This window comes from uncultured Brevundimonas sp. (assembly GCF_963977465.1).
GTDB lineage: Bacteria > Pseudomonadota > Alphaproteobacteria > Caulobacterales > Caulobacteraceae > Brevundimonas.
On the sequence record NZ_CAXBOQ010000002.1, the window covers coordinates 1 to 54,827 of the forward strand.

General features: G+C 67.4%; 60 protein-coding genes (1 of these 60 running past the window's edge). 31 read left to right on the top strand and 29 right to left on the bottom strand.

Going from position 1 to position 54,827, the window contains the following annotated elements; all coding sequences use genetic code 11:
• Positions 1-230: 230 nt before the first annotated feature.
• The 4 genes from kaiC to AAC067_RS04005 are packed head-to-tail and all read left to right on the top strand — an operon-like array spanning position 231 to position 4,270.
• Positions 231-1,952, top strand: coding sequence for a circadian clock protein KaiC (gene kaiC / locus AAC067_RS03990; RefSeq protein ID WP_339929798.1), 1,722 nt, complete (start codon positions 231-233; stop codon positions 1,950-1,952).
• On the top strand, positions 1,949-2,278 hold the full coding sequence (locus tag AAC067_RS03995; protein WP_339929800.1) for a circadian clock KaiB family protein: 330 nt from the start codon (positions 1,949-1,951) through the stop codon (positions 2,276-2,278). Before kaiC ends, AAC067_RS03995 begins: the two co-directional genes overlap by 4 nt.
• A 1-nt stretch (position 2,279) precedes the next feature.
• Entirely contained in the window at positions 2,280-2,603 is a 324-nt protein-coding gene (locus AAC067_RS04000; protein WP_339929802.1) for a circadian clock KaiB family protein, read from the top strand.
• Positions 2,604-2,632: 29 nt separating this feature from the next.
• A complete protein-coding gene (locus tag AAC067_RS04005) occupies positions 2,633-4,270 on the top strand; it encodes an ATP-binding protein (protein ID WP_339929804.1) in 1,638 nt (545 codons plus the stop codon).
• A 22-nt stretch (positions 4,271-4,292) separates the two neighbouring features.
• Here the strand turns inward: AAC067_RS04005 and AAC067_RS04010 are convergent, their stop codons facing one another.
• Positions 4,293-4,502, bottom strand: a complete 210-nt coding sequence (locus tag AAC067_RS04010; protein ID WP_339929806.1) for a GDCCVxC domain-containing (seleno)protein — start codon at positions 4,500-4,502, stop codon at positions 4,293-4,295.
• Positions 4,502-4,912 (bottom strand): MFS transporter permease, encoded by a 411-nt coding sequence (locus AAC067_RS04015; protein WP_339929808.1) that lies wholly within the window; start codon positions 4,910-4,912, stop codon positions 4,502-4,504. Before AAC067_RS04015 ends, AAC067_RS04010 begins: the two co-directional genes overlap by 1 nt.
• Positions 4,913-4,989: 77 nt before the next feature.
• Here AAC067_RS04015 and AAC067_RS04020 point away from each other — a divergent pair, with 77 nt between their 5' ends.
• A complete protein-coding gene (locus tag AAC067_RS04020) occupies positions 4,990-5,436 on the top strand; it encodes a helix-turn-helix domain-containing protein (RefSeq protein WP_339929810.1) in 447 nt (148 codons plus the stop codon).
• On the opposite strand, the gene AAC067_RS04025 is transcribed toward AAC067_RS04020, so the two are convergent.
• The 5 genes from AAC067_RS04025 to AAC067_RS04045 form a co-directional block, all read right to left on the bottom strand.
• Positions 5,397-6,737, bottom strand: coding sequence for an NAD(P)/FAD-dependent oxidoreductase (locus AAC067_RS04025; protein WP_339929812.1), 1,341 nt, complete (start codon positions 6,735-6,737; stop codon positions 5,397-5,399). The genes AAC067_RS04020 and AAC067_RS04025 overlap by 40 nt on opposite strands.
• Before the next feature lie 70 nt (positions 6,738-6,807).
• Positions 6,808-7,155 (bottom strand): DUF1428 domain-containing protein, encoded by a 348-nt coding sequence (locus tag AAC067_RS04030; protein WP_339929814.1) that lies wholly within the window; start codon positions 7,153-7,155, stop codon positions 6,808-6,810.
• Between the two features lie 136 nt (positions 7,156-7,291).
• Complete coding sequence (locus AAC067_RS04035; protein ID WP_339929816.1) at positions 7,292-7,444, bottom strand: VOC family protein; 153 nt, start codon at positions 7,442-7,444, stop codon at positions 7,292-7,294.
• The gene (locus tag AAC067_RS04040) at positions 7,441-7,899 is read right to left on the bottom strand and encodes an SRPBCC family protein (RefSeq protein WP_339929818.1); all 459 of its coding nucleotides are present in this window, start codon (positions 7,897-7,899) and stop codon (positions 7,441-7,443) included. The genes AAC067_RS04035 and AAC067_RS04040 overlap by 4 nt, the downstream gene beginning before the upstream one ends.
• Before the next feature lie 15 nt (positions 7,900-7,914).
• A complete protein-coding gene (locus tag AAC067_RS04045) occupies positions 7,915-8,334 on the bottom strand; it encodes a VOC family protein (RefSeq protein WP_339929820.1) in 420 nt (139 codons plus the stop codon).
• A gap of 60 nt (positions 8,335-8,394) precedes the next feature.
• Between AAC067_RS04045 and AAC067_RS04050 the strand changes: the two genes are divergently transcribed.
• A complete protein-coding gene (locus tag AAC067_RS04050) occupies positions 8,395-9,099 on the top strand; it encodes a winged helix-turn-helix transcriptional regulator (RefSeq protein ID WP_339929822.1) in 705 nt (234 codons plus the stop codon).
• Positions 9,100-9,103: 4 nt separating this feature from the next.
• On the opposite strand, the gene AAC067_RS04055 is transcribed toward AAC067_RS04050, so the two are convergent.
• Complete coding sequence (locus tag AAC067_RS04055) at positions 9,104-10,597, bottom strand: S41 family peptidase (protein ID WP_339929824.1); 1,494 nt, start codon at positions 10,595-10,597, stop codon at positions 9,104-9,106.
• Between the two features lie 147 nt (positions 10,598-10,744).
• On the opposite strand from AAC067_RS04055, the gene AAC067_RS04060 reads away from it, so the two are divergent.
• Positions 10,745-12,004 (top strand): tetratricopeptide repeat protein, encoded by a 1,260-nt coding sequence (locus AAC067_RS04060; protein ID WP_339929826.1) that lies wholly within the window; start codon positions 10,745-10,747, stop codon positions 12,002-12,004.
• Positions 12,005-12,024: 20 nt separating this feature from the next.
• Here the strand turns inward: AAC067_RS04060 and AAC067_RS04065 are convergent, their stop codons facing one another.
• The gene (locus AAC067_RS04065; RefSeq protein WP_339929828.1) at positions 12,025-12,234 is read right to left on the bottom strand and encodes a flagellar hook protein FlgE; all 210 of its coding nucleotides are present in this window, start codon (positions 12,232-12,234) and stop codon (positions 12,025-12,027) included.
• Between the two features lie 155 nt (positions 12,235-12,389).
• On the opposite strand from AAC067_RS04065, the gene AAC067_RS04070 reads away from it, so the two are divergent.
• The 3 genes from AAC067_RS04070 to AAC067_RS04080 all read left to right on the top strand — a co-directional run bounded on the left by AAC067_RS04070 (position 12,390) and on the right by AAC067_RS04080 (position 15,115).
• Positions 12,390-12,920, top strand: coding sequence for a hypothetical protein (locus AAC067_RS04070; protein WP_339929830.1), 531 nt, complete (start codon positions 12,390-12,392; stop codon positions 12,918-12,920).
• A 79-nt stretch (positions 12,921-12,999) separates the two neighbouring features.
• Entirely contained in the window at positions 13,000-14,745 is a 1,746-nt protein-coding gene (locus AAC067_RS04075; RefSeq protein ID WP_339929832.1) for an ATP-binding protein, read from the top strand.
• A 46-nt stretch (positions 14,746-14,791) separates the two neighbouring features.
• Positions 14,792-15,115: an Mpo1-like protein gene (locus tag AAC067_RS04080; RefSeq protein ID WP_339929834.1), complete on the top strand. Its 324-nt coding sequence runs from the start codon at positions 14,792-14,794 to the stop codon at positions 15,113-15,115.
• A gap of 109 nt (positions 15,116-15,224) precedes the next feature.
• Here AAC067_RS04080 and AAC067_RS04085 read toward each other — a convergent pair whose 3' ends face one another.
• On the bottom strand, positions 15,225-15,956 hold the full coding sequence (locus AAC067_RS04085) for a hypothetical protein (RefSeq protein ID WP_339929836.1): 732 nt from the start codon (positions 15,954-15,956) through the stop codon (positions 15,225-15,227).
• 87 nt (positions 15,957-16,043) lie between these two features.
• Positions 16,044-16,580 carry a 3D domain-containing protein gene (locus tag AAC067_RS04090; RefSeq protein WP_339929838.1) on the bottom strand — a complete coding sequence of 179 codons (537 nt, stop codon included), beginning with the start codon at positions 16,578-16,580 and terminating at the stop codon, positions 16,044-16,046.
• A 211-nt stretch (positions 16,581-16,791) separates the two neighbouring features.
• On the opposite strand from AAC067_RS04090, the gene AAC067_RS04095 reads away from it, so the two are divergent.
• On the top strand, positions 16,792-17,466 hold the full coding sequence (locus AAC067_RS04095) for a nitroreductase family protein (RefSeq protein ID WP_339929840.1): 675 nt from the start codon (positions 16,792-16,794) through the stop codon (positions 17,464-17,466).
• Positions 17,467-17,468: 2 nt separating this feature from the next.
• Here AAC067_RS04095 and AAC067_RS04100 read toward each other — a convergent pair whose 3' ends face one another.
• A complete protein-coding gene (locus AAC067_RS04100; RefSeq protein WP_339929842.1) occupies positions 17,469-18,839 on the bottom strand; it encodes a M28 family peptidase in 1,371 nt (456 codons plus the stop codon).
• Positions 18,840-18,971: 132 nt separating this feature from the next.
• On the opposite strand from AAC067_RS04100, the gene AAC067_RS04105 reads away from it, so the two are divergent.
• Complete coding sequence (locus AAC067_RS04105; RefSeq protein ID WP_339929844.1) at positions 18,972-20,006, top strand: S1/P1 Nuclease; 1,035 nt, start codon at positions 18,972-18,974, stop codon at positions 20,004-20,006.
• 152 nt (positions 20,007-20,158) lie between these two features.
• The gene (locus AAC067_RS04110; RefSeq protein ID WP_339929846.1) at positions 20,159-20,965 is read left to right on the top strand and encodes an RNA methyltransferase; all 807 of its coding nucleotides are present in this window, start codon (positions 20,159-20,161) and stop codon (positions 20,963-20,965) included.
• Between the two features lie 78 nt (positions 20,966-21,043).
• On the opposite strand, the gene AAC067_RS04115 is transcribed toward AAC067_RS04110, so the two are convergent.
• Positions 21,044-21,757 (bottom strand): NAD-dependent deacylase, encoded by a 714-nt coding sequence (locus tag AAC067_RS04115; protein WP_339929848.1) that lies wholly within the window; start codon positions 21,755-21,757, stop codon positions 21,044-21,046.
• Positions 21,758-21,950: 193 nt separating this feature from the next.
• Between AAC067_RS04115 and AAC067_RS04120 the strand changes: the two genes are divergently transcribed.
• The 10 genes from AAC067_RS04120 (at position 21,951) to AAC067_RS04165 (ending at position 28,676) form a co-directional block, all read left to right on the top strand.
• The gene (locus AAC067_RS04120) at positions 21,951-23,057 is read left to right on the top strand and encodes an S-(hydroxymethyl)glutathione dehydrogenase/class III alcohol dehydrogenase (RefSeq protein ID WP_339929850.1); all 1,107 of its coding nucleotides are present in this window, start codon (positions 21,951-21,953) and stop codon (positions 23,055-23,057) included.
• A gap of 286 nt (positions 23,058-23,343) precedes the next feature.
• Complete coding sequence (locus AAC067_RS04125) at positions 23,344-23,727, top strand: VOC family protein (RefSeq protein ID WP_339929852.1); 384 nt, start codon at positions 23,344-23,346, stop codon at positions 23,725-23,727.
• Positions 23,728-23,880: 153 nt separating this feature from the next.
• On the top strand, positions 23,881-24,723 hold the full coding sequence (gene fghA, locus AAC067_RS04130) for an S-formylglutathione hydrolase (protein ID WP_339929854.1): 843 nt from the start codon (positions 23,881-23,883) through the stop codon (positions 24,721-24,723).
• Complete coding sequence (locus AAC067_RS04135) at positions 24,720-24,959, top strand: hypothetical protein (protein ID WP_339929855.1); 240 nt, start codon at positions 24,720-24,722, stop codon at positions 24,957-24,959. Before fghA ends, AAC067_RS04135 begins: the two co-directional genes overlap by 4 nt.
• A gap of 112 nt (positions 24,960-25,071) precedes the next feature.
• The gene (locus AAC067_RS04140; protein WP_339929857.1) at positions 25,072-25,680 is read left to right on the top strand and encodes a superoxide dismutase; all 609 of its coding nucleotides are present in this window, start codon (positions 25,072-25,074) and stop codon (positions 25,678-25,680) included.
• Positions 25,681-25,764: 84 nt separating this feature from the next.
• Positions 25,765-26,694 carry an MBL fold metallo-hydrolase gene (locus AAC067_RS04145; protein ID WP_339929859.1) on the top strand — a complete coding sequence of 310 codons (930 nt, stop codon included), beginning with the start codon at positions 25,765-25,767 and terminating at the stop codon, positions 26,692-26,694.
• A 160-nt stretch (positions 26,695-26,854) separates the two neighbouring features.
• Complete coding sequence (rpsD, locus tag AAC067_RS04150) at positions 26,855-27,472, top strand: 30S ribosomal protein S4 (protein ID WP_339929861.1); 618 nt, start codon at positions 26,855-26,857, stop codon at positions 27,470-27,472.
• Positions 27,473-27,660: 188 nt separating this feature from the next.
• Positions 27,661-28,059: a hypothetical protein gene (locus tag AAC067_RS04155; protein ID WP_339929863.1), complete on the top strand. Its 399-nt coding sequence runs from the start codon at positions 27,661-27,663 to the stop codon at positions 28,057-28,059.
• Positions 28,060-28,170: 111 nt separating this feature from the next.
• Positions 28,171-28,293, top strand: a complete 123-nt coding sequence (locus AAC067_RS04160; protein ID WP_339929865.1) for a hypothetical protein — start codon at positions 28,171-28,173, stop codon at positions 28,291-28,293.
• Positions 28,290-28,676: a hypothetical protein gene (locus tag AAC067_RS04165; RefSeq protein WP_339929867.1), complete on the top strand. Its 387-nt coding sequence runs from the start codon at positions 28,290-28,292 to the stop codon at positions 28,674-28,676. Before AAC067_RS04160 ends, AAC067_RS04165 begins: the two co-directional genes overlap by 4 nt.
• A gap of 58 nt (positions 28,677-28,734) precedes the next feature.
• Here AAC067_RS04165 and AAC067_RS04170 read toward each other — a convergent pair whose 3' ends face one another.
• Positions 28,735-29,805, bottom strand: a complete 1,071-nt coding sequence (locus tag AAC067_RS04170; protein WP_339929869.1) for a histidine kinase dimerization/phosphoacceptor domain -containing protein — start codon at positions 29,803-29,805, stop codon at positions 28,735-28,737.
• Between the two features lie 207 nt (positions 29,806-30,012).
• Here AAC067_RS04170 and AAC067_RS04175 point away from each other — a divergent pair, with 207 nt between their 5' ends.
• Positions 30,013-30,198: a hypothetical protein gene (locus AAC067_RS04175; protein ID WP_339929871.1), complete on the top strand. Its 186-nt coding sequence runs from the start codon at positions 30,013-30,015 to the stop codon at positions 30,196-30,198.
• Here AAC067_RS04175 and AAC067_RS04180 read toward each other — a convergent pair.
• The 7 genes from AAC067_RS04180 to map form a co-directional block, all read right to left on the bottom strand.
• Positions 30,173-30,595, bottom strand: coding sequence for a thioesterase family protein (locus AAC067_RS04180; RefSeq protein ID WP_339929873.1), 423 nt, complete (start codon positions 30,593-30,595; stop codon positions 30,173-30,175). The two genes, AAC067_RS04175 and AAC067_RS04180, sit on opposite strands and share 26 nt — an antisense overlap.
• A complete protein-coding gene (gene grxD / locus AAC067_RS04185; RefSeq protein ID WP_339929875.1) occupies positions 30,595-30,954 on the bottom strand; it encodes a Grx4 family monothiol glutaredoxin in 360 nt (119 codons plus the stop codon). The genes AAC067_RS04180 and grxD overlap by 1 nt, the downstream gene beginning before the upstream one ends.
• Before the next feature lie 100 nt (positions 30,955-31,054).
• Positions 31,055-31,987 (bottom strand): oxidoreductase, encoded by a 933-nt coding sequence (locus AAC067_RS04190; RefSeq protein WP_339929877.1) that lies wholly within the window; start codon positions 31,985-31,987, stop codon positions 31,055-31,057.
• Positions 31,987-32,232, bottom strand: a complete 246-nt coding sequence (locus AAC067_RS04195; protein ID WP_339929879.1) for a BolA family transcriptional regulator — start codon at positions 32,230-32,232, stop codon at positions 31,987-31,989. The genes AAC067_RS04190 and AAC067_RS04195 overlap by 1 nt, the downstream gene beginning before the upstream one ends.
• A 71-nt stretch (positions 32,233-32,303) precedes the next feature.
• A complete protein-coding gene (locus AAC067_RS04200; RefSeq protein WP_339929881.1) occupies positions 32,304-32,819 on the bottom strand; it encodes a GNAT family N-acetyltransferase in 516 nt (171 codons plus the stop codon).
• A 29-nt stretch (positions 32,820-32,848) separates the two neighbouring features.
• Positions 32,849-33,622, bottom strand: coding sequence for a DNA repair protein RadC (radC, locus tag AAC067_RS04205; RefSeq protein ID WP_339929883.1), 774 nt, complete (start codon positions 33,620-33,622; stop codon positions 32,849-32,851).
• A gap of 60 nt (positions 33,623-33,682) precedes the next feature.
• Positions 33,683-34,507 (bottom strand): type I methionyl aminopeptidase, encoded by an 825-nt coding sequence (gene map / locus AAC067_RS04210; protein ID WP_339930883.1) that lies wholly within the window; start codon positions 34,505-34,507, stop codon positions 33,683-33,685.
• 174 nt (positions 34,508-34,681) lie between these two features.
• On the opposite strand from map, the gene AAC067_RS04215 reads away from it, so the two are divergent.
• Positions 34,682-35,437, top strand: a complete 756-nt coding sequence (locus AAC067_RS04215) for a competence/damage-inducible protein A (protein ID WP_339929885.1) — start codon at positions 34,682-34,684, stop codon at positions 35,435-35,437.
• Between the two features lie 114 nt (positions 35,438-35,551).
• Here AAC067_RS04215 and AAC067_RS04220 read toward each other — a convergent pair whose 3' ends face one another.
• Positions 35,552-37,051, bottom strand: a complete 1,500-nt coding sequence (locus tag AAC067_RS04220; protein WP_339929887.1) for a DEAD/DEAH box helicase — start codon at positions 37,049-37,051, stop codon at positions 35,552-35,554.
• Positions 37,052-37,425: 374 nt separating this feature from the next.
• Here AAC067_RS04220 and AAC067_RS04225 point away from each other — a divergent pair, with 374 nt between their 5' ends.
• Positions 37,426-39,027 carry an alpha-amylase family glycosyl hydrolase gene (locus AAC067_RS04225; protein WP_339929889.1) on the top strand — a complete coding sequence of 534 codons (1,602 nt, stop codon included), beginning with the start codon at positions 37,426-37,428 and terminating at the stop codon, positions 39,025-39,027.
• Positions 39,028-39,088: 61 nt separating this feature from the next.
• The gene (locus AAC067_RS04230) at positions 39,089-41,227 is read left to right on the top strand and encodes a malate synthase G (RefSeq protein WP_339929891.1); all 2,139 of its coding nucleotides are present in this window, start codon (positions 39,089-39,091) and stop codon (positions 41,225-41,227) included.
• Positions 41,228-41,231: 4 nt separating this feature from the next.
• Here AAC067_RS04230 and AAC067_RS04235 read toward each other — a convergent pair whose 3' ends face one another.
• Both AAC067_RS04235 and AAC067_RS04240 read right to left on the bottom strand, forming a co-directional pair.
• Positions 41,232-42,605, bottom strand: a complete 1,374-nt coding sequence (locus AAC067_RS04235; protein WP_339929893.1) for an HlyD family type I secretion periplasmic adaptor subunit — start codon at positions 42,603-42,605, stop codon at positions 41,232-41,234.
• Positions 42,602-44,335, bottom strand: coding sequence for a type I secretion system permease/ATPase (locus tag AAC067_RS04240; protein ID WP_339929895.1), 1,734 nt, complete (start codon positions 44,333-44,335; stop codon positions 42,602-42,604). Before AAC067_RS04240 ends, AAC067_RS04235 begins: the two co-directional genes overlap by 4 nt.
• 157 nt (positions 44,336-44,492) lie before the next feature.
• Here AAC067_RS04240 and AAC067_RS04245 point away from each other — a divergent pair, with 157 nt between their 5' ends.
• The 3 genes from AAC067_RS04245 to AAC067_RS04255 all read left to right on the top strand — a co-directional run bounded on the left by AAC067_RS04245 (position 44,493) and on the right by AAC067_RS04255 (position 49,467).
• Entirely contained in the window at positions 44,493-44,906 is a 414-nt protein-coding gene (locus AAC067_RS04245) for an AprI/Inh family metalloprotease inhibitor (RefSeq protein WP_339929897.1), read from the top strand.
• Positions 44,907-44,999: 93 nt separating this feature from the next.
• Positions 45,000-45,878, top strand: coding sequence for an ABC transporter ATP-binding protein (locus AAC067_RS04250; protein ID WP_339929899.1), 879 nt, complete (start codon positions 45,000-45,002; stop codon positions 45,876-45,878).
• Between the two features lie 10 nt (positions 45,879-45,888).
• Positions 45,889-49,467: a M1 family aminopeptidase gene (locus AAC067_RS04255; RefSeq protein ID WP_339929901.1), complete on the top strand. Its 3,579-nt coding sequence runs from the start codon at positions 45,889-45,891 to the stop codon at positions 49,465-49,467.
• Between the two features lie 36 nt (positions 49,468-49,503).
• Here AAC067_RS04255 and AAC067_RS04260 read toward each other — a convergent pair whose 3' ends face one another.
• Genes AAC067_RS04260 through AAC067_RS04275 form a run of 4 tightly spaced genes read right to left on the bottom strand, consistent with a single transcriptional unit; the run spans position 49,504 to position 53,679 of the window.
• Positions 49,504-50,514 carry a M48 family metalloprotease gene (locus tag AAC067_RS04260; RefSeq protein ID WP_339929903.1) on the bottom strand — a complete coding sequence of 337 codons (1,011 nt, stop codon included), beginning with the start codon at positions 50,512-50,514 and terminating at the stop codon, positions 49,504-49,506.
• Between the two features lie 15 nt (positions 50,515-50,529).
• Positions 50,530-51,180 (bottom strand): uracil phosphoribosyltransferase, encoded by a 651-nt coding sequence (gene upp, locus AAC067_RS04265; RefSeq protein WP_339929905.1) that lies wholly within the window; start codon positions 51,178-51,180, stop codon positions 50,530-50,532.
• On the bottom strand, positions 51,180-52,436 hold the full coding sequence (locus AAC067_RS04270; RefSeq protein WP_339929907.1) for a URC4/urg3 family protein: 1,257 nt from the start codon (positions 52,434-52,436) through the stop codon (positions 51,180-51,182). The genes upp and AAC067_RS04270 overlap by 1 nt, the downstream gene beginning before the upstream one ends.
• Complete coding sequence (locus AAC067_RS04275; RefSeq protein ID WP_339929909.1) at positions 52,423-53,679, bottom strand: GTP cyclohydrolase II; 1,257 nt, start codon at positions 53,677-53,679, stop codon at positions 52,423-52,425. The genes AAC067_RS04270 and AAC067_RS04275 overlap by 14 nt, the downstream gene beginning before the upstream one ends.
• Positions 53,680-53,899: 220 nt before the next feature.
• On the opposite strand from AAC067_RS04275, the gene AAC067_RS04280 reads away from it, so the two are divergent.
• The gene (locus AAC067_RS04280; protein ID WP_339929911.1) at positions 53,900-54,604 is read left to right on the top strand and encodes a polysaccharide biosynthesis/export family protein; all 705 of its coding nucleotides are present in this window, start codon (positions 53,900-53,902) and stop codon (positions 54,602-54,604) included.
• 57 nt (positions 54,605-54,661) lie between these two features.
• Here the strand turns inward: AAC067_RS04280 and AAC067_RS04285 are convergent, their stop codons facing one another.
• Positions 54,662-54,827 carry the end of an ammonium transporter gene (locus AAC067_RS04285; RefSeq protein ID WP_339930885.1) on the bottom strand. Its footprint extends 1,127 nt past the window's final position, so only the last 166 of its 1,293 coding nucleotides appear in the window; its start codon lies off the right edge, out of view; its stop codon occupies positions 54,662-54,664.

Genomic DNA, 54,827 nt, shown 5'->3' on the forward strand with positions numbered 1-54,827 from the left:
CCTCCACCATGCTGCGCATGGTCCCCCTCCCCCTGTGGGGGAGGATTGGCATTCTTTTTGGGCCGCGGTCACAAGGCTGCGCCTTGTCGACCCGACGCGGCCTTGTCGACCCGACGCGGCCCTGTGGAACCGTTTGGCTAGGGAAAGCTTGAGTGTCTTGCACCGTTGGCGGGGGTCGCTCATGGTCCGCGCGGGGACGGTGGTCGTTCCGGGAAGAGTTTTGAGTATCGATGGTTAGTACATCCACGGGGCGGGACGGGGACGGGCCGGGCGCGAAAACCGGGTCGGGGCTGGTCAAGGCACCGACGGGCGTCATGGGGTTCGACGAGATCACATTCGGCGGACTTCCGGCCGGGCGGCCGACGCTGATCTGCGGCGGGCCGGGCTGTGGCAAGACGCTGCTGGCCATGACGGTGCTGGTCAACGGGGCGACGCTGTACGACGAGCCCGGCGTGTTCATGAGTTTCGAGGAGACCAGCGGCGACGTGGCCGCCAACGTCACCTCGCTGGGCTATGACCTCGATGGGCTGATCGCCGACGGGCGTCTGGTCATGGACTATGTCCGGGTCGAACGCAGCGAGATCGAGGAGTCGGGCGAATACGACCTCGAGGGGCTGTTCGTGCGGCTGGGCCACGCGATCAAGACCGTGGGGGCCAAGCGGGTGGTGCTGGACACGCTGGAGGTGCTGTTCGCCGGCCTGGGCGACACGCCGCTGCTGCGGGCCGAGCTGCGCCGGCTGTTCGGCTGGCTGAAGGCGCAGGGGGTGACCGCCATCATCACCGCCGAGCGCGGCGACGGCGACCTGACCCGGTACGGGCTGGAAGAATATGTCTCGGACTGCGTCATCCTGCTGGACAACCGGGTCGAGAACCAGATTTCGACGCGCCGCATCCGGGTGGTCAAATACCGGGGCTCGGCGCACGGGACCAATGAATATCCGTTCCTGATCGACGCCGAGGGCATTTCGGTGCTGCCGGTGACGTCGGCCGGGCTGGCCCATGCGACCTCGGACGAGACGGTGTCGACGGGGGTCGACGGGCTGGACGCCATGCTGGGGGTCGGCGGCTTCTATCGCGGCTCCAGCGTGCTGATTTCGGGCACGGCGGGGACCGGCAAGACCAGTCTGGCGGCGCGCTTCGTCGACGCGGCCTGCGCCCGGGGCGAGCGCTGCATCTATTTCGCCTTTGAGGAATCGCCGGACCAGATCATCCGCAACATGCGCTCGGTCGGTCTGGACCTGGCCCCGTGGGTCGAGGCGGGGCTGCTGAAATTCGATGCGGCCCGGCCCAGTCTGTACGGGCTGGAGATGCATCTGGCGCGGATGTATCGCGATATCGAATCGTTCAAGCCGACGGCGGTGGTGCTGGACCCGATCTCGTCGCTGCGCGGCGAACACGGCGAGGTCAATTCGGCGCTGCTGCGCATCATCGACCTGCTCAAGGCGCGGGGTATCACGGCGCTGCTGACCAATCTGGTGTCGGGCGGCCAGGCCACGGACACCACCGACATCGGCATGTCGTCGCTGATGGATACCTGGCTGTCGCTGGTCCATATCGAGACCAACGGTGAACGCAACCGCGGCCTCTATGTGCTGAAGTCGCGCGGCATGAGCCATTCTAACCAGATCCGCGAATACCAGCTGAGCGATGAGGGCATCGAGATGATCGAGGCCTATCTGGGCAGCGCCGGCGTGCTGACCGGTTCGGCCCGGCTGGCCCAGGAGGCGGCGGACCGTTCGGACACGGTGCGCCGCGCCCAGGCTACCCGCCGCACACTGCGCGAGATCGAGCGCAAGCGCAGCGTGGTCGAGCGTCAGATCGCCGAACTGCAGGCCGAGCTGGAGGCCGAAGAGGACGCCGTGCGCGAGGCCTTGGAACAGGATGAGGCCCAGGAGCGCTCCATCACTGAAGACAGGGCGGCCATGGCCGTGCGTCGCGGAGCCGCCGAATGACTCTCGAGGACCATATCGGCGACAACGCCGAGGAAGCGGTCGATGACGGCCACTATAATCTGCGCCTCTATGTGGCGGGGCAGACGGCCAAGTCGACGGCGGCGCTGAGCAATCTGAAGTCGATCTGTGAGGAACATCTGGCCGGGCGCTACCGCATCGAGGTGGTCGATCTGCTGGAGCATCCGCAGCTGGCAGCGGGCGACCAGATCCTGGCCGTGCCGACGCTGGTGCGCCGCCTGCCGCCGCCGCTGAAGCGGATCATCGGCAACCTGTCCAACACCGAGCGGGTGCTGGTGGGGCTGGACCTGCGTCCGGCCGATCAGTGACATGATGCTTGACCCCCAGCCCCCGCCGGCCGCCGAATACGCGTTGCGCCTCTATGTGACCGGCACGACGATGCGTTCCGTCAAGGCGATCACCAACCTGCGACAGGTGTGCGAGGAGCGGCTGGAAGGTCGCTATGAGCTGGAGGTGATCGACATCTACCAGGAGCCCGGCGCGGCCGCTGACCATCAGATCCTGGCGGCTCCGACCCTCGTCAAGATGACCCCCCTGCCCATGCGCCGGATCATCGGTGACCTGTCCGACCGGGGCCGGCTGCTGGCGGGGCTGGGGCTGGAGGCGCTGCCCGAGATCGGGGGCGAGCATTGAGCACGGGGCGTTCCCTTCCTCCCGCGACGATGCCGGACGCCGCTGATCTGGCGCAGGACAATGCGAGCCTGCGCGAGCGGTTGAGAGAGGCCGAGGAAACGCTCGAAGCGATCCGTTCGGGCGACGTCGATGCGGTGGTGATCGGCGGCGGGGACGGCCAGCCGCAGATCTATACGCTGGAGACCGCAGACCAGACCTATCGCATCCTCGTCGAACAGATGCAGGAAGGGGCCCTGACCCTGATGGCGGACGGGACGGTGCTGTACTGCAATCGCCGCCTCGCCGGCCTGCTCGGCGTCCCGGCGACCCGCGTGGTCGGCGCGCGGCTGCAGAACTTTGTCGCCGAGGCCGAGGTCGCCGCTCTCGAGGCGCTGATCGCTGCGGGTTCGGCCAAGGGCGAGATTGCGATCAAGGCGGCCCACGGCGGTGCGCTTCTTGTTCATTTCACCTTTTCCGAACTGGGAGACGCCGCGCCCGGCAGCCCCAAGGGGGCCCTGTGCTGCGTGGTCACCGACCTGACGGAACAGCGCCACACCGAGGGCCTGCTGCGCCAGAGCCAGAAGATGGAGGCCATCGGCCAGCTGACCGGCGGCGTGGCGCACGACTTCAACAACCTGCTGATGGTGATATCGGGCGGCCTGGATATGATGGCGCGGGGACCCGACCCGACGCGCCGGGAGCGTCTGCTTTCAGGCATGCGCAATGCGGTCCAGCGCGGCGCCGGCCTGACCCGGCAGTTGCTGGCCTTTTCGCGTCGCCACGCGCTGGAGCCGGAACCGATCGACATCGCCCGCCAGGTCGGCGAGATGCGCGAACTGCTGGATCGCTCGCTGAGCGGCGCGGTGCAGGTGAGAACGGCTTTCGCGCCGGACCTGTGGCCGGTGTTGGCTGATCCGACCGAGTTTGAACTGGTGCTGCTGAATCTGACGGTCAATGCCCGGGATGCGATGGCCGACGGCGGGCGTATCACCGTCGGCGGCGACAACCGCCGGCTCGCCGGTGAGGACGGCCTGACCGGAGAGTTCGTGCAGATCACGGTCGCGGACACCGGTGAAGGGATGCCGGAATCGGTGATCGCCCGGGCCTGCGAGCCCTTCTTCACCACCAAGGACATCGGCAAGGGGTCCGGTCTCGGCCTGGCCCAGGCCTATGGCTTCGCCCGGGAGTCCGGCGGAACCCTGAAGATCGAGAGTGAGGTCGGGGTCGGTACGACCATTTCGATCCTGCTGCCGCGTTCGCTCGCCGCCCCGGCGGCGGCGACGGCAACGTCCGAGCACGCCTTCACCGCGTTCGGCGCCATGCCCGGTTCGGTCGGCGTGGCCCTGCTGGTCGAGGATGACGTCGAGGTGGGCGTGCTGGTCGGCGAGATGCTGGCGCAGCTGGGCTATGAGGTGATCCGCGCCGCCAGCGCGGTGGCCGCCCTCGGGGCCCTGGCGGACGGTCGCACCATCGATCTGGTGTTCTCCGACGTGATGATGCCGGGGGGCATGAACGGGGTCGAACTGGCGCGCGAGGTTCGCCGGCGGCGGCCGAACCTGCCGGTGCTGTTGACCAGTGGCTTCGCCGAGTCGGTGCGGCGCGAGGTCGAATCGGAGGGCATTGCCTTGCTGCCCAAGCCCTATCGCATAGGCGACCTGGCCGAGGCGTTGGCCGCGCTCACGGACTGACGGGCGCTTCGGGTGCCGCCGCCTACGCGCAGCAGGCGCGTTGCTCCTGGATCGGCGGGCATTTGACGTCGCCGTAGGAGCAATAGACGCAACAGTCACCGCTGAGCGGCTTCAGCTGGGCTTCGCAGCCGGGGCAGTCGAAGAAATAGATGCAGGCGTCCAGCGGCATCTCGCCCGTCGTCTGCGTGCCGCAGTTCGGACAGGTGAGGGTTGAGGCGGTGAGGGCGGTCATCAGGGCTGTCTCCGGAGCAGGGCGTTGAGCAGCGGCGGCTCCAGCAGCGGTTGCCAGATCAGGGCGACCAGCAGCAGCAGGGTCGCCACCGCCAGCAGGATCACATTCAGTCGGGACGGACGCGCACAGCCCAGGTTGAGCCGGGACCGGTGCCACCGTCGCCATGTCATCAGCCAGCCGGCCGCGAGAACCACGGCAGCGGCCAGGGTCAGCCAGCTGCGCTGATCGGCCAGCACCGCGGTGCCGGCCAGGGTTATACCGGTGGCGGCCAGACCTAGCGGCAGCACACAGCAGGCGGCCCAGGCGAGGATCGCCGCGAGGGCGGCCCCGATGGCGGCGAAGCTCCAGCCGTCGACGGCGGCGGGGCGGGTGTTCGAGCCCGGGGACGGTTCGGACGGGTCGGCGGTCATGGGCGGTCTCCTGCTTTGAAATCCAGCCTGCACCCTGTAGTAACTACAGGTTCAAGCCCTTATTTCAGGAGGCGACCATGGCGCGACTTTCGATCGGTGCCCTGGCGACCGGAGCCGGCGTCAAAGTCGAGACCATCCGGTTCTACGAGCGGATCGGGGTCATGCCCGCGCCGGACCGGACCGAAGGTGGACACCGCAGCTATACCGACGCGCATCGTAAGCATCTGACTTTCATCCGCCGGGCGCGGGGGCTCGGGTTCTCGCTCGATGATGTGCGCGCCCTGCTCGGCCTGTCCGGGACCCGGGCCCTGTCGTGCAGTCAGGTCGAGGTGCTGGCCACCGCTCATCTGGCGGAGGTGCGGGCCAAGATCGCCGATTTGACGCGGCTGGAAGGGGTTCTGGATGAGACGGTCCGTCAGTGCGCGACCCATTCGGATCCCGCCTGTCCCCTGATCGAGATGCTGGGGGACGACCCCCGGCAGGGTCAGAGCATGGAGCCGATGTCGGAGGCTGCGGACGGATAGGCGAACATGGTCGACTTGAGGTCGGCCACCGTCAGCTCGTGCCGGATGGCCAGGGCGAAGATGTTGATGACCTCGTCGGCGGCCGGGCCGACCAGATGGGCCCCCAGAATCCGGTCCGTCTCCGGATCGACGATGGTCTTGTAGCCATAGACCGGCTGGGCCAGACGACGGGCGGTGAACCAGCCCGGCGTGTGTTCGCTTTTCACCGTCACCGGTCGGCCCAGGGTCCGGGCCTCGGCCTCGGACAGGCCGACGGCCGCGATCGGCGGCAGGGTGAAGGCCGCGCTGGGGACGCCACGGTAGTTCGGGCGACGATCGTTTCCCTTCAGCAGATTGTGGGCGACCACATGGCCGTCATGAGCGGAAACGGGCGTCAGCGGGGGGCCGGTCTCTGCCGCATCGCCCACGGCATAGACGGCTGGATTGGACTCACTCTGCAGCCATTCGTTCAGTTTGAGCCGACCGTCGTCGACGGCCACACTGCCCTCCGTCAGGCCCAGGTCATCCAGAGCCGGTCGTCGTCCGGCGGTGTTGACGACCAGATCCGCCTCGACGGTGGTGTCTCCATCCTGGCCCTTCGCGTGAACCCGGTAATCGTCTCCGCCCCGCTCAACCATGGTCGCCGTCGCGCCGAGACGAACGTCTATGCCGGCCGAGATGAATCCCTCGGTCAGCCAGCCGACCAGATCAGGGTCGAAACCGGTCAGCAGGCGATCACCGCGCTGCAGGATGGTCACCTGCGCGCCGGCCCGGGAGGCGATGTTGGACAGCTCGGCCGAGATGTAGCCGCCACCGATGAAAACGATCCGGCGCGGCAGGCGTTCGAGGTTGAGGAATTCCTCGCTGGTGATGGTCAACTCGTTGCCGGGAATGTCGAGGGCGACGGCCTCGGCCCCGGCGGCGATGACGATGTGGCGGGCCGATACTGCGGTACCGGCGACATCGAGCCGGTTCGGGCCAGTGAAGCGGGCCCGGCCATGCAGAACATCGACGCCGGCCTTGTCCCAGCGGGCCTCGTTCTTGTCGGGGACCGGGTCGGTGAAGCTGTGCTTGAAGCGCATCAGGTCCTGCCAGTCGATGCGGGTGTCGCCGGCGACGCCGTGGCCGTGAAGCCGGACCGCTTGATCAACGGCTTCGGCTCCGCTCAGCAACATCTTCTTGGGGTCGCAACCGCGCAGGGCACAGGTCCCGCCCAGCGGGCGGTGATCGATCATCACCACCGTCCAGTCCGCCTTGCGAACGCGACCGGCGACGACGGAGGCCGCGGTGCCGGAGCCGATGATGGCGAGGTCATAGTCCATAAGGTCGGAACGAACCTCTACCGGCTACGGGTTCCCGGGTTCGTTCCGATTTATGCGGCGGGGGGCAAAGTCACCCGTCCAGCAACACGTCAAAGCCGGCGAAGATCATGCGTTTGCCGTCAAACGGCATGGACATGGCGGACAGGCGTTCGTCCTGCATCATCTTTTCCCAGCCGGCGTCGCGGGTCGCCTTGTCGGGCCAGGTGATCCAGCCGACGGCGACGGTTTCATCGTCCTTGAGCTGAACCGCCTTTTTGAAATCGGTGACCTTGCCGTCCGGAATGTCCTCGCCCCAGGTCTCGGTGACCCGGGTCGCCCCGTTCTCCTTAAAGATCGGGGTGGAGGCGTGGGAATGCTCCAGATAGGCGGCCTTGTTGGCCTTGGGGACCGGGATGACGGTGATGTCGAGGAAGGGCATGGGAAGGTCTCCTTTTTTGGGTGCTATCGCTCGCGACGCGGTCGCTCGCTGCTTGATCACGGGGTTCAGCGCTAACACGAGCGACGCGGTCGCTCGTTGTTTGAGCGCGGGGGTTGGGCAGGCGGGGTCGTGGGGTTCAATCGGCTCCGTCGGCGGGGCCGGAGGGGGTGTCGACCGGCGCGCGCATGACACGGTCGATACGGCTGTCGGGCAACAGCGACACGTAGAAGGCTGCAGCCGCCTCGCCGTCGCCGTTGAACCAGAGACAGGGAACGATCTTGTCGGTCATTGCGCGGCCTCCGCCAGTTCGGCCAGCTGTTCCGTGACGGCGGTCCAGTCCTGTTCGAAACCCATGTCGCGGTGAGCCTGGGCGGCCTTCTCGTCCCAGTGTCGGGCGCGGGCGGTGTAGCGGGTGTCGTCGCCCTCGGGCTCGAAGGTGTCGGTGCGGATGAAATTCATCTCGCCCGGCTGCGGCACCCAGCCCTCGGTCATGGCGCTGGTCGAGACCAGTTTGCGGTTGGGGACCACCTCGAGGAAGACGCCGCGGTAGGGGTGACGCTCGCCCTCGGGCGAGGCCAGCACAACGTCGGCACGGCCGCCGGGACGCAGGTCCCAGTCGACCTCGGGCGTGGTCCAGGGACGGGGACAGAACCAGTCGCGGGTGCGTCCGGTATAGATGCGCCAGACGGTCTCGGGCGAGGCCTTGATCAGACGGGTGACGCTGAGTTCGTGGGGGTCGGACATGGATTGGGCTCCGGTTCAGGCGGCGTGTTCGGCGGTGGCGGCCTCGACGTCCAGCCAGGTGACTTCCCAGATGTGACCGTCGGGGTCGGCGACGCTGCGGCCGTACATGAAGCCGAGATCCTGTTTGGGATTGGGGTCGGCCTGGCCGCCCGCGGCACCGGCGGCGTCGACGACGGTGTCGACCTGGGCCGCGTCATCGGCCGACAGGGCCAGCAGCACCTGGACCGAGGCGTGGGCGTCGGCGATCGGTCGGGCGGTGAATTCGGCGAACCGGCTGTGTGTCAGCAGCATCACGTAGATGGTGTCTGAGAACACCATGCACATGGTGCGCGCGTCGCTGAACTGCGGGTTCTGCGTCGCCCCGGCCGCCTCATAGAAGGCGATCGAACGGGCCAGGTCGGTGACCGGCAGATTGACGAAAATCATGCGTGACATGGGGGCTTTCCCTTCCTTCTGATTTGCCATTCGTGCCACCATCGGTTAGGAATGGCAACCATGAAGTTAGAAAAAATAACCAAGGAGGTTTCCGGATCTGCAGGGGCGTCGCGTCGCTGGTATGACGACGCCTGTGGCACGGCCCACGCGCTGGAGCTGGTGGGCGAGCGGTGGTCGCTGATGATCCTGCGCGAGATGATGTTCGGACCGCGTCGGTTCGGCGATATCCGCGCCGCCCTGCCGGGAATCAGCGCCAATGTGCTGACACAGCGGCTGGAGACGCTGGAGCGGCACGGCATCGTGGAGCGATCCAAACTGCCGCCCCCGGCCTCGGTGCAGGTCTATGGGCTGACGGAATGGGGCTATGAGGCGGATCAGCTGCTGATGGTGCTGGGCGGATGGGCGGCGCGCTCACCGGATCACGATCCGACCCTGCCGCTGTCGAAGACGTCGCTGATGCTGTCGTTCCGGACGATGTTCCAGGCCGATGTGGCGGGTGAGGCGGCGATGACCGTCGGCTTCCAGCTGGGCGAGGAAAGTTTCCGCGTCCGCATCGCCGGCGGTGTGCTGACGCCGGTGCGGGGCGAGATCGACGACGCCGACGTGACCTTCGTGACCACGCCGGAAGCGATGGCGGGCTATGTCTACGGCAAGGTGCCGCTGGAGGCGCTCGAGGCGGGGGGCGCGATCCGGATCGCGGGCGACCGTGCCCTGGCTGAAGCGTTCCAGACCTTCTTCACCCTTCCGCCCAAGGCCGGGTGCTGACTCGTCAGGGGTTGTCGGCGATGGCCCGCAGCGCGGCGATCAGGACCGGGTCATCACGGCCCTCGACGCGCGGTGTCGGGATCAGGATGTCCGGTGTCACGCCGGCCGCCTTGAGGGTGCCGTTGGGCCGGATGATATGGCCCTTGGGGAAGCCCACCGTGATGCCGGTGCGGGGCAGGGTGAAATGCTCCATGGCCCCGTAGGTCGTGGCCAGATCGGCCGTCGGCTCGCCCAGCACCCGGCCGAAGCTGTAATCCTGGATGACGGCGGCGACATTGACGGCGTTGGAAAACGAATAGCGATCCACCAGCACCCAGACCCGACCCGCGTACCGACCCGACGGTCGCGGCTGGATCAGGGGGACGTCGTAGTGAATGACGTCGCCGGGCTGAGCCGTGGCATAGGCGGCGGCCAAGCGCAGCGAGGTGTCGTCGCCCGCGCCGGCTCCGGCTGCGACCCGCTCGGCATTCTCGGCCACGGCCTGGGGGCTGACCTTGATCCGCAGGTCCGAGGCGAAATGGAAGGGCTGGTCAGCGAACCAGGCGATCATGGCATTGCTGAAGCTGTCGTAGCCGCCCGGGTTCTGCCGGAGATCGATCAGCACATCGCCGGCCCCTGCCGCGATGAAGCTCGCGAACGCCTCATCGATGAAGGCGTGAAAGGTGGTGGCGTCAAAGGAGTCCGCGCCGGGCGTGGCGTTGTAGAAGGGGCCCGGTCGCAGATAGGCGATGCCACCGTCCATGAGGCGCGCGATGCGGTCGGAATGATCCAGTGACAGCGTGCCTGTGCCCGGGTTGGCGTCGGCGAAGGTCTGGGTTTCGGCCATCGTCAGGGCCGGGATCTCGACCTCCACCTGTCGTCCATCCGGCTTCTGCAGCGTGATCCGGAACCGTTCGGGTGAGCCGGCTTCAAGCCAGAGCAGGGGCCGGAACATCAGCTCCACCAGAGCCTGATTCAGGTAGTCGGTGTCGGCGGAAATGTTGCGCCCCAGACGGGTCAGCCAGTCCGACGCGGAGATGCCGTTCAGGCTCACGATCTCGTCGCCGGGGTCGAGTCCGGCAATTCCCGACTGATTATCCTCAATGTAGATGTGCCCGTCATCGATGGCGACGGTGATCGGAATTGCTGTGCCGCCCGCCTGACGGTAGGTGCCGAAATCCTCACCGGGGAAGGCGATGTTGGCATGGGCCACGCGGCCCGCGGCGACGAACCGCTGAAAGCGGATGCGGATATCGAACAGGCTCAGGGGGCGGTCGAATGACGCCAGGGTCTGCTGATACAGACGGTCATACTCCGCCTGTGGCGTGTGGACATAAAGATCGTAGTGGGCCTGACGCAGGCCGCTATACAGGGCTTCGAAATCGGCCCGGATCACGGCGGCCCCGATCGTATCGGTCGCAGGCGGTGATGCGTCAGACCGGGGCGTGGCCCGGGCGACGGTCGTTAAGGTCAGAGACAGAACGGCCACCAACAGGCCCGTCAGCAATTTCGGCATCATCGCTCCCCGGAAAAACGTGCGGAACCGGTCGGTGACGGGTTCGCGATGGTGCTCTTCTGTTCGGCACAGGCCTATAAGGGAATGATGGAAACATCCTGTTTTCCTGATGAAGCCCGCCCGGACGCGATCCGGCCGGAGACGGCCGTGGTGGCCGGTGGCGCCCCCTTTCGCCTCGGCGAGTGGACCGTTGAGCCGGCGCTCGGGCGACTGTCCCGTAACGGTGAGGTCCGGGCCGTCGAGCCGAAGATGATGGATGTTCTGGTGCTGCTCGCGTCCCGTCCCGGACAGGTGTTCGGGCGGGAGCGGATTTTCGCGAGCGTCTGGCCGGGGGTCACCGTCGGCGAAGACACCCTGACCCGCTGCATCTCGAAGCTTCGTACCGCGCTGGGTGATGAAGCCCGGCAGCCGCGCTACCTCGAAACCATTTCCAAGCGGGGCTACCGGCTGGTCGCTGCCGTCGAGCCCGTGGGCTCCGGCGCAGAACCGGTGGCCCGGCCTGCCCGGGTAGGCCATCGGCGACGATGGCTGATTGCGGCCGCCGGACTTGTCGGGGCCGGGCTGGTCGTAATCGGTGCCCTGGCCCTCGGTCCCGGGTCCACAGCGACACCGGACGGCGCGGAGGCCGCGCGGCTGACCCAGCAGGCCCACGACTTCTATTTCCAGTACAGCCGGGCGGATAATCAGGCGGCCCGGACGTTGTACGAAAGGGCTGTCGCGCTTGATCCGGATGCGTCATCGGCTCTGGCGGGACTGTCCAACACCCTGGTCCAGACGGTGATCCGCTGGCCGGGCGATCCGGGGGAGACCGAATTCAGTCGCACGACGCTGGGTGCGGCCATGGCCACGGGTCGAACCGGCACGCCGGCGGCTCTGGCCCGACTGAACCGCGCGCGATCGCTGGCCGAGCGGGCGGTAACCCTGAAACCGGATGATGCCTTCGCGCAGCAGTCTCTGGGCCTGGTTGCAGCCGCCCAGCAGGATTTCGAGGTGGCACGAATGGCTTACGACCGGGCGATCGCGCTCGATCCCGACGCCTGGGGGGCGATGATCAACCGGGCCGATTTGATGGAAATTCAGGGGGACCGGACGGGCTCCATCGTCTGGTTCGAGCGTGCCTATGCGGCCATGAGCCGGGTTCATGAAACCCAGGCCCCCCGGGTCCGCCCCTGGCAATCCGAGACCGGTATCCTGATCGCCCGACGCTACGAGGAGGCAGGACGGCCAGACGCGGCCGAGACCTGGTATCGCCGGGTTCTCGCCGCGACCCCGTTCCACCCGGCGGGCACATCCGGGCTGGCCGCGCTGCTGGATCGCCAGGGTGACCGCTCCGGGGCGCGTGAGCTCTGTCGAACCTATGTGGAGCGGATCGGCCCCAATCCGGGGTGCGCCTCAATTCTCGTGGACTAGGTGGTTCGGCCTCCGTCCGGTCAGGCCAGCATGTCGAGCAGGGTGCCGGTCATGTCATCGGCGGTCTTGAGCACGGCGACATTGGCCTTGAGGGCGACCTCGGACTGGAGGCGTTCGACGATCTCTTCGGCCAGGTTGTCGAGCGGGGCGGCGGCCGTGCGCCGGGCGCTGGCGTCGAAACGGTCGGTGGCGGTGGCGATACCGCCGGCGGCGATGGCGAAGGCTTGCATGGGGCGGCTCCCGGTGGGCTGAGGGCCATTGTGGCCGACACGGGCTGAACAGGATGCCTACAGGCATGGTGAATGGCTGGACGAGCAGTGTTCGGCCAATGGACTCGCGGGGCGGGGCGCGGCATCCTGCGGGCCTGCCGTCGAGGAGTGTCGCCATGATCAGCCTGGCCCATCTGAAACGCCGTCTGGGCCAGTATGCGGCCCTGTGGGTCGGTGGCTTCCTGCTGACGGGGGCGGCGGTGCTGGCGGGGCTGGTGTTCACCGACCTGATCGTGGCGGTCGACATGGTGCTGCCGGTGACCCTGGCGGCCGTGCTGCTGGCGATGGGGGCGGGTCTGGTGCTGAGCCTGATGTCGGGCGAGACGGTCGGGACCAAGCTGATCCTGCTGGTTCTGGCGCTGCTGCTGGTCCTGCCGCTGCTGTGGGGACCGATGGCGGCGGCGGTGTCGATCGCCTTCGTGCTGGACCGGTCGATCGAGTATTCGCAGACCTATGCGGCGGTGCAGATCGGCATTTCCCGGCTGCTGTTGCCGCTGACCGGGTGGGTGTTCGGCGGGGCGCTGGTCGATACGGTCTGGGCCTTCTTCCAGGGGGTGGCCTCGGTGATCGGGGTGGTCTCGGCCTGGGTCAAGCTGTGGCCGCTGCTGCGTCGCCTGCTGGGGCCGGAGCCGGTGCGCGAGGGGTGAGGGCCGGTGCCCGTCTGCCGCGATATTAATCCGGACTTCATCGCTCGCGTGCATGAGGGACGATGGACTGGATATTGCGATGAATCTCTCGGTACTCGGCTTTGATGCGGCGTTCGATCAGACGGCCGTTGACACCCGCAAGCAGGCCGGCGGCCGTATCGTCATCAGCGTGCTGGTATTCCTGACCGGTCTGACCGCCATTCCGCTGGCCTCGCTGCTGGTCTGGATGACCATCTATCTGATCGGTGACACGGCGCTGTGGATCTCGACCGATCCGCAACGACAGGCCCGAGGTCCGGTGTTCTTCCGCAGTGTGCGGCTGGTGGCGACGGCGGTGTCGACCTGCGCCTGGGTGACGATCGGCTGGCTGTGGTGGTGGGCACCGGGTGAGACCAGCCGGGTAGTGGCGGTGGCCCTGACCAGCGGCGTGCTGCTGTACGTGGTGCGCGGCTGCCACCGGTCGCTGGTGCATATGCTGACAACGGGCGTACCGCCGGCGGTGACCTTGCTGGTGCTGCCCTTCACCGTACCGAATTTTACCAATGAGCTCGGCCTTATCTGGTCGATGGCGTTGATCGTGGCCTTTGCCGCCAGCTCGGCCCTGAACGCCTGGAAGACCGACCGGGCGCTGCAGGTGACCAACCGCGCCCTGGCCGATAAACGGCAGGAGGCCGAGGCGGCCAGTGTCGCCAAGTCGGAGTTCCTGGCCAATATGAGCCACGAGATCCGCACCCCGCTGAACGGCGTGCTGGCCATGGCCCATGTGCTGGACGAGGCCGACCTGCCGCCGCGTGAGCAGGAGGCGGCGCGGATGATCTGTAGTTCGGGCGAGATGCTGGAGCGGCTGCTGTCCGACATTCTCGACCTGGCCAAGGTCGAGGCGGGACAACTCGAGATCGAGTCGGCCCCGTTCCATGCCGGCGAACTGGTCCGCACCGTCGCCGCCCTGTGCCGTCCGCGCGCGGACGAAAAGGGCCTGCCGATCCAGGTCGAGATCGATCCGGCGACCGACCGGGCCTATTCCGGAGATGCGGTGCGGGTCCGGCAGGTGGTCATCAATCTGGTGTCCAATGCGGTGAAATTCACCGCGGCGGGCGAGGTGCGACTAACGTTGACGGCGGGGCCTGAAGGGCAGCTGCGCTTCGCGGTTTCGGACACGGGCGTCGGCTTCGAACCGGCGGTTAAGGCCCGTCTGTTCGACCGGTTCCAGCAGGCCGACGGCTCGATCACGCGTCGCTTCGGCGGCAGCGGTCTGGGCCTGGCCATATCCAAACATCTGGCCCAGATGATGGGCGGCACCATAGACTGCGACAGCACGCCCGGCACCGGTTCGGTCTTCTGGTTCGAGGTTAGCCTGCCGGTCACCGAGGCCGCCGAAGCGGAAGCTGCGGCACCCCTGTCGGGTTCAGCCCATGCCATCACGCGCGTGCTGGTCGCGGATGACCATCCCACCAATCTTCGCGTCGTCGAGATTATCCTGAGGGGCGCGGGCATGGAGGTCACGGCGGTGACCAACGGCCTTGAGGCGGTGCAGACCCACGCCGTCGGGGTCTATGACCTGATCCTGATGGACATGCAGATGCCGGTGATGGACGGCATGACCGCGGTGGCTGAAATCAGGGCCGCCGAGGCGCGGACGGCCGGTTCGCGCACACCGATCATCATGCTGACGGCCAACGCCATGCCGGAACATGTGAAGGCCGGTCGGCTGGTCGGCGCGGACGCCCATCTGGCGAAGCCGATCACCCCCGCGTCGCTGCTTCAGGCCATCAACGCCGTCTCGATCGGGGAGACAGCGGTCCCGGACGTCGCCGTGGCGGTCTAGTGGCCGGGCGCTTGCCTCGGGCCGGGGCGAGGGGCATTCTTCGACGATGAGCACGCAACAGCCGGCGGGCGGACGCTTCCAGACCTTTTCGGCCTTCTATCCCTACTATGTGCACGAGCATTCGAACCGGACCTGCCGCCGGATTCACGTGGTCGGCACGGCTCTGGTCATCGTCATCTTCATCACCGCCCTGGTGACGCGCAACGGCTGGTGGCTGCTGGGCATGCCGCTGGTCGGCTACGGCTTCGCCTGGGTCGGGCATTTCTTCTTCGAGAAGAACCGCCCGGCGACGTTCAAATACCCGCTGTGGAGCCTGATGGGCGACTGGCGACTGTTCTTCGAGACGGTCAGCGGCCGGCGCAGATTCTAGACCATTTTTGTTTCGGGTCGGATCGACCCGAATCCAAAAAATGGTCCAGATTCAAACTGGAGCGAAATCTGAGCCGGATTGGAGTGCGTCCAACCCGACCGACTTCACTCTAGCGCGGATTACGGTTGGCAGGGTCCTGGAAGAAATACAGGCTCAGCAGGAAGACGGCCACGGCTTCGCGATCCGGTGACCCCTGCGGCGGCAGGTAGAAGGCCGGGCGCATGCGGTTGATGTCCAGCCCGCCGATCTCGACGCCGTCGCGGGTGACGACATAGCCCATCACCTGACCGCCGCCGAAGGGCAGGCCACCGATCCGGTGGGTCTCGGCCCGCAGGGTGACGCCGTTCCACGTCAGGGTCCCGGCGCGCTGGGGCTGCTGCAGGCGGCGCAGGAAGGTGCCGCGCGACAGGGCCAGCCCCATGCCCGCATCGGCCGGGGCCGCGCCGCCATACTCGCAGTCATAGCTGATCGGCTCGCGGTCGAAGGTGATGCCCAGAATCTCGCGGTGGCTCTCGCCGCCGCCGCAACTGGCCGTCACCTCGCCGCCGGGCAGGTTGATGGAGAATTCCGCCGTGGCCATGTCGCGCGACTGCCACGGCAGCCGGGTGCTGGACGAACGCATCGCGGTCGAGCCGGTGAACTCGCCGACCTCATAGCCCGGCCGGAACAGGCTGGGCCCGCGACGGCTGCGGTAGCCCAGCTGTTCGGTGCGCTCGGTCATGGGGGCGGTGACGGGAGCCGCCCGGGGGTCGGTCTGTGACGGCTGTGGAGTCTGGGCGAGGGCGGCGGCGCTGAGCGCCAGGGCCGCGATAACCGTTGTCGCCGGGAAAACGTACCGCATCGTCACCTCCGTCAAGCGGAGGCCTATTGTAGCGGTCGGTGGCAGAACATCAATATTTGAACTGGTCGCTGAGACCGGAGGCCGGTATCAGCCCGCGTCGGCGCTGTCCCAGGCGGGCGGGCAGCCGTCGAAACGGCCGGCCTCGGCGATCGACAGGGTGCGCATGTTGAGGCGCATGATCGGCTGCATCGAGCCGCGGCCGTGGCCGGTGTAGAGGTCGACCTTGGCCCCCTTGATCGCGCCACCGGTGTCGGAGGCGTACCAGTAACCGTCGTGCACGGTGCCGTCGGCGAGGCGCAGGCCCACGGTCTCGCGGATGAACAGCCGGGTGCGGCGCGGGATGACGCGGGGATCGACGGCCACGGTGCGCATCGGAATTGGACGGCAACCGAGCGAATCGTTGCCCGTCGCGCCACCACCACCGGCATGATAGAGGCGCGCCGAGGCGCGCCAGTCGGGATCGCCGGCCATCAGTTCGATCTGTTCAGGACTGAGGTCGGTGACGGAACCTTCTGCCGCTGCGGCGGTTTCAGAGGCGACCACGGAGTCGTAGGACGCAGGTCCCGCGACGGCCGGAAAAGCCAGGGCCCAGATAAGGGCCAGTGCAGCGGCGGCAGCCGTCATGGATTCGACTCGTCGTGACCTCGGCCTGACGCGCCGATGGCGGGTTTTTGCTGTGAAATGTGGCAAAATGACAGACACGGAAACGGGCTGCGACGGTCTGTCCACAACTGATGCTTATCCTTTTTCCGTTCTGAGGGGCCCTGGCTCGGGTGGCTGGAGGCGGTGACCGGCATCGTTTAGACCCGGACTCTCGATGTTCCGGAGCCTGCCCATGCGTGACCACCCCGCCGTACCGTTGACCGGCTATGACGCGATCGATCCGGCGGCGGCGCTGGCGGCGGTGACGACCTTTCGCGAGACCATGGCCCGGCGGCGCACGGTGCGCGATTTCTCGGACCGGCCCGTGCCGCGCGCGGTGGTCGAGCAGGCCCTGCTGACCGCGGGTTCGGCCCCGTCGGGGGCCAATCACCAGCCGTGGTTCTTCAGTGTCATCGACAGCCCGCAGGCCCGCGCCCGCATCCGCGCCGCCGCCGAGGCCGAGGAGCGGGAATTCTATACCGAAAAGGCCCCGCAGGAATGGCTGGACGCGCTGGCCCCGCTGGGCACCGATCCCGACAAGGGGTTTCTGGAAGTCGCTCCAGTGCTGATCGCCATCTTCGGCCAGAAGCGCGGCGGGCCGAAGCCGGGTGACGACAAGAAGAACTACTACGTCACCGAGAGTGTCGGCATCGCCACCGGCCTGCTGATCGCGGCCCTGCACCAGGCCGGACTGGCGACCCTGACCCACACGCCGGCCCCGATGAGCTTTCTGGCCGACATCTGCGGTCGCCCGGTCGGGGACAAGCCGTTCCTGCTGCTGGTGGCCGGACATCCTACCGCCGACGCCACCGTGCCGGTCGCGGCGCTGGACAAGAAGCCGCTGGACGCCATCGCCGCCTGGATCTGAGTCTAGCGCCGCTCGGGGCGGCCGCCCGGGGTCCAGTCGGGCCGGAAGTCGCTGTCGGCCAGCCAGCGCAGCGGCGCGACCAGCGACTGGATGGCCCGGGTCATGAAGGGGATGTCGAGGTTGGCGATGTCGTCCCCGGCCGTATGATAGGTCGGGGTCACGGCCCAGCCCGAGATGGTGTGGGCGACCACGCCGCGCACGGCCAGCTGGTAGTTGTCGGAGCGTTCGAAGAAATTCTGCTCGGGATACAGGTCCGGTGCGATCAGGGCGCCCTGATCCCGCAGGGCGGCCCCCAGCGTCGAGCGCTCGAACCCGGTCATCATCATCACCCCGTCCGGCATGTTCGGGTCCTGGGCCCCGATCATCTCGATTGCCAGATTGGCGACGATATCGCTCAGGGGCACGGGCGGATGATCGCCGAACCAGTGTGAGCCGAGGCCCCCGACCTCTTCACTGCCATAGGCGACGAACAGGATACCGCGCCGGTGCGGCTCGCCGTGCGACAGGGCTCTAGCCAGTTCCAGCACGGCGGTGACGCCTGAGGCGTCGTCATTGGCCCCGTGCATGATGGTACCGTCAGCGCGCACGCCCAGATGATCCAGATGGGCCGCGATCAGGATGACGCCCGCGTCGGGGTCGGTGCCCGGCAGCCAGCCGATGGCATTGGTGGTCACGGTCTCCTCGATATGGGCCGGGCCGGGGGCCCAGACCGCGCCGGTGCCGGGCATCAGCGCCATCCGGTCGTAGATGGCCGTCGGCACCACCAGCACGGTAAGGGGCGGGCGCGCCTCGGCTCCGGCCAGGGCGACGGTCGGGCGAGCGGATGACGCCCGGGCCACGGCATCGCGCAGGGTCGCGGTCTCGCGCAGGATCACCAGCCGGCTACCCCGGCGGTAGGCGGCGTTGATCCAGCCGCCGACCGCAGGCCCCTCGGGCGGGGTGATCATCACGATCTCCGATTCGGGCAGGGTCGCGGGATTCGTGCCGGTGAACACCTCGACCGGTCCGCGCATCGCTGCGTCACCGCCGGACAGCAGGCCCAGCCCCCCGCCCCGGGACAGGACCATGCCGCCTATGGCGAGGTTGCCCGTGGCCGACGGCGTGGTGCGGACCACGGGGGCCGTCTGGGTGTAGCCGTCCATGCCCGGCGCGGGCTTCAGGCCGAAGCCCTGGAACTGCGACGCGACATAGGCGGCGGCCACGGCTTCGTCGTGGGTGGCGCTGCCGCGTCCGCGCAGGGCGTCCCCGGCGAGGAAGGCCTCATGGGCGGCGACCCAGGCTGGATCGACCACCGGTGGGGCGGTCTGGGCCCGGACCGGGGCGGCCAACAGGGCCAGGGCGGCGGCGGCAAGGATGAGGCGGCGCGGGAACATGGAAATCTCCGGGATGATCGCTGATCCCTCACCCGGGCGACGGGCCGCGGTCAAGATGGGGCAATAATCCGCTGGACGCGGTGACGGTGCGGATTTACCCCGACCGCAGTCGTCCTGACGCGGAGATCTCTGATGAAGCGTATCGCCCTCGCCCTGTCCGCTGCGCTGACGCTGGGCGCTGCCGCCCTGATGGTACCGGCCGGCGTGTCCGCCTGGGGCAATACCGGCCACCGGTTGATCGGCGTGGCCGCGATGCGGGCCCTGCCGGACGAACTGCCCGCCTTTCTGCGCACGCCCGGGGCTGTGGCCGAGGTCGGCGAGCTGGCGCGCGAACCAGACCGGACCAAGGGGGGCGGTCAGCCGCACGACCGCGAACGCGACACCGCCCATTTCATCGACATGGATGAGAGTGCGCAGGTGATGGATGCGCGCGGTATGGCCATCGACGCCCTGCCGCGCCTGAAGTCGGAATATGATGCGGCGCTGACGGCGGCGGGACTGGACGTCGATGACGCCGGCTATCTGCCCTATGCCATCTGGGACGGCTATCAGCAGCTGGTGCGCGACTTCGCCACCTGGCGGGTGCTGAACGCCGCTGAGGCACGCGAGAGCGATCCCGGCAAACGGGCCTGGTACCGTGAGGACCGGCTGCGCCGCGAAGCCCTGATCCTGCGCGACATGGGCTATCTGGGTCACTATGTCGGCGACGGCTCGCAGCCGCACCACACCACGATCCACTACAATGGCTGGTCGCGGGATGTGCCCAATCCGGAGGGTTTCACCACCTCGCGCCAGACCCACGGCGACTTTGAGGGGGCGTTCACCGCGCGCGTCGCCCGTCTGGATGCGGTGGAGCGGGCCATGGCCGCCCCGCGGCTGGACGGGTTCGACATGCGCACCCGGGTGCCCGCCTATCTGAAAACCACGCTGGCAGAGGTCCGGCCCTTCTATGTGTTGGAGAAGGCCGGCGGCTTCCGCGAGTCCGACGCGCGTGGGGCGGCCTTTGTTACGGCGCGGCTGGCGGCCGGAGCGGGCGAACTGCGCGATTTGTTCATCTTGGCCTGGCGCGACTCCGCTGACGACTCGATCGGCTGGCCGACCGTCAAGGTGGCCGAGGTCGAGGCGGGCACCGCCGATCCGTGGCTGGCCATGTACGGTGAGGACTGAGTTCGGGCTTTTCTTTTCCGCTCATCCCGGCGTAAGCCGGGACCCAGTGCTTTTGGGCAATCGGACCTGGGCGATCGCAGTAACGGTCGCCCTGAAACACAGGCGTCAAGCTGGACAGGACTGGGTCCCGGCTTTCGCCGGGATGAGCGGAATTGAGTGAACCTTCCCCACCAGTGGTGATTCTCGACAAGTCGCAGATGGCCGAGAACATCGGCGCGGTGGCGCGGGTGATGGCCAATTTCGGCCTGACCGACCTGCGTCTGGTCCAGCCGCGTGACGGCTGGCCGCAGGAGCGGGCCTGGGCCATGGCTTCGGGCGCGGACTGGGTGCTGGACGGCATCAAGGTGTTCGACAGCGTCGCCGACGCCGTGGCCGACTTGCACACCGTCTATGCGGCCACGGCCCGGTCGCGTGGCACGCGCCAGCCGGTGCGCACCCCGCGCGAGACGGCGCGGGTGCTGTATGATGACCGCACCTCGGGCCTGGGCGTCGGCCTGTTGTTCGGCGGCGAGCGGGCCGGGCTGGAGACCAGCGACATCGCGCTGTGCCAGGGCATCGTTACCATCCCCATCGATCCGCGCCATCAATCATTGAATCTGGCCCAGGCCGTGGCCATCAACGCCTATGAGTGGCGCACCCTGATCCTCGACGCCCCGCCGCCGCGCTTCCGCGAAGGCGAGCCCCCGGCCACGGGCGAGACCCTGCTGGGGATGTACGAACATCTGGAGCGGGAACTGGACGCCGGTGGCTTCTTCCACCCGCCCGAAAAGCGGCCGTCGATGGTGCAGAACCTGCGCGTCATGCTTGGCCGCGCCGCCTTCACTGACCAGGAGGCGGCGACGTTCCGGGGGGTGATCACGGCGCTGTCGAAGGGCCGCGGCCGGGTGCTGGCCAAGCTGGCGGCTCAGAAATCCTCCCCCAACGGGGGAGGGGGACCGCGAAGCGGTGGAGGGGGCTGAACCTATCCGTCGGCGGTGCGGGCAGGCCCCCTCCGTCACGACGCTGCGCGTCGCGCCACCTCCCCCTGAAGGGGAGGATCAGATCAGGTCGCTGAAAAATCCCGGCACCACCTCGGTCGCCGGACCATAGCGGCCCTCGTCGAATCGGCTGCGACCCAGTGACGGTTCCAGATTGAGTTCGACCGTCCGCGCCCCGGCCCGGGCGGCCGTCTCGACGAAGCCGGCAGCGGGCCAGACCGCACCCGACGTCCCGATCGAGATGAACAGGTCACAATGCGCCAGTGCCGCCTCGATCCGGTCCATCTGCAGCGGCATCTCGCCGAACCAGACGATGTGCGGCCGCAGCCGGCCTGCCGGGTGGTGGGGCGAGGCCTCGTCCGTGGCCAGGTCGCCGGGCCAGTCGCAGACCCGGCCGGTGGCGGTGCAGACCGCCTTCAGCAGGTCGCCATGCATATGGATCAGGTCGAACCCGGGCCCGGGCGGCGTCGCGGCATGGGCCCGGTCGTGCAGGTCGTCGACATTCTGGGTCACCAGCAGAATCTTGCCGTGCCAGCGCGCCGCCAGTTCGGCCAGGGCCTGATGGGCGGCATTGGGGTGCACGGTCGGCAGCTGGCGGCGGCGGTCATTGTAGAAGGCCTGGACCCGGGCCGGGTCGCGGGCGAAGGCCTCGGGCGTGGCCACATCCTCGATCCGGTGCCCCAGCCAAAGACCGTCGTCGGCCCGGAAGGTGGGCACGCCACTCTCGGCCGAGATGCCGGCTCCGGTGAGGATGACGAGGTTTCTGTGGGTCATGCGCCATTAGAGCCCTTCTCCCCTTGCGGGAGAAGGTGGCCCGCGCAGCGGGTCGGATGAGGGGTTACATCGACGATCGAAGAGTCTTGAATCTCACGGCGACCAGTGCGACCCCTCACCCGTCAGTCCGGGCTGCGCCCGGCCCGCCACCCTCTCCCGCAAGGGGAGAGGGAAAGTGATCGGAGCCCGCCCCATGAAAACCCGCGCCGCCGTTGCCTTTGAGGCCAAACGTCCGCTGGAGATCGTCGAGGTCGATCTGGAGGGGCCGCGCGCCGGGGAGGTGCTGGTCCAGATCATGGCCACCGGCATCTGCCACACCGACGCCTATACGCTGGACGGGCTGGACAGCGAGGGCCTGTTTCCCTCGATCCTCGGCCATGAGGGTGCGGGCGTGGTGGTCGAGGTGGGGCCGGGCGTGACCTCAGTGGAAGTCGGCGATCATGTGATCCCGCTGTACACGCCGGAATGCCGCCAGTGTAAAAGCTGCCTGAGCCGCAAGACCAATCTGTGCACCGCCATCCGCGGCACCCAGGGCAAGGGGCTGATGCCCGACGGAACCAGCCGGTTCAGCTACAAGGGCCAGGCGATCCATCACTATATGGGCTGTTCGACCTTCTCGAATTTCACCGTCCTGCCCGAGATCGCAGTGGCAAAGATCCGCAAGGACGCGCCGTTCGACAAGGCCTGCTACGTCGGCTGCGGCGTGACCACGGGCGTGGGCGCGGTGGTCAATACGGCCAAGGTCGAGCCGGGGGCCAACTGCGTGGTGTTCGGTCTGGGCGGTATCGGCCTGAACGTGCTGCAGGGTCTGAAGATGGTCGGGGCCGACATGATCGTCGGCGTCGACGTCAACCCGGATAAGGAGGAGTGGGGCCGGCGCTTCGGCATGACCCATTTCGTCAATCCGAAAGAGGTGACCGATGTGGTCGCCCATCTGGTCGAGCTGACCGGCGGCGGGGCCGACTACACCTTCGACTGCACCGGCAACACCACGGTGATGCGTCAGGCGCTGGAGGCCTGCCATCGCGGCTGGGGCGAGAGTATCGTCATCGGCGTGGCCGAAGCGGGCAAGGAGATTTCGACCCGCCCGTTCCAGCTGGTCACCGGCCGGGTCTGGCGCGGTTCGGCCTTCGGCGGGGCACGCGGGCGCACCGACACGCCGAAGATCGTCGACTGGTATATGGACGGCAAGATCGAGATCGACCCGATGATCACGCATACGCTGCCGCTGGAGCGGATCAATGAGGCGTTTGACCTGATGCATGCGGGCGAGAGCATCCGGTCCGTGGTGGTGTTCTGATACCCAGCGCTTGTCATCCCGGAAGCCGCGCAGCGGCTATCCGGGACGCATCGTTCAGTCGGCTCGTAGGTCCGGTCGCCGGGCGAACCGGACCAAGCGTGAATATCGCATAGCCTCTACGGCTTAAACCGGCTCCCGGTTCAGCCCTGCGGTCTGACCGGGAGGGTCGATAAGATTTGTCTTCGTCCCGGATAGCCGCTGCGCGGCTTCCGGGATGACAAGGTGGTGAGCTTGGGGTTAGTCTCGAAAGGAAACTCGCGGGCACTGCGAGTCGAGGGGGCCAACCATGTTCACCCACATGACCGTCGGCGCGAACGACATCGAGGCGTCGCGGAAATTCTATGACGCGGCGCTGGGGGCGCTGGGCGTCGCCGCGGCCAGCGGGCCGGACGAGAAGGGCCGCTTCTGGTGGCGCACGCCGCGCGGGGCCTTCGCCATCACCCGGCCGATCGACGGCGAGCCGGCCTGCCACGCCAACGGCGGCACCATCGGCTTTGCTGCCGCGGATCCGGAGGCGGTCGCCACCTTCCAGGCCGCCGGGATCGCCGCGGGTGGCACGGCCATCGAGGATCCGCCCGGCCCGCGCCAGGGGGCGTTCGGCACCCTGCATCTGGCCTATCTGCGCGACCCGTCCGGCAACAAGATCTGCGCCCTGCACCGGGTTGGGTGACACTCGATATTCCATCCGCTCATCCCGGCGAAAGCCGGGACCCAGTGCTTTGGAGGATCGGTCCCGGTAAGCTGCTCGGAACGATGTCCTGAAACGCCGGCGTCACGCTGGACAGAACTGGGTCCCGGCTTTCGCCGGGATGAGCGGAAAACTATGGAAACCATCAAGCAGCATCAGGTCCACGGCGGCACCCTCCGTTATCTGAAACACGACAGCGCCACGACCGGCACGCCGATGACCCTGTCGGTGTTCGTGCCGCCGGGAGAGGGTCCGTTTCCGGTGCTGATCTGGCTGTCGGGCCTGACCTGTACCGAGGACAATTTCACCACCAAGGCCGGGGCCTATCGGGCCGCGGCCGAGCATGGGGTGATCATCGTCGCGCCCGACACCTCGCCGCGCGGGGAGGGTGTCGCGGATGACCCGGCCTATGATCTGGGACAGGGGGCGGGCTTCTATGTCGACGCGACCGAGGCCCCGTGGGCGGAGCATTTCCGCATGGAGTCCTATGTCACCGGCGAGCTGATCGGGCTGATCGACGCGGCGTTTCCGACGACGAAGGCGCGCGGGATCAGCGGCCATTCGATGGGCGGGCACGGGGCGCTGACGCTGGCGCTGCGGCATCCGCACCTGTTCGGATCGGTTTCGGCCTTCGCGCCGATCGCCTCGCCGACGCGGTGCCCGTGGGGCGAGAAGGCTTTTACGGCCTATCTGGGCGAGGATCGGGCGGTGTGGGCCGAGCATGACGCGGCGCGGCTGATCGAGTCCGGGGTGGGCGAGGGGTGTTTTGACGACATCCTGATCGACCAGGGCGACGCCGATCCGTTTCTGGTCGAGCAATTGAAGCCGGAACTGCTACAGGCTGCGGCAGACGCGGTCGGACAGACGCTGACCATCCGGATGCAGCCCGGCTACGACCATTCCTATTTCTTCATGGCCAGCTTCATCGCCGACCATGTGGCGTTTCACGCCCGGCGGCTGGAGGCCGTCAGCCGATGACCACGACCCCCGAAGCGACCCCCGACTACACCCCGATGTTCTCGGCCCTGTGCGTCGAGCTGGGTCTGTGCCTGCACCCCAAGGCCGAGGTGAAGGTCATCGCCGCCCTGCCCAACGGGCTGGATGCGGCGGTCAAGGCGGTGCTGGAGGCCGAGGGCATCGACATGGCCTCATCGCCAGGCGAGCTGCGGCGTCAGGTGCGGGCCTGTCTGAAGGCCAACCTGCCCGAGACCTGAGCCGGTTCGGTCGCGGCGATCCGGGAACGAAATTACCCGCCCAGCCTTGGGTTTGGCAGGGGGCCTTCCTAGATGAGGCGTCCCCCCGTTCGGATCGACAAGGAACCTTCCCATGGCCTTCACCCTGCCCCCGCTGCCCTATGCCTATGACGCGCTGGAGCCCGTGATCGACAAGGAGACCCTCCATATCCATCACGACAAACACCATCAGGCCTATACCGACAATCTGAACAAGGCCGTGGACGCCGAGCCCAAGGCCCAGGGCAAGACGATGGAAGAGCTGTTCGCCATCATCTCGACCCTGCCCAAGGCCATCCGCAATCACGGCGGCGGCTACTGGAACCACAATTTCTACTGGGACGGCATGGCCCCGACCGCCGAGGCGGGCACGCCGTCGACCGAGCTGGCTGCCGCCATCGACCGTGATCTGGGCGGCATGGACGCCTTCAAGGCCGCCTTCGAAAGCGCTGGCGCGACCCAGTTCGGCTCGGGCTGGGCGTGGCTGATCGTGCAGGACGGCAAGCTGAAGATCATCAACACGCCGAACCAGGACAATTCCCTGATGGATATTGCCCCGGAAAAGGGCACGCCCCTGCTGGTCAATGACGTTTGGGAACACGCCTATTATCTGAAATATCAGAACCGCCGCCCCGAGTTCCTCAAGGCGTTCTGGACCGTGGTCAATTGGAACGCGGTCAACGCGCGCTTCGCCGCCGCCTGATCCCGCATCGCCGGACCCCCGGACCGCTTTTTGCCGTTCGCGGGTCCGGCGCTATCGCCGTCACCACCGATCCGGACATTGCCCATGACCTTCCATGCCAAGCTCGCCACTGCCGGCCTGATCCTCGCCGCTGTCCTGGCCGGGTGTTCGCCCGGCGTTGACGGCAAGACCGGGACGGAGCCTGCGGCGGCCCCGACGGAGGCTGCGGTCGCCGACATCCACAATTTCCGCATCGGCACGCTTGAGGCCGTGGCGTTGAAGGACGGCGAGCTGGACGTCCGCAACGACAACCAGACCTTCGGCCTGGGTCACACGCCGGAGGACGTGGCGACGGTCCTGACCGGGGCGGCCCTGCCGGCCGACCCGATCCATCTGTTCATCGACCCGCTGCTGATCCGCGACGGCGACCATATGGTACTGATCGACACCGGGGCCGGCGGAGCCATGGGTACCGAAGGTCGGCTGGTGCAGTCCCTGGGCTCAGCCGGGGTCCAGCCGGGTCAGGTCACGGACATCCTGATTTCGCACGGCCATGGCGACCATGTCGGCGGTCTGGTCGATGCGGCCGGTGGCCTGCGCTTCCCCAATGCAACTATCCGCATCAGCGCCGCCGAATGGACGGCCCTGCAGGGCGATGCGGCCATGGCTGGTCTGGTCCGCGCTATCACGCCGAAGGTCACGACCTTCGCTCCGGGCGAGGTCGTGGCCCCGAACATCACCGCCGTGGACATCCCCGGCCATACGCCGGGCCACAGCGGGTTCGAGATCGCCTCGGGCGACGACCGGCTGCTGTATATCGGCGACGCCATGCATCATTCGGTGATCTCGGTGCAGCGTCCCGAATGGCCGATCGCCTTCGACGGGGACTCGCGGATCGCCGTCGCCAGCCGTCAGGCCCTGCTGCAGCGGGCCGCGTCGCAGAACCTGCGTCTGTATGCCGTGCATTTCCCCTTCCCCGGCGTGGGTCGCATCCGGCGCGAGGGTGACGGCTTCGTCTGGGTGCCGGAGGCCTGACTCCGGCTTGACCCGGGGCGGCCGGACCGGCATAAGCCCCGCTTTCCCGCGCCGGACCCTGTCCTGCGCGTGAATCCACTACGGACGATGCGTGGACCGCCGTTGAGATCGTGCTTCCAATCTCGGAAGCGCCGGGCCGCATCATGATAAAGAGAACAGAATGTCCAAGCGCCACAGCGCCAAATACAAGATCGACCGTGCCATGGGTGAAAACCTGTGGGGTCGCGCCAAGTCTCCGGTCAACAAGCGCTCCTACGGTCCCGGCCAGCACGGCCAGCGTCGCAAGCAGAAGGTTTCGGACTTCGGTCTGCAGCTGAAAGCCAAGCAGAAGCTGAAGGGCTATTACGCCAACCTGACCGAGAAGCAGTTCCGCAAGACCTACGACGAAGCCGCCCGCCGGAAGGGTAACACCGCCGAGACCCTGATCGGTCTGCTGGAGGCCCGTCTGGACGCCACCGTCTATCGTGCCAAATTCGTCCCGACCCCGTGGGCTGCGCGTCAGTTCGTCAACCACGGTCACGTCACGGTCAACGGCAAGAAGGTCAACATCGCCTCCTACAGCCTGAAGATCGGCGACGTCGTCGAGGTCAAGGAAAAGTCGCGCAACATGGCGCTGGTGCTCGAAGCCCAGCAGTCGTCGGAGCGGGACATCCCGGACTACATCGAGCTGGGCGACCGTGGCTTCTCGGTCCGCGTCGTGCGCGTGCCCGAGCTGGCCGACGTGCCGTTCCCGGTCAAGATGGAACCCAACCTGGTCGTCGAATACTACTCCTCGTAAGTTCGACAGCCGCGCGGTCCGCCGTGCAGAAACTGGAAAGGCCCCGGATCGCTCCGGGGCCTTTTCTCATTGCTGCCGTTTGCGACCGGTCCTGATCTGGGGATCATCCGGCCGACCAGCCCTTTTTACTGATGCGCCCGGGCGCGAATTGAGCGATGACGCTAGGGAAACTTGGAAAGGGGACGGGCATGGGCTCGACCGGGATCAGGACGCTGCTGGCGCTGACGGTAACGGGCGCGCTGCTGTCCGGCTGTGCCGGTATCCAGTCCATGCTGCCCGGTGCCCGCGCCGTCCCGGCGACCGTGTCGGTGCCGGGAACGCAGGAGTCGGTCCAGGCCGCCGCCATCGCCCAGGGGCAGGCCGTGTTCTGGGTCGGGTCGAACGGCTGCACCACCCGCGACGACCTGATGCCTGTGGTCAGCCAGTATCGCGGTGCCGCCACCATCACCCTGTGGCGGGTCAGTGAAGACGACTGCGACGCCCCCATTCCGGGCGGGGTCGAGGTGCGCTGGACGTTCGAGGAAATGGGGCTGCCGCCCGGCACCGATGTTCGCGTCGGCAACTCCTATGAGCGCCCGCGAACCTGAGTTGCCCCATGGCCAGACCTGGCTGGCCAGCCTGTCCGATTATTCACGTGTCATCGGGCGGAAGCGCAGGCATCTAAAGGCGAAGCTTCGATTATCCAGGGAAATGGAACCATGCTGCGTCTCGTCCTCGCTCTTGCCATCTCGGCCCCGCTGCTGTCCGGCTGCATCATCATCGCCACCGACAAGCCCGTCACGCGTGTGGTCCAGACCGCCCCGGCCGACGCTCCCGAATGAGCCGCGTCCTCGTCGCGGCGGCGGCCTGTCTGCCGCTGCTGACCGGCTGCGTTATCTACGCCGATGACTCCGGCGAGACCGTTGTGGTGCGGATGGATTCCCATACCGAGATTACGACGGACGCCGCACCGGAAACCCTGCGTGCGGTCCGGTTCGCGGACGGGGCCCTGATCGCACAGGTCGACTCCAACGGCTGCACCAGCGCCGCGGACTTCGCGGTTTCGGTGGCCGAGGGCACGCCCGTCGACATCACCCTGACGCGCACCCGCCAGGATCCGTGCAAGGCCATCGTGCGCGAGGGGGTCGAGCTGCGCTGGACCTATCGCGAACTGGGCCTGACGCCCGGTCAGGGCGCACGCATCGCCAATCCTCTGCGGCTCTAGCGGCTATCGATCGAAAACCCCTGTCAGCTGCCGCTGCCCGGGGGTCAGCGGCCAGAGATCAGACGGCCTGGCCACCTTGAGCTGCGTTCGCTTCGACGGCGTTGATCCGGGTGTGAACCACCGACACGGTGGTGCCGGGGTGGCCGCCGGTGACCTTCACCCGCGCGTTCAGCTGGTTGGCCAGGGCCTCGACGATGCTGGTGCCCAGACCCGGGGTGTTGCTGGCGGCGTCTGTCGGCATGCCCACGCCGTCGTCGGCGACGGCCAGGGTCCAGTTCGGGCCATGGCGCTGGTAGCTGACGGTGATCCGGCCGCGGCGACCGCCGGGATAGGCATGTTTCAGCGAGTTGATGACCAGTTCGGTGACGATCAGGCCCAGGCTGACAGAGACATCCGCGTCCACGGCGCTGTCGTCACAGTCGACGTGCAGCGACAGCTGATCGTGGTCGCGGATCATTGAGGCGGCGACGCTGACGCACAGCTGGTCGAAATAGGGTTTCAGCGCGACCTCGCCGAGGCGGGAGGCGGCCAGCTGTTGTTGCAGGGCGGCGACGGACATGACCCGGCTGTGGGCGTCCGTCAGCGAGGTTCGGGTTTCGTCGGGGTGGGATTTACGGGCGCTCTGCAGGATGACGCTGGCGATGATCTGCAGGCTGTTGGCCACGCGGTGCTGGACCTCCTGCAGCAGGATGGCCTTTTCGCGCAGCAGATCGTCCTTCAGCTTCTCGCTGGCCTTGGCGTCGGTGACGTCCGACATGCCCAGCAACAGACGGACGTCGGCTCCGTCGCCATAGGCGAGCAGATGGGCGTTCAGCAGCAGGCTGCGGGCACCGCCCAGACGTTCGCTCTTCAGGTCCATCTCATAGGCGTCGACGGCGGCCGCGCCCGACAGGGTGGCGGTCAGCAGGGAGCGGAGTCGGGGCAGGTTCCATTCGCCTTCGCCGAGCTGGAGGAAGGGCTCGCCTACCGTGCCTGCCGGCTTGATCTGGAACGCGGTGAAGAAGGAGGCACTGGCGGCGATGACGTTCAGATCACCATCCAGCAACACCAGCGGCGCGGTCGATGAATCGACGACGGCCAGAGCCAGACTGAGAGGACCATCAGGATGTAGCGGTGTGGGGACGGTCAAAACCGGCCCTCCAAATAATTACCGGAGACTCGCGAAACGAAAGCCTTCCCCGTCGCAGATTATTGGCAATGAAAAGCAGCCGCGATCCGTGACCGGGCACCATACAAATACACCTAGCACGCATTCGTCACGCCCGCGGTATCTCCTCGACCAGCGCGCCCCGCATGAGATCGGGAACCAAACACCGCTATCGCGGTTTGAGCAGCAATGTTTACGGTCGCGCAGTGCCTGGCCAAGGCGGTGGAGCTGGAACAACGGGCGGCGGGCGAAGACCTCCCGCAGGAAGTTCGCGCCGACTACCTGATCCTGGCGTTGCAATGGCGGCGTCTCGCGTTCCGGGCTCAACTCCAGGATCTGCGAACCGCGGCTATCGCTGGAACGCTCCAAGCATAGTCGGCGGAATCCGGGTCGGCCGCAGGGTCGCGGCGTCGACCAGACACCATTCCGATATGCCCTGGGCGCACAGGCGGCCTTCGCCGTCCTCGATACGCACATAGCGATTGAAGCGCGGCCCTTGCGGGTCGCCGACCCAGGTGCGGGCGGTGGCCGTGGAACCTGGAAGCAGGCCGCGCAGATAGTCGATCTCGTGGCGCAGGGCGACCCACGACCAGCGTGCCCGGTCCTCTGCGGAAAAGCGGGCGTTCCAGTGGGCCATGCCCGCGTCCTGCAGCCAGCCGACATAGATCACGTTGTTGACGTGGCCGTTTTCGTCGATGTGCTCGGGCCGGATATCCAGCGGCAGGGTGAAGATTTCGCGGTCAGCGCGCGGCGTGAGCGGCGCGCGGGCCATCAGGCTTCGCCCAGGGGCACGCCCTTTTCAGTCATCAGGGTCAGCAGCTCGCCGGCCTCGAACATCTCGCGCACGATGTCGGAGCCGCCGACGAATTCGCCCTTCACATACAGCTGCGGGATGGTCGGCCAGTCGGTGAAGGCCTTGATGCCGTCGCGCAGCCCGGCGTCCTGCAGCACGTCGACGCCGACGAAGGGGGCACCCAGATGGTCGAGGATCTGCACCGCCAGCGAGGAGAAGCCGCAGCGCGGCGAATCCGGCGTGCCCTTCATGAACAGCACCACATCGTGTTGGGCGACGGTCCCCGCGATGAAGGTGTGAACCGGGTCGGTTGAAGTCGCAGTCGTTTGATCAGTCACGGAATGGCCTTTCACTGAGGCCCGTGAGCTAGGGACGCCGGACCCAAGGGTCAAGGGCAGCGGTGCGATCGTGACCGCGACGGACGCGCGGTGGAGGGGGTCAGGCGGCGGCGGAACCGGCGCAGGCGACCCGGGCCATCTCGATCTGGGCGGCCAGACCGGGGGGCATGTCGCGCTCGGGCACCAGGGCCAGACTGTTCAGCCGTTCGGCGTCATTGGCCTGAACCACGATGCTGCAGATGGACGGATCGGTCAGGCCATAGGCCAGGCAGATGGCCTCGGCCGACCAGTTGGGCGTGCGGTGCAGGAAGGCGAAGGTCCCGACATCCGCCAGGGGATCGTGTTTGGAACGACCACCACTGCCGCCGAAGCCGAACAGGCCCTTCTTGACCGGCTTGTCCAGGGTCGCGGCCTTCTTGTCGGTATCGAGAGCCGAGGGGAAATAGTCATAGGCGAAGATGGCCATGTCGCGCTCGCGCGCGGCCCGCAGGCGCGAGCGCACCTGCCAGCCTGAGTTCAGGTGGAACGGGGTGACCAGCACATCGAAGGCCCCGGTCGAGACATAGGCATCCATCACCTCGCCGTCGCCGGATACGCCGAGCAGCCGTACCCGGTTGGTGGCGCGCAGTGCCTTCAGGGCATTCAGCGAGCTCTGCGGCAATTCGTCATCGGCCGGCTCCTCCAGCAGAACCATGTCGATCCAGCCCAGCCGGGATACGTTCAGGGCGCGGTCGATCGAGCCGGTCATGCCCTCGGCGCTGAAGTCGCGGTCGGAGCCGCGGCGGCCGTCACCCCGGCCCAGGGCCAGGCTGACGGTGACCAGCTTGCGGTCGATATGCTGCAGGGAATGACCGACGATCTCGGCCAGCACGGGGTCAGCGGTCTCGAGGCGGTAGCTGTTGATGCCCGCTTCCAGCGCCGCATAGATCAGTTCGCAGGCGGCGGACGGGCCGCGGGCGATATTGTCGATGCCGAGGCTGAGCGTCAGCGCCGAGACCGCGGCCCCGGTGGGCCCGAAGGGACGATACCGCATCAGATGTCTCCCGCTGCGGGGGCAGAGGTTTCCAGCGCCAGCGCATGCAATTCGCCGCCCATCTTGCCCTTCAGCGCGGCATAGACCCGCTGGTGCTGGCGCACGCGGGGCATGCCGGCGAAGGCGGATGAGACGATGCGGGCGCGATAGTGGTCGCCGTCGCCGGCCAGATCGGTGATCTCGATCTCGGCGTCGGGAAAGGCTTCGGCCAGGTGCGCGTGCAGGGTTTCGACGGGCATGGGCATGGTGGTCGTGGCCTCCGGAGCGTTCGCGCAGGATGATGAACCGGAAACCTTAATGCGGCACTACGTCCGGCTCAGGTTGCGCGCCGTTCCAGCAGCTGCACCGTCCCGTCCTTGTAGGCCGCCTCGGCATAGGGCCGGTAGCCGACCCGTGCCGCCAGCCGGTGCGAGGCGGCGTTGTCGGGCGAAATCATGCAGACGGTGCGCGCGGCGTTCAGTTCATCATCGACCCAGGCCAGGGCGGCGCTCACGGCCTCGGCGGCATAGCCCTTGCCCTGGAAGGCGGGGGCGACGCCCCAACCCAGCTCGGGCGCGTCAAAGGGCGGGTCCAGCTCGCGGCGAAAATCGAGCACGCCGACACTGCCGACATAGGCACCGCCGTCCCTGAGACGGATCGACCAGTTGCCGTAGCCCATGGCCTGCCAGTGCCCCAGATCACGCAGCAACCGGAACCAGACATCCTCGGCCGAGAGGCCCTGGCCCATGATGTACTGGGTGAAGGTCGGGTTGGCCCACAGCGCGCACAGGTCGTCGAAATCCGACACGGCGACCGGGCTCAGCGTCAGGCGTTCGGTGGTCAGGACGGTCATCGGCGGCGTTCCGGACAGAAGGGGCAGGATCACATTAGCCCCAACTGTTTGAAACTGGCCACGCCGTCGCGACCGACGACCAGATGATCGTGAACCTCCAGACCCAGGGCGTGGGCGGCGGTGACGACCTGACGGGTCATCTCGATGTCGGCCCGCGACGGGGTCGGATCGCCTGACGGATGGTTGTGCACGAGGATCATGGCCTTGGCCGACAGCTCCAGCGCCCGGCGCACCACCTCGCGGGGATAGACCGGTGCATGATCGACGGTGCCCCGGTTCTGGATTTCGTCAAGGATCAGCTGGTTGCGGTTGTCCAGATACAGGGTCCGGAACTGTTCGCGCGGCTCGTGCTGCAGGGCCAGGCGCACATAGGCCAGCAGCGCCGTCCACGACGAGATCACCGGCCGCTTCGCCGGCTCCTCGAGAGCGATGCGGCGGGCCACCTCGTGCAGGGCGGCGAGATCGAGGGCGGTCTCGACACCCAGACCGGTCCGCTTGCCGCGACTGTCGTCGGCCTTGACGGTGACGAGGGCCTCGACCGGGGCGGCCAGCACCGCCGCCAGCGAGCCGAACCGGCTCAGCAGGGCCTTGGCGATCGGCTTGACGTCACCGCGCGGCAGGCTGCGGAACAGGAACAGCTCCAGCAGCTCATAGTCGGGCAGGTGGCTCAGGCCGGCACCGCGCGCGCGTTCGCGTAGTCGCTCGCGGTGGCCGGTGTGATGGGGTTTGGGCGTGCTGGGACCCTTGGGTGCCGCGCGCGGGGCCCGTGGGGCGGTAATCGGAAAGGGCAGCACGCTGGACATGGCGGCCTCCGGTTCAAGCGCGGAGACGATGTCAGAACGAAAGGCGAACGTCCAGCGGGATCAGTCGAATTTGGGACGGAAGATCCCGGTCGGACTGGCGCTGAAAATCTCCAGCCCGGTCTCGGTGACGCCGATGCTGTGCTCGCACTGGGCCGACAGCGACTTGTCACGGGTCACGGCGGTCCAGCCGTCGGACAGCACCTTCACCGCCGGCTTGCCCAGGTTCACCATCGGCTCGATGGTGAAGAACATGCCCGGCTTCAGCGTCGCGCCCTCGCCGCGGCGACCGTAGTGCAGGACGTTGGGATTGTCGTGGAACAGCCGGCCGATGCCGTGGCCGCAGAAGTCGCGCACCACGCTCATCCGCGCGGCCTCGACGTGGCGCTGGATGGCATAGCCGATGTCGCCGAAGGTGTTGCCCGGCTTGACCTGGGCCAGACCCAGTTCGATGCCTTCATAGGTGACGTCGATCAGCTTGCGGGCCCGGGCGTTGATCTCGCCGACCGGATACATGCGGCTGGAATCGCCGTGCCAGCCGTCGACGATGACGGTGTGGTCGATGTTGACGATGTCGCCGGCCTTCAGGACCTTGTCGCCGGGGATGCCGTGGCAGACGACGTGGTTGATCGAGGTGCAGACGGTCCGGGTATAGCCCTTGTAGCCGAGGCAGGCGGGCAGGGCCCCGTGGTCGAGGGTGAACTCACGCATCCGGTCGTCGAGCTCGCCGGTGGTGACACCGGGCTGGACGAAGGGGGTGATCATGTCGAGCGCCTCGGCCACCAGACGTCCGGCCTTGCGCATGCCCTCGAACCCTTCCTCATCATGGATGCGGATGGTGCTGGAACGCATATAGGCGTCGGGATCGAGTTCAGGCGTTTCGTACATCATCGGGTCTCGGATCAGGGGCGCGGCATGACGGCGCTGAATCACGTCGTCTCACGACAGAAAGCATAGCACATAACCGCGTTCCCGTTTGCGGCGAGACGGTGGCATGACGGTGCTGTGCCCGAAAATGTGGTGACGGGTGACGCCCGGGGCAAGGGCGGCTAGCTAGTGAGGATGAGCGACATCGCCCCCACCGCCGCCGTCCTGATTATCGGTGACGAGATCCTGTCCGGCCGCACCCGCGACACCAACCTGAACACCATCGCCCGCTTTCTCGCGGCCCTGGGCATCGATCTGCTGGAGGCGCGCACGGTCGGCGACCGGGCCGACCAGATCATCGACGCCCTCAATGCCCTGCGGGCCGGGCACGACTATGTCTTCACCACCGGCGGCATCGGCCCGACCCATGACGACATCACCGCCGACTGCGTGGCCCGGGCCTTCGGCGTGGCCCTGCCGGAACATCCGGACGCTCTGGCGATTCTCGAAAAACGATATGGCGCAGCCGATTTCAACGCGGCCCGCCGGCGCATGGCGCGGATACCCGAGGGCGGCAGTCTGATCGCCAATCCGGTCACCGACGCGCCCGGCTTCCAGATCGGCAATGTCTTCGTGATGGCCGGCGTGCCGCAGATCATGACCGCCATGCTCGAGGCCGTGGCCCCGCGGCTGCGCACCGGGGCCGTGGTCCATGCCCGGACGCTGAAGGTCAGCGGCGTCGGCGAGGGCGATGTCGCCGCCATCCTGACGGCGGCGTCCCAAGCGGCGCGCGCGGTCAGTTTCGGCAGCTATCCGTTCGGCCACGGTTCGACCGGCGAGGTCGGCACCCAGCTGGTTATCCGCGGACGTGACGAAGCCGCCGTGGAGGCGGCGGCTTCGGGTCTTCTGGCAGAGCTGACGGCGGCGGGTATCTCCGCCGCCGCTGTCTGATCCAGACCATTTTTGTTTCGGGTCGAATCGACCCGAACCCAAAAAATGGTCCGGCATTAAGCTGGAGCGAAATCTGAGCCGGGTTGGACTGCGTCCAACCCAACCGATTTCGCTCTAGCCGCGGGCGACGTAGCCCTTGCCGCCGTTGGACGGGCGGCGGCTGCGCGGACGACGCTTCAGCTCACCCTCAGGCTTGGCGGCCACGGCGGCGCGCGGATCGTTATTGCCGGTCGAGCGGGGACGCTCACGCGCCATCGGATCGAAGGCCGGACGCTCGGGGGCCGGACGGGCGTCACGGCCCGGGGCCGGCTTGCGCTGGCGGTGCGGCTGGCCGCCACCCTCGGGCTTGACGCCGTCGCGGTGCGGATTGCGGCCACGACCACGGCCCTCGCCACGCGGACGATCCTCGCGGTCGGGCATGGTCGCCTTGGTGCCGACACCGGCGGCCATGATCGACTGGTCCAGCAGGCCCAGCGACTTGTCGTTGCGACGGTCGGTAGCCGGGATCTTCTGGCGTGTGACCTTCTCGATGTCGCGCAGCAGCTTCATCTCGTCACCGGCCACGAAGCTGATGGCCGAGCCGTCAGCGCCGGCACGGGCGGTCCGGCCGATGCGGTGCACATAGGCTTCCGGCACGAACGGGAGTTCGAAGTTGACGACGTGCGAGACGCCGTCGACGTCGATGCCGCGGGCGGCGATGTCGGTGGCGACCAGCACGCGCAGCTTGCCGGCCTTGAAGGCCGCCAGGGTGCGTTCACGCTGGGGCTGGCTCTTGTTGCCGTGGATGGCCCCGGCCTGGACGCCACCGGCTTCCAGATAGGCGGCGACCTTGTCGGCTCCGTGCTTGGTCTTGGTGAAGACCAGGCAGCGCGTGTAGTTGTCGTCGGCGAACATCTCGGTCAGCAGGGCGCGCTTGCGGCCCTGTTCGACGTGGATGACCGACTGGTTGATGCGCTGCACCGTGGTGGCCTGCGGCGTCACCGACACCTTGACCGGATCCTTGAGCAGCTCGCCGGCCAGTTTGCCGATCTCGTTCGGCATGGTGGCCGAGAAGAACAGGTTCTGGCGCTTGGTGGGGATGCGGCTGACGATCTGGCGGATCGGCTTGACGAAGCCGAGGTCCAGCATCTGGTCGGCCTCGTCGAGCACGAAGATCTCGGTCGAGGACAGGTCCAGCGTCTTCTGCTGCATATGGTCCAGCAGACGGCCCGGGGTGGCGACCAGCACGTCCAGGCCGTTCTGGATGGCGCGTTCCTGCGGGCCGTATTTCACGCCGCCGAAGACGACGGCGACCTTGAAGCCCAGGTGCTTGCCATAGGTCTTGAAGCTCTCGGCGATCTGGCTGGCCAGTTCACGCGTCGGCGACAGGATCAGGCAGCGCGTGGTGCGCGGCAGCGGGGCGACGCGGTTCTCGGCCAGGCGATGCAGGATCGGCAGGGCGAAGGCGGCGGTCTTGCCGGTGCCGGTCTGGGCGATGCCCAGCAGGTCCTTGCCCAGCATGACGTCAGGGATAGCCTGGGCCTGGATCGGGGTGGGGGTGGTGTAGCCCTCGGTCGCCAGCGCCTGAAGCAGCGCCTTGTTGAGGCCGAAGGATTCAAAATTAGGGGTGGTCAAAATGGTTTCTTTCGCGTGCGGCGACGCGCAACAGCCATGGCTCAACGCCGAAAAGGCCGCGCACCGCCAGTCCCGAACGAGCCTCTGGATGAGGCCGGCGGGGTGGATCGGGCGCCGCCCCGCGTGTCCGGGCAGCGAATGAATCTTGAGGGCCGGCCGCTGCTACAGTCAGATCTTCGTAAGGGAGAGAAGACCCACACGCGCTGGAGCGCACCGGTAATCGCAATTGTGCGACGCAGCGCAAATGGGCGACAACTGCGGCGAAGTCAAGGCGGAGAGGCGGTTCGCGCCCGTATCGCCCAACCACATCACCCCGGGACAAGGCGGACGGACCCGGTCTAGAACAGACCGAAACGGGATCACGGAGCGCGGACATGAGCCTGAGCGACGACTGGCGCGGCTGGGTCATCTACCAGATCTATCCGCGCAGTTTCGCCGACAGCAACGGCGACGGCGTCGGTGATCTGCCGGGGGTGATGGCCCATCTGGATCACGTCGCCTCGCTGGGCGTGGACGCGGTCTGGCTGTCGCCCTTCTTTCCGTCGCCGATGGCCGACTTCGGCTATGACGTGTCCGACTATTGCGGCGTCGATCCGGTGTTCGGCACGCTCGAGGATTTCGACGCCCTGATCGTCCGGGCCCACGGTCTGGGGCTGAAGGTCATTATCGACCAGGTCTATTGCCATACCTCGGACCAGCACGCCTGGTTTGCCGAGAGCCGGGCCGACCGTATCAATGCCCGGGCTGACTGGTATGTCTGGGCTGACGCCAAACCGGACGGCACCCCGCCGTCGAACTGGCAGTCGGTGTTCGGTGGCCCGGCCTGGACCTGGGATGCGCGGCGCGGCCAGTATTATCTACACAATTTCCTCGCCGGGCAGCCGCAGCTGAACCTCGACCTGCCTGCCGTTCAGGACGCCCTGCTCGACGTGGCGCGGTTCTGGCTGGACCGGGGTGTCGACGGCTTCCGGCTCGATGCCTTCAACTTTGCGCCGCACGACCCGGCCCTGACCGACAATCCGCCGGCCCCGCCCGGGCCGCGCACCCGGTCGCTGGACTTCCAGCTGAGGCTGCACAACCAGTCCCAGCCCGGCATCATCCCCTTCGCCGAACGGATTCGGGCCCTGACGGACAGCTATGGCGGTCGCTTCACCGTGGCCGAGGTGGGGGGCGACGATGTCGAGCTGGAACGTCAGGTCCTGACCGAGGGCCAAAACCGGCTGAACACCTCGTACGGCTTTGAATTTCTCTATGCGCCGCACCTGACACCCGAACTGGTCGCGACGACCCTCGGGCGCTGGACCGGCGCGCCGGGCGAGGGCTGGCCGGCCTGGGCCTTCGCCAACCATGACGCGCCGCGCGTGGTGTCGCGCTGGGCTCCGGAGAAGGATCGCGCGGCTGTGGCCGCGATGACCCTGCTGCTGCTGCTCAGCCTGCGCGGCACGGCCTTCATCTATCAGGGCGAAGAGCTGGGCTTGCCCCAGGCCGATGTGCCGTTCGACCGGCTGGTCGATCCCGAGGCCATCGCCAACTGGCCGAAGACTCTGGGACGCGACGGGGCCCGCACGCCGATGCCGTGGCGCGATGAAGCCCCGTGGGCCGGTTTCTCGACCGTCGAGCCGTGGCTGCCGGTCGACGCCCGCCACCTGCCGCTGTCGGTCGCCAGCCAGGCAGGTGATCCGGACTCCACCCTGGCCCTGACCCGACGGCTGATCGCCCTGCGTCGGGCGCGACCGGCCCTGCAGACCGGCGCGCAGCGCGGGATCACCGACGCCCCGGACGGCCTGATCGTGTTCGAGCGTGGCACGGGTGAGGATCGGCTGCTGTGTGTTTTCAACCCGACCGGCACTGCCATCGACTGGACGTCGGGGCCCGGCTGGACGCGGGTCGAGTCGGTCAATGACGGCGGCGGTTTGGCCCTGAATTCTTACGCTGGACGAATTCTGTGCCGGAAGGCCTCGACTTCCCCTGCGTGATCACGGGATGTTACAGATGCAGGAATGATGCACCGCAGCATCGCCGCCGGAGACACTGCTGATGTCCGCCTTTGAATCCCGCGCCGGCCTTGAAGTCGCCCCGGAACTGGTCGCCCTGATCGAAGACGAGGTCATGCCCGGGCTGGACCTGCCGATCGCGGCCTTCTGGAGCGGGGTCGCTGACATCTTCGCCCGCTTCGCCCCCGAGAACCGGCGTCTTCTGGCGGTGCGCGAGGGCTTGCAGACCAGTATCGACACCTGGCACCGGTCGCGTCGGGGTCAGCCCCACGACCCGGTGGCGACCGAGACCTTCCTGCGCGAAATCGGCTATCTGATCACCGAGCCGGCCCCCTTCGCCATCGCCACGGCCCGGGTCGATGACGAGATCGCCCGGATGGCCGGACCGCAGCTGGTGGTGCCGGTGCTGAACGCCCGCTTCCTGCTCAACGCCGCCAATGCCCGCTGGGGCAGTCTGTATGACGCCCTGTACGGCACCGATGCGCTGGGCGACCTGCCGCCGTCCGGTCCGTATGACCCGGCGCGGGGCGCGCGGGTCGTGGCCCGGGCCCGGTCCTTCCTTGACGAGGCCGTGCCGCTGGCGACCGGATCGCACTACGATGTCACCGGCTGGCGGGTGGTCGACGGCGTCCTGTCCCCGGCCCTGGCCCGGTCCGAGCAGTTCACCGGCTTCACCGGCCAGGCCGAGGCCCCGACCGCCATCCTGCTGTGCCACAACGGCCTGCATATCGAACTGGTCATCGACCGCGACCACCCGATCGGCGCGACCGATCCGGCGGGCATGGCCGACGTGGTGCTGGAGTCGGCGCTGTCGACCATCGTCGATCTCGAGGACTCGATCGCGGCCGTCGACGCGGAGGACAAGGTCGCCGCCTATCGCAACTGGCTGGGCCTGATGACCGGCGAGCTGTCGGCCCAATTCGACAAGGGCGGTCGCTCGCAGACCCGCGAACTGGCCGCGGACCGGCCCTTCGTCGCTCCCAACGGCGAGCCCCATGTCCTGCCGGGGCGGGCCCTGCTGTTCGTGCGTAATGTCGGCCATCTGATGACCACCCCGGCGCTGCGACTGGCCGACGGCTCGGACGCACCGGAGGGCATCCTCGACGCCATCCTCACCAGCCTGATTGCGCTGCACGACCTGAAGGGACAGGGCCGCTATCGCAACAGCCGTGCCGGCTCGGTCTATATCGTCAAACCCAAGATGCATGGGCCGGAAGAGTGCGCCTTTACCGACCGGCTGTTCGATGCGGTCGAGGACCTGCTGGGTCTGCCGCGCCACACGGTCAAGGTCGGGGTCATGGACGAGGAGCGTCGCACCTCGGCAAATCTGGCCGCCTGTATCCATGCGGTGAAGGGCCGGATCGCCTTCATCAACACCGGCTTCCTCGATCGCACCGGCGACGAGATTCACACGGCCATGCAGGCCGGTCCGGTGGTGCGCAAGGCGGCGATGAAGACCAGCGACTGGATCACCGCCTATGAGGCGCGCAACGTCGCCATCGGCCTGGCCTGCGGCCTGTCCGGCCGGGCCCAGATCGGCAAGGGCATGTGGGCCGCGCCCGACCGCATGGCCGAGATGCTGGAGCAGAAGGTCGGCCATCCGATGACCGGGGCCAACACGGCCTGGACCCCGTCGCCGACCGCCGCGACCCTGCATGCGCTGCATTATCATGCGGTCGATGTGTTTGCCCGCCAGGCCGAGGTGGCGCGCGAGCCGGTGCCGGGTCTGGAGGGGCTGCTGACCCCGCCGCTGGCCGACGGGGTCAACTGGTCGGAACAGGACATCACGGACGAGCTGGACAACAACGCCCAGGGCATCCTCGGCTATGTGGTGCGCTGGATCGATCAGGGCGTCGGCTGTTCCAAGGTGCCCGACATCCATGACGTGGGTCTGATGGAAGACCGCGCCACGCTGCGCATCTCGTCCCAGCACATGGCCAACTGGCTGCTGCACGGGGTCTGTACCGCCGAACAGGTCGAGGCGGCGCTGCGACGGATGGCGGCCCGGGTCGATGCCCAGAACGCCGGCGATCCGCTGTACCGGCCGATGGCCCCGGACCCCGAGGCCAGTCTCGCCTTCCAGGCGGCGCGGGCTTTGGTGTTCGAGGGTGAGGCCCAGCCCAGCGGCTATACCGAACCGCTGCTGCACGCCTTCCGCGCCCGGGCGAAGGCGCGGGGCTGAAGGCCTACTGCTCGCTGCCCGAGCGCCACAGGTTGTTGGTCAGGGGCTCGATCAGATAGCCCAGCGCCGTGCGCTTGCGCAGCAGGACCACGACCTCGACCGGGCTGCCGGGACGGATGGTGCGCCCCAGTCGTCCCAGCCGTTCCAGCTGGTCGGCGGGGACCACGATCTCGGCCCGGAAATAGCGACTGCCGTTGCTCTCGTCGGTGAAGCTGTCGCCCGAGATGCGGGTCACCCGGCCGTGGACGATCGGCGGATTGCCCTCGCGCAGGCCGGGGAATTTGACCTCGGTGTCCTGACCGACCTTCAGGTTGTCGACGTCGGTCGGCTTGATCCGGGCGACGATGATCTGGGAGGCGTCGGTGGGGACGATGTCCATCAGGGTCTGGCCCGGCTGGATCACCCCGCCCGGCGTGAAGATGGTCAGGGCCATGACCTGGCCCGAGGCCGGGGCGCGGATCTGGTTGCGGGCGATGCGGGCGCGGAACTCGGTCAGGCGCGGCTGCAGCTCGTTCAGCTGGACCTCGATGGTGCGCAGTTGTTCAGCCACGTCCTCGTTCAGCCCGGTCGAGACTGACAGCATCTGCAGCCGCGTCTCGCCGACCTGTTCGCGGGCCCGGGCCACCTGGGCGCGCAGCGAGCCCAGCTCGCCGTCCAGCGCTGCCTCGGTCCGCTCCAGCGCCCGCACCCGGGTCAACGGCGCATAGCCCTGGGCCGCCAGCGAGCGGATACCCTCCAGCTCCTCAGCGATCAGGCGGCGCTGCTCGAGATTGGACTCGATCTGACGCTGCAACCCGGCCATCTGCTGGTTCAGCTGTTCGATACGCTGTTGCAGCACGCCGCTCTCGGTCGAGCGACCGCTGCGACGGGCGCTGAACTGCTGGCGCTGCAGGCGCAGCGCCTCTTCGGCCAGCACCTTGTCGGCCGGGGGCAGGTCGGCGAATTCGGCCGGGGTGGCGATGGCGCGGGCGCGGTCACGTTCGGCGATCAGCCGGGCGCGCTGGGCCAGCAGGGCGAGCACCTGACCCGTCAGGCCGCGCTCGTTGGCGATCAGTTCACCGCTCGAGACCTCGACCAGCACCTGGCCCTCGCGCACGGTATCGCCCTCGGCGACATGCAGGGCGCTGACGACCCCGCCCTCGCGGTGCTGTACCGCCTGGCGGTTGCCGGATACGGCCACCTGACCCTGGGCATAGGCCCCGGCGTCCAGCGGCACGAAGGCGGCCCAACCCAGGAACAGCACGAAGAAGGCGACGATGATCACGCCGCCGATCATCAGCTCGCGCCGCGGTGCGTCGGTGACCGGCGGTGGGGGTGGGGGCGCGTCGGTGATAACCGGCATCGGCAGAACGGCCTCGGGCGGGACGGACTCGGTCATCGCTTCACCGCCTCGGCCGGGCGGGCGGCACGCATCGACTCCAGCACCTCCTCGCGTGGCCCTTCCAGCTGGACGACGCCGTCGCGCATCAGCAGCAGGCGGTCGACCCGGGCCAGCACCCCGGCGCGGTGAGCGACGATGACCACGGCGGCCCCGCGTGCGGCGGCGGCCAGGATGGCCGACATCAGCGCCGATTCCCCCTCCTGGTCGAGGTTGGAGTTGGGTTCGTCCAGCACCAGCAGGACCGGATCGCCGTACAGGGCGCGGGCCAGGGCCACACGCTGGGCCTGACCGGTCGACAGACCCTGGCCGAACGGGCCCAGCACCGTGTCATAGCCGTGCGGCAGGCGCTGGATCATCTCATGGGCCCCGGCCGCCACGGCTGCGGCCACCGCGCCGTGATCGACGGTCTCGCCGGGCGTGCCGGCAGCGGCGGCGAAGCGCGAGATATTGTCCTTGATCGAGCCGGCGAACAGGCTGGGCACCTGCGGCAGATAGCCGATGTGACGGGCCAGTTCGTCGCCTTCGCGGGCGTCATATTCCGCCCCGTCCAGCCGTACCGTACCCGAGGCCGGCTTCAGCGCCCCGGCGATGACCCGGGCCAGGGTGGTCTTGCCCGAGCCGCTGGCCCCGACCACGCCCAGGGTCTGGCCGGGATTGAGTTTGAAGCTGGCGGCGCGCAGCTGCGGGGCCTCGCTGTCGGAAAAGCGCACGGTGACGCCCTCGACCGACAGGGCCCCGGCAGGCGCGGGCAGGGTGGTGCGTGGCAGGTCCCGCGCCGCGGTGCCGACGAAAAGGTCGTTCAGCGCCTTCCAGCTGGTGCGGGCCTGGATCAGGCCGGGCCAGGCCCCGACCAGCAGTTCGATCGGGGCCACGGCCCGGCTCAGCAGTACCGAGGCGGCGATGATCGCCCCGGTCGAAATCTGGCCGCGCACGGCGAGGAAGGCGGCCAGACCCAGCGACAGCGACTGCAGCGTCAGCCGCAGGAATTTGATCGCCCCGCTGTAACGGCCACCGGCGAACTGGGCGTCGGCGTGACCGGCCGTGGCCAGACGACGCTGCTCGACCTGACGGTTGATACTGGCCTGACGCATGCCCAGGGCGCGCACGACCTCGGTCTGGCCGGCGATATTCTCCTGGGCGGCATAGGCGTTGTTGCTGGACTGGATCGCCTTGGCCAGACGCGGCCGGCTGTCGCGTTCATTCAGCCATGCCAGGGCGAACAGCAGCACACCCCCGACCAGCGTCAACAGACCCAGCGCCGGGTGCAACAGGAAACAGGCCGCCAGATAGATCGGGGTCCACGGCGCATCCAGCACCGCCAGCACGCCCTGACCACTCAGGGCCCCGCGCACATTGTCGAACTCGCGCAGCGCCTGGGTGTTGGGGGCCTTGGTCTGCAGGTCGACGACCCGGGCCAGCACCTTGCCGGCCAGCATCCGGTCCAGTCTCAGCCCGGCGCGCAGCAGCAGCCGCGCCCGCAGCCAGTCCAGACCCGCCAGGGTGGCCAGGGCAAAGATCACCACACCGGTGATGAAGACCAGGGTCATCAACCCGCCGGTCGGCACTACCCGGTCATAGATCTGCAGCATGTACAGGGTGGGCGTCAGGTACAGCAGATTGACCAGGGCGCTGAACACGGCCGCCCAGATGAAATGGGTGCGACAGGCGACCAGCGCCTCGGCGAGGGGTTCAGTGCCGGGGCGGCTGGGAAGCAGGTTCTTGAACACGCGGCGTTTCTGGCAACTTCTGCGCGACGGGCAGGAGACCAGTGTACCGTCATGGCGCGCCCCGGAACAGGCGATTCTGACCCGGGGCCGTCGCGTGACGCTTGCCCGGTGGCCCGCCGGGGGGCGATAAGGGGGTGGGGCCAAATGGAGACGCCAGATGTCGAGCATTCTCTCGGTCCCGACCGCCGTGGCGGTCGTGGTCCTCGCCGTAACCCCGGCCGCGGCCTGCCAGTCCGGGAACGACGCCATGCCGCATGCGGACCAGACGACTGACATCCCGACCCCGATCGGTCTGTGGGACATCCGCCCGGCCGACAGCGCCACGCCGGGCCTGTGCCGTTTGGCCCTCAGGAATGAGGGGGCCGGCGACGGGCACCGCGTCGTGGTCGAGACCTGTGATCTCAAGGCCGCCGGCCGCACGGATCACTGGCGCACCACGCCGACCGGTTTCAGCCTGGTCGATGCTGGCGGGGCGACCCTGATCACCTTCGCGCCGGATACCGAGGACGTCTGGACCGGCACCGGTGCCGACGGCCGGGTCTACCGGATGAGCCGGTCGGCGATGTTCTGATCCGGCGACGCGCCGTGCCAACCTGTCCCAGCTGTAACTTGCCCCGCCGGACCAGCCGCGCGAGGTTGGCCGTCGATATCAAGGGGGCACACAATGCTGACGATCCAGAACCTGACTCACGTGTACGGCAACGGCACAAAGGCGCTGGATGACGTCAGTCTGATCGTTCCCAAGGGGATGTTCGGCCTGCTGGGCCCGAACGGAGCCGGCAAATCGACCCTGATGCGGTCGATTGCCACCCTGCAGACGCCGACCTCGGGCAGCATCCGTTTCGGCGACCTCGATGTGATCGCCGAGCCCGAAAAACTGCGCCGGGTGCTGGGCTATCTGCCCCAGGATTTCGGCGTCTACCCGCGGGTGTCCTGCTACGACATGCTGAACCATATGGCGGTGCTGAAGGGCATCTCTGGGGTGCGTGAGCGCAAGGAGACGGTCGAGTCCCTGCTGAACCAGACCAACCTGTGGTCGGTGCGCAAGAAGGCCCTGGCCGGTTTCTCGGGCGGCATGCGGCAGCGCTTCGGCATCGCCCAGGCCCTGATCGGCAACCCCGACCTGATCATCGTCGACGAGCCGACCGCCGGGCTGGACCCTGAGGAACGCAACCGCTTCCTCAACCTGCTGGCCGAGATCGGCGAGAACGTCGTCATCATCCTGTCGACCCATATCGTCGAGGACGTCTCGGACCTGTGCCCGCGCATGGCGGTGCTGGCCGGTGGCAAGATCCAGCTGGAGGGTGCCCCCGTCGAGCTGATGGAAAGCCTGAACGGCCGCGTCTGGCGCAAGGTCATCGACAAGTCGGAACTCGAGGGGCACGGCTCCCCCTACAACATCATCTCCACCCGGCTGTTCGCCGGCAAGACGGTGATCCACGTCTTGTCCGACACCGATCCCGGTGACGGGTTCGAGCCGGCCCCGGGCGGGCTGGAAGACGTCTATATGGCGTCCGTCAACACTGCGCGTCACGCAGCCTGAGGCCGGGCGCATGTTTGCAAAGATCGCCGCCTTCGAGTTCCGCTACCAGCTGCGCCAGCCGGCCTTCTGGGTCATCGCCTTCGTCTTCGGCCTGCTGGCCTTCGGCGCGGTGGCCAGCGAAAACGTCAGCCTCGGCGGCGGGGGCAATGTTCACAAGAACGCCCCGTTCGCCCTTGCCCAGGCCCATCTGATCTTCACGATCTTCTTCATGCTGGCCTCCACGGCCATCGTGGCGAATGTGGTGGTACGCGACACCACGACGGGGTTCGGGCCCCTGATCCACGCCACCCGTGTGACCAAATTCGACTATCTGTACGGTCGGTTTCTGGGCGCGTTCGCCGCCGTCGCCCTGTGTTTCACCAGTGTCGGCCTGGGCAATCTGATCGGCACCCTGATGCCGTGGGTGGATTCCGAAACCCTGGGGGCCTTCCGGCCGGGTGACTATGTCTATGCCTATGTGGTGCTGGCCCTGCCGGGCCTGCTGTTGACCTCGGCGCTGTTCTTCGCCCTGGCCACGATCACGCGGTCGATGATGGCCACCTATGTCGGCGTGGTCGCCGTCTTCATCCTGTACCTGATCGCCGAGACGGTTATTGGTGACAAGCCCGAGTGGGAAAACCTGGCGGCCTGGTTCGAGCCGTTCGGCGGTGCCGCCTACGGTCTGGTCACCAAATACTGGACGGTGGCCGAGAAGAACACGCTGCTGGCCCCACTGGACGGGGTGCTGCTGGGCAACCGTCTGCTGTGGACGGGCGTGGCCTTCGTCGTGCTGGCCTCGGCCTGGCTGCTGTACCGGCCCGCAATCCGCGGGGCCAAGGCCGGCAAGGCCGACAAGCTGCGCGCCCTGGCGGACAAGCCGGTCGCGACGTCCGAGCCGGTTCACGTCGGTGGTCTGCCGCAGCCCGGCTATGGTTTCGCCAGCGGACTGGCCCAGTTGCTGTCGCGCACGGCGTTCGAGATGGCGCTGATCTTCCGCAGCCCTGCCTATCTGGTGCTGATCGTTCTGGCCCTGGCCTTCGGCATCATCACCCTGTTCTTCACCGGCGAGATTTTCGGCACGCCGGTCCTGCTGGTGACGCGGGTGGTGATCACCGCCCTGACCGGGGCCTTCGGCCTGATCTCCATCATTGTCGCCATCTACTATTCCGGTGAGCTGGTCTGGCGTGATCGCGAACGCAAGGTCCACGAGATCATCGACGCGACGGCGACCCCGGACTGGACCTTCCTGATTCCCAAGACCCTGGCCCTGGCGCTGGTGCTGGTTTCGACCCTGCTGGTCGGGGTGCTGGCCGGCATCGTGGTCCAGACGATCAAGGGCTACACCGACTACGAGTTCGGCAAATATCTGATGTGGTACGTCGTGCCCGGCGCGACCTATTTCATCCTGCTGTCGGTGCTGGCCATCTTCATCCAGGCCCTGTCGCCCAACAAATTCGTCGGCTGGGCCCTCATGGTCGTCTATCTGATCTCGACCCTGGTGCTCGGCAACCTGGGCTTCGACCACATGCTGTACCGCTATGGGGCGAGCGTGGGCGTGCCCCTGTCGGACATGAACGGCCGGGGCGATTTCGCCACCTTCGCCGCCTGGGGCAAAGCCTACTGGACTGCCTTTGCGGTGATCCTGATGGTCATCACCTATGGTCTGTGGCGGCGGGGCACGGAGACCCGGCTGCTGCCGCGCCTGCGGCGTCTGCCGCGGCGACTGGCGGGCCCGGCGGGCGTGATCGGCGGCGTTGCCCTGGTGGCCTTCGTCGGCCTGGGGACCTTCATCTTCGTCAACACCAATGTCTGGAACGACTACCGCAGCCGCGACGCGCAGGAACTGCAGCAGGTCAATTATGAGAAGACCCTGCTGGGCTTCGAGAACACGCCGCAGCCGGCGGTGACGGATGTCCGGCTGGTGCTGGACCTGTATCCGCATGCGCCGCGCCTGACCACGCGCGGCACCTATGTGATCGAGAACCAGACTGATGCTCCGCTCGGCGAAATCCACCTGCGTTGGAACGACGATATGGAGATGGTGCGGCTGGACGTCGAGGGAGCCAAGCCGGATCGAGACTGGCCCGACTTCCAGTATCGCATCTACAAATTTGCCACTCCGATGCAGCCCGGTGAGAAGCGCACCGTCACGTTCGAGACCGTTTTTGAGCAGAGGGGCTTCAAGAACAGCGGCAACACCACCCGGCTGGTCGACAATGGCACCTTCATCAGCAATGGCGAATTCGCGCCCACGATCGGGATGGATCGCGGGAGCCTGTTGCAGGACCGGGCCAAGCGCCGCAAGTACGGCCTGCCGGCCGAGCTGCGCATGCCCAAGCTGGAAGACGTGGCGGCGCAGGCGAAGAATTACATCGGCGCGGACTGGGTCAATGCCGACATCACGGTGACGACTGACGCCGACCAGACGGCCGTGGCCCCCGGCTACCGGGTCTCCGACACGGTCACCGGCGACCGTCGTACCGCCCGGTTCGTCACCGAGGCCCCGATCCTGATGTTCTTCTCGGTCCAGTCGGCACGCTATGAGGTGACCCGTAAGGTCCATGACGGCGTGACATTTGAAATCTACCACGACCCCAGCGCCCACAATGTCGATCGCATGATGACCGCGCTGGAACAGTCGCTCGACTATTTCCAGCCGGCCTTTGGTCCCTATCAGTTCCGTCAGGCCCGGATCGTCGAGTATCCGGACTATGCCGGCTTCGCCCAGTCGTTCCCGAACACCTTTGCCTGGAGCGAGGGGCTGGGCTTTATCGCCGACTTCTCCGACCCGTCCAAGATCGACTACGTCACCTACATCGGTGCGCACGAGTTCGCGCATCAATGGTGGGCGCATCAGGTAATCGGCTCGTCGCAGCAGGGCTCGACCCTGCTGTCAGAAACGCTTGCCCAGTACTCCGCCCTGATGGTGATGGAAAAGATGTACGGGCCGGACCAGATCCGGAAATTCCTCAAGAGCGAACTGGACCGCTACCTGCGCTCGCGCGGTTCGGAGCGGCTGGAGGAACTGCCGCTGCAGCGGGTCGAGAACCAGACCTACATTCACTACCAGAAGGGCGGACTGGTCATGTATCTGTTGCGCGACCAGATCGGCGAAGAGGCCGTCAACCGCGCGCTGCGCAGCTTGATTGCCGACTTCGGCTTCAGCTCTGCACCCTATCCGCGGTCGCTGGATCTGGTTGCGGCCCTGCGCGCAGAGGCCCCGGCTGACAAACAGGCGCTGATCACCGACCTGTTCGAAAAGATCACCCTGTATGACGTCAAGACCACCTCGACCTCGGCGACCGAGCGTCCGGACGGTCGCTGGAACGTGACCCTGGTGGTTGAGGCGCGCAAACTGTACGCCGACGGCCAGGGCGTGGAGACCGAGGCCCCGCTGAACGAGACCTTCGACATCGGCCTGTTCAGCGCCGAGCCGGGCAAGCCCGGCTTCGAACCGGCCAATGTGCTGCTGATGCAGCGCCGACCCCTGCGCAGCGGCACCCAGACCTTCCGCTTCGTCACCGCGACCCGGCCGACCCATGCCGGGGTCGACCCCTACAACAAATGGATCGACCGCGAGTCCGACGACAACGTGCAGTCGGTCGACTAGGCACCGTTGCGGCCCCACGCCAGAACGGCGTGGGGTTCAGGGGCGCAGGGGCTGTCCGGCCGCGCGTTTGGCGGCGATTTCGGCATTGGCCTCTTCCAGCGCCCGGGCCCGGGCCTCGGCCGAGGCGTGGCCGATCTGGGCGTAACGGACGCGCCAGTTGTCCGCCCCGAAACGGCGCAGGAAGCCGGGGGCCCGGTCGGTATCGAATCCGGCCCGCGCCAACAGATACAGGCCGACCCGGTCGGCGTCGCGCTCCTGGGTCCAGTGATTACCGCGGGGCAGAGCGGTCGCCGGGATCTCATCCGGGTCGCCCAGCGGCTCGGGCGGCGGGCGATGCTGCAGCACATTGTGCGCCAGCTCATGACCCAGGATCATCGCCAGGTCGTCGTCATCGGCGGCATAGGCGGCCATCGTTGAGCTGATGAACACCCCCTTGCCGTCGGCGCGGGCATTGTATTCGTCAGACGGATCGACCTGGAAAAAGCTGCTGCAGGCCTGTGTGGGTTGCAGGGTCACGGTCCGGGTCGTGTCACCGCGCCGGACGTCCAGCGTCACCGGCCCTTCGGCCAGCGCCAGGTCCAGACGGACCACATTGGCGGCCAGTCCATCGTGCGACGGCGGACCGGAGCCGTCGCCCCGCTCCAGATTCTGGCCGTTGACCCGGATCAGCAGATCTCCGGCCGCCAGTCCCGCCCTCGCCGCCGGACTGTCGTCGGCCACCGCCAGGATGCCGGGCCGGTCGCCGTCGAGCCCGAACCGGGCCTCGGCCACCGGCCGCAGGGCGTCGCTGTACTGATTGGCCGCGTGCAGGGTCCAGCCGGCCACATCACGGCGTGACGCACACAGCTCGATATTGGCCGTGGTCAGCCGATAGCCGACGGCAGCGACGCGCCGGTCCAGCGAGACCAGGGCCTCCAGCCGCGCGGCGGGCTCCTGGCTGCCGGACAGGGCGGTGGCACCGCCCGGGGCGGGGGTGCTGCAGGCGGCAGCCGCCAGGCCGAGGGCGATTACCATCGCCCCCGCCGCCGCTCCGTTCAGGTTCGTCATTCGCATAAGCCGACCCTAGCGAGTGCCAAACAGCCTGTCGCCTGCGTCACCCAGTCCGGGCAGGATATAGCCGTGGTCGTTCAGCTTGCGGTCCACCGCCGCCGTCCAGATCGGCACGTCGGGATGACAGGCCCGCAGCCGCTCCAGCCCCTCCGGCGAGGCGACCAGACAGACGAAGCGCAGTTGCGTCACCCCGCGCTCCTTGAGTCGGTCGATGGCCGCGACCGCCGTATTGCCGGTGGCCAGCATCGGGTCGATCACGATGCACAACCGTTCGGCCACGTCCTCAGGCGCGCGGAAATAGTATTCGACGGCGTCCAGCGTCTCGGGCTCCCGGTACAGGCCGACATGCCCGACCCGGGCCGAAGGCACCAGATCCAGCATGCCCTCGACCAGCCCCAGACCGGCCCGCAGGATCGGCACGAAGACCAGCTTCTTGCCCTTCAGCTGTTGCCCGGTGGTGACCTCGACCGGGGTCTCGATCTCGACCGGTTCCAGCGGCAGATCGCGGGTCACCTCATAGCAAAGCAGCGTCGAGATTTCGCGCAGCAGCCGCCGGAACTGGGCCGTCGATGTGTCCTTCTTTCGCATCAGCGTCAGCTTGTGCTGCACCAGCGGATGATCGATGGCGGTGACGCCGTCGAGGGTAAGCGGAGTCGATTTCATCAGAACACCGTGCCGTCGGAAAGAATGATCAGGGGCGGGCCACCGCCGTCGCGTCGTTCGGCCGCTACGCGGCGCCCGGTCGCCCAGGTCCCGCCCTCCAGCACGCTGGCCAGCGGCATCTGTTCGGCGGTGACGCCCAGCTCGGCCCGCACCAGCGGCGCGACCTTGTCCAGCAGGGCCACGGTCATGGCGCGCCAGCCGACGACCAGCGGATCGGAGACCGGCCACGGCTTGTCGGCGTCGGTGGGGTCCTTCAACGTCAACACGCCGAGATCCATGAACAGGCCGCCGTTGCGGTATTCGGCCAGACCGGTCAGCCCGTCGAGATCGGTGACCTCGACGCCCGCTGTCTGCAGCGGCTCGACCAGAGAATAGCTGAGCCACTGCGACAGTTTGTGGATCGGCACCAGCCCGTTGGTGGCGTCGTCGCGCCGTATCGCCGGATGTCGCCAGCAGTCGCCCAGGTCGACCCCGCCCAGCGTCAGCCGGTCGCGCCAGACCGGGCCAAGAGCCTGCAGCAGTACCTCGAGGATCACCGGGGCGGGCAGGCGGTCAGCATCGTCGGCGCGATCGACCATGGCATCGAACAGCCCGCCGGGCCGGGGTTCATCCTCCAGCGCGAACAGATCCGGCTCGGCCAGACAGGCCTGACCCAGACGCCGCAGCAGGGCCGCGCGCCCGTCCAGCCCGACCAGCGGGTTCTTGGCCGTGACCTGAAAGCCCCGGGCCAGATCGTCCGCCGTCAGCATGGTCAGGGCCACAGCATCGACGCGCCACGGATCATCCTCGGTGACGGAAAAGGCCCCGGCCTGGAACATCCGCAGCGAGGCGATCGCCAGCCCCTCGGACCGGGTCAGGGTGCGGCCGGTGCGCGTGTCGGTATAGGCCCAGCCGGGGCCGGACCCTGCGTCCAGCAGCACCGAGACGATGGCCAGATCGAACTCGGTCCGGGCCCGCGAGGCCGGGTCCAGCCAGTCGCGCGCTTCGGCCGCGGGGCCCCACAGATCGACCCCATCGACGCTGAAATGGCGCCAGCGCGCGTGGAAGGGCACCGCAAGGCTGGGGTACTGATCGCGGATCACCGCGGCGACGGCCGTGGCCACGGCGGGCAGGCGGGCCAGATCGACGCGCCAGTGTTCCAAACTGCCGGCCACGCCGATGTCCAGCATTTCATGGGCCCGTTTACGCACGGCGGCGGCATTCAGCAGGTCCATGGCTAGCAGGCTGGGTGCCTGCACCGTTTCAGAACTGCTCAAGATCGCGGCCCACTACACGGGTCAGGTCGTCGGCCGACGGCGGGGCGTCGGGGGTGAAATAGCCGGCCGCCTTCTTGGCCTCCATCTCGACCGAGGCATCGGGCGGAACCAGATGGTCGGGGATCGGCACCCGCTCGCCAATCTCGATGCCCGAGCCGGTCAGGGCGTTGTATTTCATGTCCGACATCGACACGAACCGGTCGATGCGGGTGATGCCCAGCCAGTGCAGGATGTCGGGCATCAGTTGCTGGAAGCGGGCGTCCTGGACCCCGGCCACGCATTCAGTGCGCTCGAAATAGGTGGCCGCCTGGTCGCCGCCCGGCTGGCGTTTGCGGGCATTGTAGACGAGGAATTTGGTCACCTCGCCCAGCGCCCGGCCCTCCTTGCGGTTATAGACGATCAGACCCGCCCCGCCGGCCTGGGCCTCGCGCACGGCCTCCTCGATGCCGTGGGTCAGATAGGGCCGACAGGTGCAGATGTCGGAGCCGAACACGTCCGAGCCATTGCACTCGTCATGGACCCGGCAGGTCAGGCGGCGATGCGGGTCGGCGATCGCCTCGGGGTCGCCGAAGATATACAGGGTGATGCCCCCGATCGGCGGCAGGAACACCTTGATGTCGGGCCGGGTGACGAGGTCGGCGTACATGCCGCCGGTCTGTTCGAACAGGGTCCGGCGCAGGGCCGTCTCACTGACGCCGAAGCGTTCGGCGATGCCGGGCAGGTACCAGACCGGATCGACGGCGGCCTTGGTTACGGCCACGTCACCGGTCTCGAATACAATTTTGCCGTCGACCTTCAGCCGCCCCGCGGCGATGGCCTCGCCGATCTCGCCCAGCTGCAGCCGGGCCCGGGTCACGGCGATGGTCGGGCGGATGTCGACGCCGTCGGAGATTTCGGTGGCGAACGCCTCGGCGACCAGATGGCCCCAAGGGTCGAGCGAGACGATCTTGCCCGCGTCCGTCCACTGCGGGAACGGCCCCATGATGTTTGTCGGCGCGGTATTGGTCAGGTCCGGACGGTTGTTGGCGCTCATCGCCCCCGACGACACCGCCAGGGCGCGATAGACCGAATAGGCCCCGCCGTGCGCGCCGATGGCATTGCGGTCGCTGCCCGAGTTGACGGTGCCGACGACCGGCCCCCGTTCCTTGGCCGTGGCCGCGCCCCATTCCAGCGGAAAACGCGACTCCGTGCCCGCCCCGGGATGGGAGTTCAGTCGGATGTGGCCGGTGCGATTGGATGACATGTTTCCTGCCTCATGCCCGGCTGTTGTTTTTGCCCTGTGCCGGACTCGCCACGAGACTCCCCGGCGAGCGGTCTGTCCAGAGGCATTTACCGCCAATTTCGGTTCTTCGGATGTCGTGGCGGGTCGACAGCGCCCGGTTGTCTGGATTAGGGATTGCAGTCGGTTCTGGCCGTTTCACCGATACTTCTCAAACCGACCTGCTTTTCGGGATTCCCCCACCATGATGCGCAAAGTTTCGATCGCCCTGCTCGCAACTGTCCTCGCGGGTTGTGCGGGCACCTCACGCGAGACGGCGGGGGTCAGCACAATGACGGCGCTCGCCATCATGAATGACGGCCCGGTGGAGGTGGTCAACAATGATATTGGCGTGCTGGACCGGCTGGATGTCATCGTGTTTCAGGTGCCGGATCTGACCTTCGTTGGTGAGAACGGGGTGCGGGTCGACGCATCGGGTCTGATTGAAATGCCGCTGATCGGATCGCTGCAGGCCGCCGGTAGAACCCCGTCGGAGCTAGGAACGGACATTCGCACCCGACTGGCCAGTCGTTACCTGCAAAACCCTCAGGTGACGGTGCGTGTCGCAGAGGCGGGAAATCAGAAGATCACGGTCGACGGTGCCGTTACCGAGCCCGGTGTCTATGAGACGAAGGGGCAGACGACCCTGTTACAGGCCGTGGCCATGGCCAAGGGCGCGACGCGAGTCGCTGATTTGACCAGTGTAGCTGTGTTTCGAACCGTCGAAAATCGACGGATGGTCGCAGTGTTCGATCTGGACGCCATCCGTGGCGGTTACGCGCTCGATCCGGTACTCCAGGGTGATGACGTCGTTGTTGTCGATACTTCCCGCTTGAGCTCGATCATGAGAGATGTTCTTGCAGCGGCCCCCGCTTTTGCAAGCTTCTTCTACTACGCTACTACGCCCTGACGAAGCGCGACAGGCAGACTTGTCCGCACGCGATCGGGCTGGGTCGGGGGAAGGCTCCTAGCCGTGAATGGTCTCGCCGTGTTCGGCGTAGTCCAGCCCCTCGATCTCGGACTCCTTGGTCACCCTCAGGCCGGTGGTGTATTTGCACACCATCAGCACGACGAAGGTGCCCACGGCGCTCCAGCCGATTACCGCCGCCAAGCCGATCGCCTGCTTCAGCACA

Coding starts and splice junctions, on each gene's coding strand:
- kaiC (WP_339929798.1), top strand. CDS start 231: ATGGTTAGTACATCCACGGGGCGGGACGGGGACGGGCCGGGCGCGAAA.
- AAC067_RS03995 (WP_339929800.1), top strand. CDS start 1,949: ATGACTCTCGAGGACCATATCGGCGACAACGCCGAGGAAGCGGTCGAT.
- AAC067_RS04000 (WP_339929802.1), top strand. CDS start 2,280: ATGATGCTTGACCCCCAGCCCCCGCCGGCCGCCGAATACGCGTTGCGC.
- AAC067_RS04005 (WP_339929804.1), top strand. CDS start 2,633: ATGCCGGACGCCGCTGATCTGGCGCAGGACAATGCGAGCCTGCGCGAG.
- AAC067_RS04010 (WP_339929806.1), bottom strand. CDS start 4,502: ATGACCGCCCTCACCGCCTCAACCCTCACCTGTCCGAACTGCGGCACG.
- AAC067_RS04015 (WP_339929808.1), bottom strand. CDS start 4,912: ATGACCGCCGACCCGTCCGAACCGTCCCCGGGCTCGAACACCCGCCCC.
- AAC067_RS04020 (WP_339929810.1), top strand. CDS start 4,990: ATGGCGCGACTTTCGATCGGTGCCCTGGCGACCGGAGCCGGCGTCAAA.
- AAC067_RS04025 (WP_339929812.1), bottom strand. CDS start 6,737: ATGGACTATGACCTCGCCATCATCGGCTCCGGCACCGCGGCCTCCGTC.
- AAC067_RS04030 (WP_339929814.1), bottom strand. CDS start 7,155: ATGCCCTTCCTCGACATCACCGTCATCCCGGTCCCCAAGGCCAACAAG.
- AAC067_RS04035 (WP_339929816.1), bottom strand. CDS start 7,444: ATGACCGACAAGATCGTTCCCTGTCTCTGGTTCAACGGCGACGGCGAG.
- AAC067_RS04040 (WP_339929818.1), bottom strand. CDS start 7,899: ATGTCCGACCCCCACGAACTCAGCGTCACCCGTCTGATCAAGGCCTCG.
- AAC067_RS04045 (WP_339929820.1), bottom strand. CDS start 8,334: ATGTCACGCATGATTTTCGTCAATCTGCCGGTCACCGACCTGGCCCGT.
- AAC067_RS04050 (WP_339929822.1), top strand. CDS start 8,395: ATGAAGTTAGAAAAAATAACCAAGGAGGTTTCCGGATCTGCAGGGGCG.
- AAC067_RS04055 (WP_339929824.1), bottom strand. CDS start 10,597: ATGATGCCGAAATTGCTGACGGGCCTGTTGGTGGCCGTTCTGTCTCTG.
- AAC067_RS04065 (WP_339929828.1), bottom strand. CDS start 12,234: ATGCAAGCCTTCGCCATCGCCGCCGGCGGTATCGCCACCGCCACCGAC.
- AAC067_RS04070 (WP_339929830.1), top strand. CDS start 12,390: ATGATCAGCCTGGCCCATCTGAAACGCCGTCTGGGCCAGTATGCGGCC.
- AAC067_RS04075 (WP_339929832.1), top strand. CDS start 13,000: ATGAATCTCTCGGTACTCGGCTTTGATGCGGCGTTCGATCAGACGGCC.
- AAC067_RS04080 (WP_339929834.1), top strand. CDS start 14,792: ATGAGCACGCAACAGCCGGCGGGCGGACGCTTCCAGACCTTTTCGGCC.
- AAC067_RS04085 (WP_339929836.1), bottom strand. CDS start 15,956: ATGCGGTACGTTTTCCCGGCGACAACGGTTATCGCGGCCCTGGCGCTC.
- AAC067_RS04090 (WP_339929838.1), bottom strand. CDS start 16,580: ATGACGGCTGCCGCCGCTGCACTGGCCCTTATCTGGGCCCTGGCTTTT.
- AAC067_RS04095 (WP_339929840.1), top strand. CDS start 16,792: ATGCGTGACCACCCCGCCGTACCGTTGACCGGCTATGACGCGATCGAT.
- AAC067_RS04100 (WP_339929842.1), bottom strand. CDS start 18,839: ATGTTCCCGCGCCGCCTCATCCTTGCCGCCGCCGCCCTGGCCCTGTTG.
- AAC067_RS04105 (WP_339929844.1), top strand. CDS start 18,972: ATGAAGCGTATCGCCCTCGCCCTGTCCGCTGCGCTGACGCTGGGCGCT.
- AAC067_RS04115 (WP_339929848.1), bottom strand. CDS start 21,757: ATGACCCACAGAAACCTCGTCATCCTCACCGGAGCCGGCATCTCGGCC.
- AAC067_RS04120 (WP_339929850.1), top strand. CDS start 21,951: ATGAAAACCCGCGCCGCCGTTGCCTTTGAGGCCAAACGTCCGCTGGAG.
- AAC067_RS04125 (WP_339929852.1), top strand. CDS start 23,344: ATGTTCACCCACATGACCGTCGGCGCGAACGACATCGAGGCGTCGCGG.
- fghA (WP_339929854.1), top strand. CDS start 23,881: ATGGAAACCATCAAGCAGCATCAGGTCCACGGCGGCACCCTCCGTTAT.
- AAC067_RS04135 (WP_339929855.1), top strand. CDS start 24,720: ATGACCACGACCCCCGAAGCGACCCCCGACTACACCCCGATGTTCTCG.
- AAC067_RS04140 (WP_339929857.1), top strand. CDS start 25,072: ATGGCCTTCACCCTGCCCCCGCTGCCCTATGCCTATGACGCGCTGGAG.
- AAC067_RS04145 (WP_339929859.1), top strand. CDS start 25,765: ATGACCTTCCATGCCAAGCTCGCCACTGCCGGCCTGATCCTCGCCGCT.
- rpsD (WP_339929861.1), top strand. CDS start 26,855: ATGTCCAAGCGCCACAGCGCCAAATACAAGATCGACCGTGCCATGGGT.
- AAC067_RS04155 (WP_339929863.1), top strand. CDS start 27,661: ATGGGCTCGACCGGGATCAGGACGCTGCTGGCGCTGACGGTAACGGGC.
- AAC067_RS04160 (WP_339929865.1), top strand. CDS start 28,171: ATGCTGCGTCTCGTCCTCGCTCTTGCCATCTCGGCCCCGCTGCTGTCC.
- AAC067_RS04165 (WP_339929867.1), top strand. CDS start 28,290: ATGAGCCGCGTCCTCGTCGCGGCGGCGGCCTGTCTGCCGCTGCTGACC.
- AAC067_RS04175 (WP_339929871.1), top strand. CDS start 30,013: ATGTTTACGGTCGCGCAGTGCCTGGCCAAGGCGGTGGAGCTGGAACAA.
- AAC067_RS04180 (WP_339929873.1), bottom strand. CDS start 30,595: ATGGCCCGCGCGCCGCTCACGCCGCGCGCTGACCGCGAAATCTTCACC.
- AAC067_RS04190 (WP_339929877.1), bottom strand. CDS start 31,987: ATGCGGTATCGTCCCTTCGGGCCCACCGGGGCCGCGGTCTCGGCGCTG.
- AAC067_RS04195 (WP_339929879.1), bottom strand. CDS start 32,232: ATGCCCATGCCCGTCGAAACCCTGCACGCGCACCTGGCCGAAGCCTTT.
- AAC067_RS04200 (WP_339929881.1), bottom strand. CDS start 32,819: ATGACCGTCCTGACCACCGAACGCCTGACGCTGAGCCCGGTCGCCGTG.
- radC (WP_339929883.1), bottom strand. CDS start 33,622: ATGTCCAGCGTGCTGCCCTTTCCGATTACCGCCCCACGGGCCCCGCGC.
- map (WP_339930883.1), bottom strand. CDS start 34,507: ATGTACGAAACGCCTGAACTCGATCCCGACGCCTATATGCGTTCCAGC.
- AAC067_RS04215 (WP_339929885.1), top strand. CDS start 34,682: ATGAGCGACATCGCCCCCACCGCCGCCGTCCTGATTATCGGTGACGAG.
- AAC067_RS04225 (WP_339929889.1), top strand. CDS start 37,426: ATGAGCCTGAGCGACGACTGGCGCGGCTGGGTCATCTACCAGATCTAT.
- AAC067_RS04230 (WP_339929891.1), top strand. CDS start 39,089: ATGTCCGCCTTTGAATCCCGCGCCGGCCTTGAAGTCGCCCCGGAACTG.
- AAC067_RS04235 (WP_339929893.1), bottom strand. CDS start 42,605: ATGACCGAGTCCGTCCCGCCCGAGGCCGTTCTGCCGATGCCGGTTATC.
- AAC067_RS04245 (WP_339929897.1), top strand. CDS start 44,493: ATGTCGAGCATTCTCTCGGTCCCGACCGCCGTGGCGGTCGTGGTCCTC.
- AAC067_RS04250 (WP_339929899.1), top strand. CDS start 45,000: ATGCTGACGATCCAGAACCTGACTCACGTGTACGGCAACGGCACAAAG.
- AAC067_RS04255 (WP_339929901.1), top strand. CDS start 45,889: ATGTTTGCAAAGATCGCCGCCTTCGAGTTCCGCTACCAGCTGCGCCAG.
- AAC067_RS04260 (WP_339929903.1), bottom strand. CDS start 50,514: ATGACGAACCTGAACGGAGCGGCGGCGGGGGCGATGGTAATCGCCCTC.
- upp (WP_339929905.1), bottom strand. CDS start 51,180: ATGAAATCGACTCCGCTTACCCTCGACGGCGTCACCGCCATCGATCAT.
- AAC067_RS04275 (WP_339929909.1), bottom strand. CDS start 53,679: ATGTCATCCAATCGCACCGGCCACATCCGACTGAACTCCCATCCCGGG.
- AAC067_RS04280 (WP_339929911.1), top strand. CDS start 53,900: ATGATGCGCAAAGTTTCGATCGCCCTGCTCGCAACTGTCCTCGCGGGT.